This is a genomic window from bacterium (assembly GCA_024224155.1).
Classification (GTDB): domain Bacteria; phylum Acidobacteriota; class Thermoanaerobaculia; order Multivoradales; family JAHEKO01; genus CALZIK01.
The window spans coordinates 114230-171900 of record JAAENP010000154.1; the positions used below are offsets into that span (position 1 = coordinate 114230).

The 57671-nt window shown below is 64.9% G+C and carries 48 protein-coding genes and 1 tRNA gene (2 of these 49 running past the window's edge); 25 read left to right on the forward strand and 24 right to left on the reverse strand.

All coding sequences use genetic code 11. The features are described 5' to 3' along the window. The 15 genes from murD to GY769_09505 form a co-directional block, all read left to right on the forward strand. Positions 1–770: the 3' portion of a UDP-N-acetylmuramoyl-L-alanine--D-glutamate ligase gene (murD, locus tag GY769_09435; protein ID MCP4202144.1), read on the forward strand. It extends 661 nt beyond the left edge of the window; the window shows 770 of its 1431 coding nt (coding positions 662–1431); its start codon lies beyond the left edge, outside the window; its stop codon occupies positions 768–770. After that, positions 736–1848, forward strand: a complete 1113-nt coding sequence (locus GY769_09440) for a cell division protein FtsW (protein MCP4202145.1) — start codon at positions 736–738, stop codon at positions 1846–1848. Before murD ends, GY769_09440 begins: the two co-directional genes overlap by 35 nt. Next, a complete protein-coding gene (murG, locus tag GY769_09445) occupies positions 1841–2953 on the forward strand; it encodes an undecaprenyldiphospho-muramoylpentapeptide beta-N-acetylglucosaminyltransferase (GenBank protein MCP4202146.1) in 1113 nt (370 codons plus the stop codon). The genes GY769_09440 and murG overlap by 8 nt, the downstream gene beginning before the upstream one ends. Next, entirely contained in the window at positions 2953–4362 is a 1410-nt protein-coding gene (locus tag GY769_09450) for a UDP-N-acetylmuramate--L-alanine ligase (protein ID MCP4202147.1), read from the forward strand. Before murG ends, GY769_09450 begins: the two co-directional genes overlap by 1 nt. Beyond that, positions 4359–5204, forward strand: a complete 846-nt coding sequence (locus GY769_09455) for an FtsQ-type POTRA domain-containing protein (GenBank protein ID MCP4202148.1) — start codon at positions 4359–4361, stop codon at positions 5202–5204. Before GY769_09450 ends, GY769_09455 begins: the two co-directional genes overlap by 4 nt. Next, a complete protein-coding gene (gene ftsA, locus GY769_09460) occupies positions 5197–6435 on the forward strand; it encodes a cell division protein FtsA (GenBank protein MCP4202149.1) in 1239 nt (412 codons plus the stop codon). Before GY769_09455 ends, ftsA begins: the two co-directional genes overlap by 8 nt. A 27-nt stretch (positions 6436–6462) precedes the next feature. Beyond that, the gene (gene ftsZ, locus GY769_09465; GenBank protein ID MCP4202150.1) at positions 6463–7761 is read left to right on the forward strand and encodes a cell division protein FtsZ; all 1299 of its coding nucleotides are present in this window, start codon (positions 6463–6465) and stop codon (positions 7759–7761) included. A 30-nt stretch (positions 7762–7791) separates the two neighbouring features. Next, a complete protein-coding gene (locus GY769_09470) occupies positions 7792–8343 on the forward strand; it encodes a hypothetical protein (protein MCP4202151.1) in 552 nt (183 codons plus the stop codon). 215 nt (positions 8344–8558) lie between these two features. Continuing rightward, a complete protein-coding gene (locus GY769_09475) occupies positions 8559–9089 on the forward strand; it encodes a DUF2846 domain-containing protein (GenBank protein MCP4202152.1) in 531 nt (176 codons plus the stop codon). Positions 9090–9223: 134 nt separating this feature from the next. Continuing rightward, on the forward strand, positions 9224–9751 hold the full coding sequence (locus tag GY769_09480) for a hypothetical protein (protein MCP4202153.1): 528 nt from the start codon (positions 9224–9226) through the stop codon (positions 9749–9751). A 25-nt stretch (positions 9752–9776) separates the two neighbouring features. Further along, on the forward strand, positions 9777–10832 hold the full coding sequence (locus GY769_09485) for an SPFH domain-containing protein (GenBank protein MCP4202154.1): 1056 nt from the start codon (positions 9777–9779) through the stop codon (positions 10830–10832). Positions 10833–10894: 62 nt separating this feature from the next. Continuing rightward, positions 10895–11671, forward strand: a complete 777-nt coding sequence (locus tag GY769_09490) for a hypothetical protein (GenBank protein ID MCP4202155.1) — start codon at positions 10895–10897, stop codon at positions 11669–11671. Then, positions 11668–12762: a hypothetical protein gene (locus GY769_09495; GenBank protein ID MCP4202156.1), complete on the forward strand. Its 1095-nt coding sequence runs from the start codon at positions 11668–11670 to the stop codon at positions 12760–12762. The genes GY769_09490 and GY769_09495 overlap by 4 nt, the downstream gene beginning before the upstream one ends. Beyond that, positions 12759–13385, forward strand: coding sequence for a hypothetical protein (locus tag GY769_09500; protein ID MCP4202157.1), 627 nt, complete (start codon positions 12759–12761; stop codon positions 13383–13385). The genes GY769_09495 and GY769_09500 overlap by 4 nt, the downstream gene beginning before the upstream one ends. 14 nt (positions 13386–13399) lie before the next feature. After that, entirely contained in the window at positions 13400–15448 is a 2049-nt protein-coding gene (locus tag GY769_09505) for a dehydrogenase (protein ID MCP4202158.1), read from the forward strand. 20 nt (positions 15449–15468) lie between these two features. Here GY769_09505 and GY769_09510 read toward each other — a convergent pair whose 3' ends face one another. Both GY769_09510 and argS read right to left on the reverse strand, forming a co-directional pair. Continuing rightward, a complete protein-coding gene (locus GY769_09510) occupies positions 15469–16092 on the reverse strand; it encodes a hypothetical protein (GenBank protein MCP4202159.1) in 624 nt (207 codons plus the stop codon). A gap of 117 nt (positions 16093–16209) precedes the next feature. Continuing rightward, positions 16210–18129 carry an arginine--tRNA ligase gene (gene argS / locus GY769_09515; GenBank protein MCP4202160.1) on the reverse strand — a complete coding sequence of 640 codons (1920 nt, stop codon included), beginning with the start codon at positions 18127–18129 and terminating at the stop codon, positions 16210–16212. 95 nt (positions 18130–18224) lie between these two features. On the opposite strand from argS, the gene GY769_09520 reads away from it, so the two are divergent. Further along, complete coding sequence (locus tag GY769_09520) at positions 18225–18767, forward strand: macro domain-containing protein (protein ID MCP4202161.1); 543 nt, start codon at positions 18225–18227, stop codon at positions 18765–18767. Here the strand turns inward: GY769_09520 and GY769_09525 are convergent. The 4 genes from GY769_09525 to GY769_09540 form a co-directional block, all read right to left on the reverse strand. Continuing rightward, the gene (locus tag GY769_09525; GenBank protein MCP4202162.1) at positions 18764–20449 is read right to left on the reverse strand and encodes a 2,3-bisphosphoglycerate-independent phosphoglycerate mutase; all 1686 of its coding nucleotides are present in this window, start codon (positions 20447–20449) and stop codon (positions 18764–18766) included. The genes GY769_09520 and GY769_09525 overlap by 4 nt on opposite strands. A 24-nt stretch (positions 20450–20473) precedes the next feature. Beyond that, positions 20474–20902 carry a hypothetical protein gene (locus tag GY769_09530; GenBank protein ID MCP4202163.1) on the reverse strand — a complete coding sequence of 143 codons (429 nt, stop codon included), beginning with the start codon at positions 20900–20902 and terminating at the stop codon, positions 20474–20476. Further along, positions 20899–21567 carry a 2-dehydro-3-deoxyphosphogluconate aldolase gene (locus GY769_09535; GenBank protein ID MCP4202164.1) on the reverse strand — a complete coding sequence of 223 codons (669 nt, stop codon included), beginning with the start codon at positions 21565–21567 and terminating at the stop codon, positions 20899–20901. Before GY769_09535 ends, GY769_09530 begins: the two co-directional genes overlap by 4 nt. A 68-nt stretch (positions 21568–21635) precedes the next feature. After that, positions 21636–22364, reverse strand: a complete 729-nt coding sequence (locus GY769_09540) for a TrmJ/YjtD family RNA methyltransferase (protein MCP4202165.1) — start codon at positions 22362–22364, stop codon at positions 21636–21638. Between the two features lie 117 nt (positions 22365–22481). On the opposite strand from GY769_09540, the gene GY769_09545 reads away from it, so the two are divergent. Then, the gene (locus GY769_09545; protein ID MCP4202166.1) at positions 22482–22790 is read left to right on the forward strand and encodes a hypothetical protein; all 309 of its coding nucleotides are present in this window, start codon (positions 22482–22484) and stop codon (positions 22788–22790) included. A 91-nt stretch (positions 22791–22881) separates the two neighbouring features. On the opposite strand, the gene maf is transcribed toward GY769_09545, so the two are convergent. The 3 genes from maf to GY769_09560 are packed head-to-tail and all read right to left on the reverse strand — an operon-like array spanning position 22882 to position 28413. Then, positions 22882–23502 carry a septum formation protein Maf gene (maf, locus tag GY769_09550; GenBank protein ID MCP4202167.1) on the reverse strand — a complete coding sequence of 207 codons (621 nt, stop codon included), beginning with the start codon at positions 23500–23502 and terminating at the stop codon, positions 22882–22884. A gap of 37 nt (positions 23503–23539) precedes the next feature. Then, positions 23540–25894 carry a VWA domain-containing protein gene (locus tag GY769_09555; protein MCP4202168.1) on the reverse strand — a complete coding sequence of 785 codons (2355 nt, stop codon included), beginning with the start codon at positions 25892–25894 and terminating at the stop codon, positions 23540–23542. After that, positions 25891–28413: a VWA domain-containing protein gene (locus GY769_09560; protein MCP4202169.1), complete on the reverse strand. Its 2523-nt coding sequence runs from the start codon at positions 28411–28413 to the stop codon at positions 25891–25893. Before GY769_09560 ends, GY769_09555 begins: the two co-directional genes overlap by 4 nt. Positions 28414–28472: 59 nt before the next feature. Here GY769_09560 and GY769_09565 point away from each other — a divergent pair, with 59 nt between their 5' ends. Together GY769_09565 and mnmA are read left to right on the forward strand one after the other, a co-directional pair. Next, positions 28473–29660, forward strand: coding sequence for a cysteine desulfurase (locus GY769_09565; protein MCP4202170.1), 1188 nt, complete (start codon positions 28473–28475; stop codon positions 29658–29660). 7 nt (positions 29661–29667) lie between these two features. Next, positions 29668–30768: a tRNA 2-thiouridine(34) synthase MnmA gene (gene mnmA / locus GY769_09570; protein ID MCP4202171.1), complete on the forward strand. Its 1101-nt coding sequence runs from the start codon at positions 29668–29670 to the stop codon at positions 30766–30768. 249 nt (positions 30769–31017) lie between these two features. Here the strand turns inward: mnmA and rsmI are convergent, their stop codons facing one another. From rsmI to GY769_09585, 3 genes are read right to left on the reverse strand one after another with little or no spacing between them, the layout of a single operon-like run. Continuing rightward, entirely contained in the window at positions 31018–31680 is a 663-nt protein-coding gene (gene rsmI / locus GY769_09575; protein MCP4202172.1) for a 16S rRNA (cytidine(1402)-2'-O)-methyltransferase, read from the reverse strand. Positions 31681–31688: 8 nt separating this feature from the next. Next, the gene (locus GY769_09580) at positions 31689–32525 is read right to left on the reverse strand and encodes an NAD+ synthase (protein MCP4202173.1); all 837 of its coding nucleotides are present in this window, start codon (positions 32523–32525) and stop codon (positions 31689–31691) included. Beyond that, positions 32522–33382: a carbon-nitrogen hydrolase gene (locus GY769_09585; GenBank protein MCP4202174.1), complete on the reverse strand. Its 861-nt coding sequence runs from the start codon at positions 33380–33382 to the stop codon at positions 32522–32524. The genes GY769_09580 and GY769_09585 overlap by 4 nt, the downstream gene beginning before the upstream one ends. Positions 33383–33390: 8 nt before the next feature. Here GY769_09585 and GY769_09590 point away from each other — a divergent pair, with 8 nt between their 5' ends. After that, the gene (locus GY769_09590) at positions 33391–34131 is read left to right on the forward strand and encodes a hypothetical protein (protein MCP4202175.1); all 741 of its coding nucleotides are present in this window, start codon (positions 33391–33393) and stop codon (positions 34129–34131) included. A 4-nt stretch (positions 34132–34135) separates the two neighbouring features. Here the strand turns inward: GY769_09590 and GY769_09595 are convergent, their stop codons facing one another. From GY769_09595 to GY769_09615, 5 genes are all read right to left on the reverse strand, one after another. Continuing rightward, entirely contained in the window at positions 34136–36355 is a 2220-nt protein-coding gene (locus GY769_09595) for a lytic transglycosylase domain-containing protein (protein MCP4202176.1), read from the reverse strand. A gap of 14 nt (positions 36356–36369) precedes the next feature. Further along, positions 36370–36717, reverse strand: a complete 348-nt coding sequence (locus GY769_09600; protein MCP4202177.1) for a histidine triad nucleotide-binding protein — start codon at positions 36715–36717, stop codon at positions 36370–36372. Between the two features lie 24 nt (positions 36718–36741). Then, positions 36742–38025, reverse strand: coding sequence for a UDP-N-acetylglucosamine 1-carboxyvinyltransferase (murA, locus tag GY769_09605; GenBank protein ID MCP4202178.1), 1284 nt, complete (start codon positions 38023–38025; stop codon positions 36742–36744). A 2-nt stretch (positions 38026–38027) separates the two neighbouring features. After that, the gene (gene prmC, locus GY769_09610) at positions 38028–38861 is read right to left on the reverse strand and encodes a peptide chain release factor N(5)-glutamine methyltransferase (protein MCP4202179.1); all 834 of its coding nucleotides are present in this window, start codon (positions 38859–38861) and stop codon (positions 38028–38030) included. Positions 38862–38969: 108 nt separating this feature from the next. Further along, complete coding sequence (locus GY769_09615; GenBank protein ID MCP4202180.1) at positions 38970–39446, reverse strand: cytochrome c; 477 nt, start codon at positions 39444–39446, stop codon at positions 38970–38972. A 172-nt stretch (positions 39447–39618) separates the two neighbouring features. Between GY769_09615 and GY769_09620 the strand changes: the two genes are divergently transcribed. Then, on the forward strand, positions 39619–40365 hold the full coding sequence (locus GY769_09620) for a hypothetical protein (protein ID MCP4202181.1): 747 nt from the start codon (positions 39619–39621) through the stop codon (positions 40363–40365). A 249-nt stretch (positions 40366–40614) separates the two neighbouring features. Here GY769_09620 and prfA read toward each other — a convergent pair whose 3' ends face one another. The 7 genes from prfA to GY769_09655 form a co-directional block, all read right to left on the reverse strand. Further along, complete coding sequence (prfA, locus tag GY769_09625; protein ID MCP4202182.1) at positions 40615–41697, reverse strand: peptide chain release factor 1; 1083 nt, start codon at positions 41695–41697, stop codon at positions 40615–40617. Positions 41698–41807: 110 nt separating this feature from the next. Then, positions 41808–42017, reverse strand: coding sequence for a 50S ribosomal protein L31 (rpmE, locus tag GY769_09630; GenBank protein ID MCP4202183.1), 210 nt, complete (start codon positions 42015–42017; stop codon positions 41808–41810). Between the two features lie 143 nt (positions 42018–42160). Beyond that, on the reverse strand, positions 42161–44785 hold the full coding sequence (locus GY769_09635) for a hypothetical protein (GenBank protein ID MCP4202184.1): 2625 nt from the start codon (positions 44783–44785) through the stop codon (positions 42161–42163). Positions 44786–44787: 2 nt separating this feature from the next. Continuing rightward, a complete protein-coding gene (locus GY769_09640; protein MCP4202185.1) occupies positions 44788–46170 on the reverse strand; it encodes a sigma-54-dependent Fis family transcriptional regulator in 1383 nt (460 codons plus the stop codon). Next, positions 46167–48926 (reverse strand): PAS domain-containing protein, encoded by a 2760-nt coding sequence (locus GY769_09645; protein ID MCP4202186.1) that lies wholly within the window; start codon positions 48924–48926, stop codon positions 46167–46169. The genes GY769_09640 and GY769_09645 overlap by 4 nt, the downstream gene beginning before the upstream one ends. 200 nt (positions 48927–49126) lie before the next feature. Beyond that, positions 49127–51028, reverse strand: a complete 1902-nt coding sequence (locus GY769_09650) for a carboxypeptidase regulatory-like domain-containing protein (protein MCP4202187.1) — start codon at positions 51026–51028, stop codon at positions 49127–49129. Between the two features lie 71 nt (positions 51029–51099). Then, positions 51100–51873, reverse strand: a complete 774-nt coding sequence (locus tag GY769_09655) for a ComF family protein (protein ID MCP4202188.1) — start codon at positions 51871–51873, stop codon at positions 51100–51102. 105 nt (positions 51874–51978) lie between these two features. On the opposite strand from GY769_09655, the gene GY769_09660 reads away from it, so the two are divergent. From GY769_09660 to GY769_09675, 4 genes are all read left to right on the forward strand, one after another. After that, entirely contained in the window at positions 51979–52521 is a 543-nt protein-coding gene (locus tag GY769_09660; protein MCP4202189.1) for a hypothetical protein, read from the forward strand. A 26-nt stretch (positions 52522–52547) separates the two neighbouring features. Further along, a complete protein-coding gene (hflX, locus tag GY769_09665; GenBank protein ID MCP4202190.1) occupies positions 52548–53681 on the forward strand; it encodes a GTPase HflX in 1134 nt (377 codons plus the stop codon). An 84-nt stretch (positions 53682–53765) separates the two neighbouring features. Next, positions 53766–53841: transfer RNA gene (locus GY769_09670), tRNA-Ala, on the forward strand. Between the two features lie 288 nt (positions 53842–54129). After that, positions 54130–57671 carry the 5' portion of a hypothetical protein gene (locus GY769_09675; protein MCP4202191.1) on the forward strand. Its footprint extends 5080 nt past the window's final position, so the window shows 3542 of its 8622 coding nt (coding positions 1–3542); it begins with the start codon at positions 54130–54132; the stop codon falls past the right edge of the window.

Below are 57671 nucleotides of genomic sequence, written 5' to 3' on the forward strand. Positions count from 1 at the left end.
TCGCGGTTCTCAACGCGGACGATCCCTTGGTGCGTCGGGTTGGTACCCACGCACGCAAGCGCTATTTCTCGCGCCACGAGAAGGTCGAAGACGGCTGCTATCTCGACGGAGATCTCGTGGTGGAAGTCGATCCCGAAACCGGTGCGCGCGAGCTGTTTCGTAGCTCGGACGTGGGACAGCTGGGAGCGCACAACCTCGAGAATGCGATGGCGGCCGCGCTTCTGGCTCGCTCGATGGGGGCCGCTCCGGGCGGTTTCAGCGCCGCGCTGGCTCGATTCGAAGGACTCCCTCATCGAATGGAGACCGTTGCGCTCATCGACGGCGTTCACTGGATCGACGATTCGAAGGGCACCAATGTGGCCGCGGTGCTCAAGTCGCTCGAAGCCATGCCGGAGGGCACCGTACATCTGATTCTCGGCGGTCGAGGCAAGGGCGAGAGTTTCGGGCCGTTGCGTCAGCCGGTGAGCGAGAAGGCGGCTCGTGCCTACTTGATCGGAGAGACCGCGGCCGAGCTTCGAACGGAGCTCGAGGGCTCGACGCCGCTGGAAGACGCCGGCGATCTCGAATCGGCGGTGCGGCGCGCGGCCGAAGAGGCCGTGCGAGGCGAAACCGTTCTTCTGTCGCCGGCCTGTACGAGCTTCGATCAGTACTCGAACTTCGCGGCGCGCGGCGACCACTTCCACCAGCTCGTCTGTGCTTTGGTCTCGGCGCGGTCGGCCGAAGGAGATCCGGCCGATGAAGATCCGATCGGAGGAGGCTCGAATGGCTAAGAAGCTGGCCTTTGATGCCGTTCTCTTTACCACCGTGCTGGTGCTGGTGGGTTTTGGCTTGACCGCCGTCTATTCGGCGAGCGCTGCCACGGCCAAGAATTTTCAGGGCTCCGAGAGCGCGCTGATGATGAAACAGGTGTTCGCGGCGGCTATCGGCATTGTCGCCATGTGGCTTCTGATGCATTTCGACTATCAGCTGTTCGGGCGCAAGACCGTCGTCTGGAGCCTGTTCGGCGCCACGGTGGGGTTGCTGGTACTGGCCTTGGTGTCGCCGGCACTCAACAACACCAATCGCTGGCTGATGGTCGCCGGGATGTCGTTTCAACCGTCGGAACTGGCCAAGTTCGTGCTGGTGCTCCTGCTGGCGTATCAGCTGGCGAAGACCGACACGCTGCGCGAGAACCGGAGATTCGTCGTGCCGGCGATTCTGACGGCGGGGGCCTTGGTGGTGCTCGTGCTCCTGGGCCGTGATCTGGGAACCGCGGCCATGTTGATCGCGACGACCGCGCTGATGTTCTTTCTGGCCGGGCTGCCGCTATGGCGGATCCTCGCGGCCGGTGCGCTCGTCGGTCCCCTGGTGGCGGCGGCAATCTACTTCGAGCCCTACCGGCGGGCGCGTTGGCTTGCCTTCCTGGATCCGGCAGCCGATCCCCTGGGCTCGGGTTTTCAGGCCCTGCAGTCCTTGATCGCCGTTGGCTCGGGCGGAGTATTCGGACTCGGTCTCGGACAGGGGATTCAAAAGCTCCATTTCCTGCCTTATCCGCATTCGGATTTCGTCTTCTCGATCGTCGCCGAAGAGCTCGGACTACTCGGCGGTCTCGTTCTGCTGACGCTGTTTGGGGCGCTTCTCTGGCGCGGCGCGCGGGCGGGTCGGCGAGCGCCGGACGCGCTGGGCCGGTATCTGGCCTGGGGTCTCACGGGTGCGCTTTCGATCCAGGCCGCGGTTCACATCAGCGTCGCGCTCGCACTGCTTCCGGCGACCGGCATCAACCTGCCCTTTGTTTCCTACGGTGGCTCTTCGCTGGTCGTGAGCCTGGCCGCCTGCGGAGTGATTCTGAACGTTTCCCAGCATGCATGATGAAGGTCGCGAGAGTCACCGGCAATCGATCCATGTCCTCATGGCGGGTGGTGGAACCGGCGGCCATGTGTTTCCGGCGCTGGCGATCGCAGCCGAGCCCGCGGAGCGAGGTGACACGGTGAGTTGGGTCGGTCGCCAGCAGGGCATGGAAGAGAACCTGGTGCGTGAGGCCGGCCTGTCGTTCCATGCCCTCGAGGCCAAACCGTGGGTCGGGAAGGGGCTTGCGGCGAAGATCGGCGCGGTCGGTACCTTGGTGAGCTCGAGCCTGCGCGGGCGAGCGCTGGTACGAAGAGTGGGTGCCGACGTGGTTCTGGGGACCGGGGGCTATGTCTCGACGCCGGCGGTCCTCGGTGCCCGTTTGGCCGGTCGGCGCGCGTTTCTGCTGGAGCCCAACGCCAGGGCCGGGGCCGCCAATCGGCTTGCGTCCAGATGGTGCGTGGCGGCTTTCGTGGCGCATGAGGAGACCGCCGGGCAGCTGAGGTGCAAGGCCCATGTCAGCGGGATTCCGGTGCGTAGGAGTTTTCACGAGATCGGCGCCTTGCCGGCCGGAGACCCGCGCTTGCTGATCCTGGGCGGCAGTCAGGGCGCGCTGCAGATCAATCGCCTGATTCCGTCCGTCGTCCGGCGCCTTTCGTCGGACGATGGCTTCTCGAGGCTCGGCATCACTCACCAGACGGGGCGCGCTCACAGCGCTTCGGTCGAGGCCGCCTACGCGGAGCTCGGATTGGCGCCCGGTCCGAACCTCGAGATCGTTCCGTTCATTGACGACATGGCCGCGGCCATGGCGACAGCTCATCTGGTGATTTCGAGGGCCGGCGCGCTGGCTTCCGCCGAGCTCGCCGCGGCCGGCCGGCCGGCGATTCTGATTCCACTGACCGCTGCCGGCGCCGGGCACCAGAGGTTCAATGCCGAGCAGATGGAAAGCGCCGGGGCGGCCGTGACTCTGGCAGATGCCGAGGTCACATCGACCAAGCTGGGCGACGCGATCGCGCGACTGCTGAGTGATCGATCGCATTTGGAGGCGATGGCAACGGCGGCCAGGTCGCTGGCACACGCCGACTCGGCGGCACGGATCGCCGATGTCCTGGAAGAGGAAGTCGCCTGATGTTTCGCCGGTTCGCCGATCTCTCGAACGTCCACTTCGTCGGCATCGGCGGCGCCGGCATGAGCGGTATCGCGGAAGTCCTTTCCGACTACGACCTCACGGTTACCGGTTGTGATCTCCACGAGAGCGAGGCGACGGCCAGGCTGCGAAGCCTCGGAGTCAAGGTGGAGATTGGTCACTCACCCGCCCATCTCGAGTCGGTCGACCTGGTGGTCGTCTCCTCGGCGGTGGACGAGACGAATGTCGAGGTACGTGGGGCAAGGGAACGAGGGCTCACGATCGTGCGTCGCGCGGAGATGCTGGCCGAGCTCATGCGTCTCAAGTACGGCATCGCGGTGGCGGGTACCCATGGCAAGACGACCACGACCTCTCTGATCGGCACCCTCTTGACCGAGGCCGGTCTGGACCCGACCGTGATCGTCGGCGGCCGGCTGCGAGTTACCGGTACCGGCGCACGATTGGGTCGCAGTGAATACCTGGTCGCCGAGGCCGATGAGTTCGACCGCAGCTTCCTGAGGCTGCAGCCGATTCTGGCGGTCGTAACCTCGATCGACACCGATCATCTCGACACCTATCGGGATCTCGACGACATCTGTGACGCGTTCGTCCGCTTCGCTTCCAAGGTCCCATTCTTCGGCGAGTTGATTGTCTGCCTGGACGACCCCAACGTGCGCGGGGTTCTGCCCAGATTGAGCGACCGCCGAACGCTGACCTACGGCTTTTCTCCACATGCCGAATTGTCGGCCCGCGACCTGGAAGTCATCGACGGAGGCAGCCGGTTCAGCGTGCACTCGGCCGCCGAAGGGCCGCTCGGCTCGATCGAGATTCCGTTACCAGGAAGACACAACGCCCAGAACGCGCTCGCCGCGGTGGCGGTTGGCCGGGCGGTGGGCCTGAACTTCGACCAGATCGCCTCGGCGTTGGAGAAGTTCTCCGGCGTCCACCGGCGTTTCGAGCGACTCGGAAGCTGGCACGGAGCGGAAGTGGTCGACGACTACGCTCATCATCCGACCGAGGTGGCGGCGACGCTCGAGGCCGCTCGCGTCACCTTTCCCGGTAGGCGATTGCACGTCGTCTTCCAGCCACACCTCTTCAGCCGCACTCGCGAGCAGGCCGAAGCCTTCGGCCAGGCTCTGTTGGCCGCCGAACACGCGATCGTGACCGAGATCTATCCATCTCGAGAGGCTCCCATCGAGGGGGTTACGAGCCTCCTGGTCAGCGATGCCGCCAGGAGGTCCGGCCATCAGCGGGTCGATGACTCGATGGGTTTCGTGGAAGCAAGAGCGCAGCTCGACACGGCCGTCGAGCCGGGCGACGTGATCATCACCATGGGTGCCGGCGATATTTATCGACTCGGCGCCGAACTGGCTGCCGAAGGCGCACAGGAGCAGGCGGAGGAGTCGGCGTGAGCGATCACTCGAGGCAACCGCCGCTGCCTGCGCCCGAGCGGGAGCGTTTCCGGAGGCGCCAGTTCGTTGCGCCGCACCGCCGGCGCAAGCTCCTCTTCCGGCTGGTCAGACCGTTTTCGGCCGCGGTCGCCATAGTTGGACTGCCGAGTGTCCTCGTCGGTTGGATCCTTCTCTCCGATCAGTTCACGGTGAAGGAAGTGGAGGTCGCGAGCACCGGCCGGGTGTCGGTGTCCTGGGCGGAGCAGCGGCTCGAGACCCTCGAGGGCCGGCGTCTGTTCGGGGTCGGTCTCCGCGATGTGGAGACGGTTCTCGCCGGACACAACTGGGTCCGTGGGGTCATGCTGCGGCGACGCCCGCCGAACCGTCTGGAGGTCGAGATTCTGGAGAAGCAACCAGCCGCTCTGATGGCGCTCGGCGCGAATCTCGTGTACCTGGATTCCGCCGGCCGGGTCATAGGCCCCTATGATTCGAACATCGATCCGGGCGACTTCGTCTTGATGTCGGCTCCGGAGGATCATCCGGAGTTGATCGCCAACGGCCTGGAGCTTCTCGACTCGTGGCGTCGCAAGAAGCTGCCCTTTGGTGACGGCCTGTCCGAGATCAGTGCGCTGACATCGACCGACTTTCGGGTGATCACGGCTGGATTGCCGTTTCCGATCTTCGTGTCATCGCTCAACCTGGCCGACGGACTGGCATCGCTGGTTCGATACGCCCCGCAGCTCGAGAAGAAACTGATGCGGCTGTCTCCGATCGGAGCGGTCGATTTGAGATTCCATGGACGAATTGTGTGTCAACCGGCGGCGCCGAAGCCGCACAACCTAGAGGGCGAACGAAATGCCTAAGCCAAGTTCCCACACCGTTGTCATCGACATCGGCTCATCGAAAGTCGGTGTGTTGATCGGCCAGGCCAACGAGCATGGCTTCATGGAGGTCGTGGGCAAGGGGTACGCGCCCAATCGCGGTACTCGCAAGGGTCACGTCGTCAACGTCGAGGCCACAGTCGAGGCTCTGAAGAAGGCATCGGAGGAGGCCGAGGTGATGGCCGGCGTCGAAGTCGCTCGCGCCTATGTCGGAATGGCCGGTACCGACACCCGTTGCGTGAACTCGCGCGGCATGGTCTCGGTGGCCAGGAAGAACCAGGAGATCAATCGCCTGGACATCGAGCGCTCGCTCGAGGCGGCTCAGGCAGCGGCGCTGCCCTCGGATCGTGAGATCCTGCATGCCATTCCGCAGGAGTTCATCGTCGATGAGCAGGGCGGCATCGCCGATCCCTTGGGCATGATGGGCTCGCGACTGGAAGTGGCGGTCCATCTGGTCACCTGTAACACGACGCGCTCGAAGACGCTGCTTACCTGCGTCAACCGTGCCGGAATCGAGGCTATCGAGATGGTGTTCGAGCCCTTGGCCACAGCCGAGGCCGCACTGACCCACGACGAGCGGGAGCTGGGCGTCCTGCTTCTTGATCTCGGCTCGGGCACGACCGAGTACGCCTACTTCTCGGAGGGCGAAGTACAGCACAGCGGCGTGCTGCCGGTGGGCTCGGGGCACTTCACCAACGACCTGGCGATGGTGTTGCGCACGCCGTTCGCCGAGGCCGAGCAGATTAAGGTTCGCTACGGCTGCTGTCTGGCCGGCATGCTGGGCGAGGAGCAGGGCATCTCGGTGCCCGCCGTCGCCGGCGGTCCGCCACGGGTGGTGCCCAAGGCCGAGCTCTGTCAGATCCTTCAGCCTCGCGCCGAGGAGATTCTGACGCTGGTGCGTGACGATCTCATGCGCGCCGGAATGGAGGGCGAGCTTCGCGGCGGAGTGGTCCTGACCGGTGGTGGCGCGCAGCTGGACGGCCTGCTGGAAATGACGGAGCAGATTTTCGATACCGGCGTTCGCTATGGACTGCCACAGGGTCTCGGTGGCCTGGTGGACGTGATCAGCTCGCCGATCTGGACGACGGCTTCGGGGCTGCTGCTTTACGGACAGGCAACCGAAATGAACAAGCTTCGAGCATCGAGGCGCAGGGGATCCTCCGTGCGCTCCATGGTCGGTAGCTTGAGAGAGATGTTTTCCGATTTGCTATGAGGGGTTTTATTCTCAAAGGAGCTCGACATGATTCTATTTACTGATCAGGAGTTGGACGGCGAACTGCCGATTACTCTGGAAGACGACATGGTGCCGGCGCGAATCAAGGTCGTCGGTATCGGCGGTGGCGGCGGCAACGCCGTCAACCGGATGATCGACTCGCGCATGGGCGGGATTCAGTTCATCGCGGCCAACACGGATCTCCAGGCTCTGAGGAAATGTCGAGCTCCGGAGAAAATCCAGCTCGGAACGTCCCTGACGCGCGGTCTGGGTGCCGGTGGCGATCCCGAGATCGGACGCAAGTCCGCGCTCGAGGACACCGATCGGATCTTGGAGCTGCTTCAGGGTTCCGATATGGTGTTTCTGACCGCCGGTCTCGGTGGTGGAACCGGCACCGGAGCGATTCCGATTGTGGCCTCGCTGGCGGCGGAGATCGGAGCGCTCACCGTCGCGGTGGTGACCAAGCCGTTCGCGTTCGAGGGACGCCGCCGAATGGAACAGGCCGAGCGCGGGCTGGAGGAGCTGAGCGACGCGGTTGATACGTTGATCACCATTCCGAACGAGCGGCTGCTCAACTTCGTCGAGCGCGGCACGCCGCTGGCGGAGGCCTTTCGGATCGCCGACGATGTCCTGCGTCAGGCGGTGCAGGGTATCAGCGACCTGATCACGGTACCCGGAGAGGTCAACGTGGACTTCGCCGACGTCAAGACGGTGATGACCGGCATGGGCATGGCGCTCATGGGCACCGGGGTCGCCAAGGGCGAGAACCGCTCCATCGAGGCGGCACAGAGCGCGATCTCCTCGCCGCTCCTCGAGGAGACCTCGATCGAAGGCGCTCGCGGTGTGCTGCTCAACATCTCGGGCGGCCGCGATCTGGCGCTGGACGAAGTGGCGGAAGCGGCGCGCGTGATCTCGGACGCCGTCGACCCGGACGCCCACATCATTTCGGGCATGGTGATCGACGATTCACTCGAAGACGAGATGAAGGTCACGGTGATCGCTACCGGTTTTTCGAGTCACGATCACGTGTCGGTCGTGAAGCCGCTCGTGGCTCACGACGACTTCTTCAGTCCCCAGCACTCGGGTGCCGCCGGCGAGCCTCAGCTCCGCGTGCCTTTGGAGTCTCAACCCCTCCGAGAGCCCGAGCCACAGCCCCGGCCGCAGCCGCAGGCCGCGCAGCCGCAGCCCGAGCAGCCGGAGGAGGTGCCCTTCTACCGCAAAGTCATAGCTCAGGCTCGGGGCGAAGATCCCGGAGGCTTCGGACCGAACTGGTCGAACGTGGATGATTTCGACATTCCGACCGTGCTCCGCAAGCAGATGGACTGACCCGCGCCGCGCGATGTTCTGAAGCGGCGGATGAACTGGTCGGATCAAGAGCGACGATGGTGGATCGGCGCTCTCGCCCTGATCGTCTCGATCTACGCCACTCTTTACTTCGCCCGCGCGCCGGTCGAGTTTCTGAGAGAGCGCAATCTGCTGCGATTGACGGTCGGCGCCGTCTTCGTGGTTGCGGCTTTGGGCGCCGTCCGGGTGGTCCGGTTTCGTGGTGTCGGGCTGCGCGAGGGCCTGGTCTTCCTGACCTTCGGCGCCGCCTTCGGCGGGGCGGTTCTGCTCGTCGATCGGCCCGAGGAGAAGCTGCACTTTCTCGAGTACGGGCTGCTCGGAGGCCTCTTGTGCGGAGCCTGCAGGGAACGAGCTGTCAGACTCGGACGCAGCCCTCTGAGTGCCGCCGCGACCGCCCTGGTGCTGGCGGCTCTGGCCGGGTGGGGTGACGAGGGCATCCAGGCGATCCTTCCCAACCGCGTCTACGATGTCAGGGATATTCTCTGGAACGTCTCGGGAAGTACGATCGTGATTCTCGCGCAATTTGCGGCCGGCACCGTTCGTAGAAGCGCTCCTGGGCTCTAGCAGTCCCGACAAGCGCCCCTGTCGGGCGAACGTTGTCGGGGATCAGCCGGAACCGCCGGAGTGGACGTGTGCCCGAACGAGGACGAAAACAGTAGCCATCGGGCCTGGAAGCGATCGATCTCTACCTGACGGACTCGGCCAGGAGCCTGGGCCCGCCGCTCACGCACACATCGCCCACGGCTCGAGAATAATGGAGGAACTAGGAGGTACGAGCCATGCGAAAACTGTCCGTCGGTGTCGTCACGACCTGTCTGTTCGGGGTGCTCGGCCTGGCCGTTGCGGCACACGCCGCCGAGTACTACAACAAGCTCGACAAGAGCGACCAGCGCCGAGGTGAACCTCGGGAAGGACATGCCCCGGTCTACGTTTTCCGGCCGGCCACCGTCGGAGCGGCGATCAAGACCTGGGCCTTTTCCGATGACTCCTTGCTCATGGTCTCCAAACCCAGGGCCTACTCGTTCGCCAACGTGCCCGCTGGAAAGCGGTTGTTCTGGACCAAGTCCGAGAACACCTCGGCCGTGGAAGTCGAGGTCGAAGCGGGCCAGACCTACTACTTGAAGGTTGCGATCAAGCCGGGCTTCAACAAAGCTCGCGCCAAGATCTTGCAGATCGACGAGGGCGCGGCGGAGAAGTACTTCCAGAAGTGCAGCTACGTCGAGCCGACCGAGGAAGGGCTTGCCCGCGCGGTCGAGATCGTCGCCAATCGCAAGGACCGTGCCGTGAACAAGGCCGCGAAGCAAGAGTAGAGGCTCTCGGCTCTTCACAGGGTTCTACCTGTTTCGGGCGGTGACTCGCAGCGGGATCCGCTGAGGAATGCCGGCTGCTACCTCTGGTACCATTTGAAGCCCTGACCCTGGAGGGTCGGTTCGGAGGCGGTTTGATGGGCAATGGCTACGAAGCGGCACAAGAACAGCGAAACTGGCTCGAGCGCCTGGGTGCCCGGATCCCCGGTTTCAAGGGCTATCAGGATCGCGAGCTGCGGCGCGACGTCGACCGGATGCCGCGCGAGCATATCTCCCGTGAGTTCGGTGGGCTCAAAGGATCGGTGCGAACGCGGGCTCGGGATTACACGGACGCCGGTCAGATCGGCCTGTTGCATCTTTTTGACCGGCTCGACCGCAAGCTCGACGGTCTGTCGCAGTCGATTCGATTCGCCGACTACGGCGCCAGCGGGCTCTTCGACGTCGTCAAGATTCTGGACGCCGAGCTCGAGAAACTGTACGAGTTCGACTTGACGTTTCTCGACGATGTCGCGGCCCTCAAGGGAGACATCGATTCGATTCCGGCGCCGGGCGACGGCGACGTCCAGGGTACCGTCGGGGACGTCCAAAGCCGCCTCGAAGCGATGGAAGGTCGTTGGAACGAGCGCAAGGTGCTGATCGGGAATGTCGTCGAGTCGTCCAGTTAGGAAGTAAGCGGAGGTTCTTCAAGCTATGAGAGTCATACAACACGTCGATCCAACCGGGAGCGCGATGGTCGCCCGAGTGCCGTCGAGCGGTACCGCGGCCATCGAGCTCGGCAGTCAGCTAGTCGTCGAAGAGAGCCAGCAGGCGGTGTTTTTCCGTGATGGCAAGGCCCTCGACACCTTCGGCCCGGGCCGGCACACGCTGGCCACCATGAACCTGCCGCTTCTGGGCAAGATCCTGGGCATTCCGTTCGAGGGCAAGTCGCCGTTTCAGGTGGCGGTCGTCTTTGTCTCGACCAAGACGTTTCTGGATCTGAAATGGGGCACCAAGGAGCCGGTGGCCTATCGGGACAAAGAGCTGTCCATGGTTCGCTTGCGGGCGTTCGGCAAGTTCGCGGTTCGGATCAACAACGCCCAGCAGTTCGTCAACGAGATCGTCGGCACCCAGGGCGTCTACACGACGGATGGCGTAGAGGCCTATTTCAAGGACGTTATCGTCGCTCGGCTCACGGATCTGCTGGGTGAGAACCTGGACTCGATCTTCGACCTCCCCAAGCTCTACGACGAGCTCGCCATGGGTCTCAAGGCTCGAGTCAGTGAAGACTTCGGCAAGTTCGGGATCGATCTCGTCGACCTCTTTCTGGGAGCGATCACGCCTCCCGAGGACGTTCAGAAGCAGATCGACGAGCGCGGCGGCATGGAGGCCGTCGGCGACATGAACGCCTACCTCAAGTTCAAGGCTGCCCAGGCGATGGGTGACGCCGCCAAGCAGAGCGGTGGCGAGGCGGGTGGAGGAGTCGGGGCCGGCCTGGGTGTGGGAATGGGCGCCGGCATGGGCATGATGCTGCCCCAGATGATGAAAGAGGCGATGGCGACAGGCGGCGGCGCCGGAGCTCCGGGGGGCGGGCAGACTTCCCCTCCGGCTTCCCCGGCTGCCTCGGCTCCCGAATCCGCCGGAGCTGCGGCGGCAGCCGGAGCGGCGGTGGTGACCGGAGGCGCAGCTAAGTTCTGTCATCAGTGTGGCGGCACTCTTCCGGACGGCGCGAATTTCTGTCCGGGTTGCGGCACCAAGGTCGCGGGCTAGCCGACATAGTGTTCCGACCGCTCTCGATGTGACAACGAAATTGCCGCACGGGACGCTGGAGCGTGGTAGCTCAGGTCGATAGCGAGCCACCGCAGGTAACCTGCCCCCAGTGCGGCGGGGAGAACTCGCTGCGCTCGGGGGAAAGCTTCTTTGCCTGTGCTTTCTGCGGAACGACCCTCTTTCTCGACCGTTCGGCGATCGTCGCTCACTATCGACTGCCCCGGCTCGTCGATCGGAAGCAGGCGCAAGCTGCTCTGCGCCGGTGGATGGCGGGCAACGACACGGTCAAGGACCTGGATCGCAAGAGCAAGATATCGGCAATCGATGCGGTGACATTCCCGATGTGGTTGTTTCGCTGGCGCAAGGGGAAACGCGAATCGGTGACCGTCGAGCCGGCGGCTCCGACCCCGATGCCGGTGCTGGCGGATCTTTCCATTCCAGCGGGAAAGCTCGATCCGTACGATGGTGCGGAGGAGGGCGCAGAGGCGGTGCCGGTCGCAATCCCGCTCGAGACCGCCAGAGGCTGGGTCGAGCAGCGTGGGGTGACCGCCGATGAGGTGACCGAAGTGGCGCTGGTCGAGATTCCGCTCTGGCGTGCGAGCTACGAATACTCGGGCGAGACTTTTTTCTCGATCGTCGAGGGATCCACGGGACGCGTTCTGGCCTCGGTCTTTCCGGAGAAGGCGGAGAGTCCGTACATCTTGGTGGCGGTTCTGGGCCTGATTCTGTTCGGTATCGAGGGTTTGATCATCACCAACCCCTTCCTGAAGCTGGTGGCCTACGCCTTGACCGGCGTGCCGCTGCTGTTCCTGGCTTGGTTGGTTACCCGGAAGGTATGAGCGAGCCCGCTGAATCTCCCGCGAGGGACTCCGACCAGATCGAGGAAGTCCCCCATCGGCTTTCGGATCGCGTCGAAGGCCTGACGTGTCCCAACTGCGGCGGTACCCTCGACGTCGCCAGCGGCCTGCGCGTCGTCTTTTGCGAATTCTGCCGTACGCCGTTGCTGGCGGCGAGAGAAGTAGGAGTCCGGCGCTTTGCGGTCGAGCCTCAGATCGGCGCCGACCGAGCTCGGGCCGTGGCCCGAGAGTGGCTCGGCAAGGGCATGCGCAAGGATCCCAAGTTGCGTCGACAGGCCCGGCTCGCCGAAAGCTTGCTCTGCTTTCTGCCGTTCTTTCGAGTTCAGGCCGACTGTCTCGGAGTCGCGTTGGGAACGGAGCTGCGTAGGCGAACGGTCGGCTCGGGGAAGAACCGCCGGGTCGAGACCTATGAGGTCGACGTCGAAAGAAAAGTCGGCAAGAGCCATGATCGCACCTATCCCGCGGTCGACGTCTCGGAGTGGGGCATTCGTCGCGTCAACCTGGTCGGAGATCCGCTGGTGCCCTTCGAGGCCAGCCTCCTGAGTCGGCTGGGCATGGTGTTCGAGCCCACCGGCTCAGAGCAGACGGTATTTCAGGCTGCGCTGGCGCAGTTCAAGACCTCGACCGATCCCGCCGCGGGGCTCAAGAAAGTGCGCTTCAAGTTTCTCGAGACCTTGAGAGAGCGGCTGTCGGTCGTCTACTACCCGGTCTGGGTCGTTCGCTATCACTACAGGAATCGGGCGTACCAGATCCTCGTCGACGCGGAGGATGCCTCGTTGGCCTACGGCAAGGCGCCGGGTAACGACTTCTTTCGGGCCGCGATGTTGGTTCTCACCGAGGCGGTGGTGGTATTTGCCGTCACGACGCTGGTGCAGGTCGTCGGAGAGGGCTCGTGCGGAGCGATCGCGTTTCTGGGCGCATTCGCCCTGGGGATCCTGGGTTGGGGTTGGAAGCACTTTCGTTACGGAGGTGTCGTGATCGAAGGCTCGGGGGTGGTCCGGGAAGAGCGCTCGTCTCTGGGCGGGCTCGGTCGAGCGCTCCAGCGACATCGAAGTGGAGGTGCCCGCGCGTGAGGGCCTCCGGATTCGGCCTCGTGCCCCTCGACTGCCCGACCTGCGGCGCCGCCCTGGCCGCCGCCGGCGAAGATGTCGTGTTCTACTGCACCGCCTGCCGCAACGGCTATCGTTACCAGGTCGAAGAGCCCCACCTCGTGCCGCTCGAGGTGCAATTCGTAGCCGCCGCCAACATCGCGGCGGAGCGGTACATGCCGTTCTGGGTTCTCGAGGCCCGGGTGGAGGTTCGCCGGCAGTCGGGTCGTGGCATGCCGAGCCTGATCCATGCGTTCTTCGGCGGTGGCGGTGAGGAGCGCGCGGGGGAGGGCACCTTCGTGGTTCCGGCCTTTCGAGCCGATTTGGACGCGACCGTGGAGCTGGTCCGGCGCTACACCGAGGCCTTTCCGGGTCTCGATCAACTCCTGGGCGAAAAACTGACCGGAGGCTGCTTCGACGTAGCGGATGCCAGGAAGCTGGCTCACTTTGCGGTCGTTGCCGGGGAGGTGGACCAGAGAGGCGTGCTGCGCACCCTGGACTACTCGATGACCTTCGGTGAGGCGCGACTCCTGGGGGTTCCCTTCGCGCGGGATCGAGACGGCTGGAAGGATGCGGTTCACGGTATTCGCATTCAGGAACAAGGCTAGAATCCCCGCTTGCCATGACCCCGAACCCTGCCCTGCTTCGCTATGCCTTCATGCGGCTGACGCGAGACCTCGATGCGAGATTCGAGTCGCTGCTGCTGACCGGTCGCGTCTCGAAGTGGTACAGCTCGATCGGCACCGAGGCCACTACCGTGCCGGCGGGGCTCGCACTTCTGCCGGGCGACGTGCTGTGCACGCTCCACAGGGATCTGGGCGCCATCTTGACGACCTATCTGGATCCGGCCCGGACCTTTCCAGGGCTCGGCTTCGGGGTGCCGGACGGCCGCAGGCCCGACCCGGTCGAGTTGCTCGAGCGCCTGGCCTGCCAGCTGCTGGGCAAGGCGCGGGGCTTCTCCGGGGGCTTCGAGCGGTCCTTTCATTACGGCTATCTGGCACCCGAAGCCGGGATTCGACATGTCGGCATGATCAGTCACCTGGGTGCGATGATCCCGGTCGCCGCGGGCTGTGCCTTTGCCCTCAAGCACGAGGGATCCGACCGCGTCGCGCTCAACTTCATCGGTGACGGCGGCACCTCGACCGGCGACTTTCACGAGGGCCTCAACATGGCGGCTGTCTGGCGGCTGCCGCTGGTGCTGATCATCGAGAACAACCGCTATGCGTTCTCGACGCCCGCCGAGTCCCAGTACGCCGCGGAACGGTTGAGCGATCGCGGACGTGGCTACGGAATCGCGGCCGAGACCGTGGACGGCAACGACCCCGACCTGATGGCCAAGGCTCTGGCGCGAGCCGTGAATCGCGCGCGTTCCGGCGACGGCCCCACCCTGATCGAAGCCGTGCTGGGGCGAATGCGAGGCCACAGCGAGGGCGACGATTCCTTGAAGGTCGTTCCCCAACGGGAGCTGGATGCCTATCTGTCCGAGGATCCGGTTCCGGCCTATGCGCAGCGGCTGCACCTGTCGGGGTTTCTCGACTTCGAGATTCTGGAGAAGATCGAGCAGCGGTGTGACTTCTTGATCGAGGCGGCTCTCGCGGCCGCGAATGCGGCTGAGCTGCCCGACCCCAAGACGGCCAGGCGCCCCGCGCTAGCGCCCGCCCCGGAGCCGGAGCCGAGCTCGATCGCCGCGGCATCGGACGAGACCGTGGCCTACGTCGATGCAATTCGTCTCGCGCTCACCGAAGAGATGGAGCTGGACGATCGAGTCATTCTCCTCGGACAGGACATCGGGCGCTTCGAAGGTGCGTTTCGGGTGACTCGTGGGCTTCACGAGCGCTGGCCGAGACGGGTCCTCGACACACCGATCGCCGAGAGCGGCACGATCGGAATTGCCGTCGGCGCGGCGTTGCTCGGCTATCGAGTGGTGGTCGAGATGCAGTTTGCCGACTTTGTCTCGTGCGGCTTCAACCAGATCGTCAACGTCGCGGCCAAGCTCTTCTACCGCTGGCAAGTGCCGTGTCCAATCGTGGTCCGCCTACCCTCGGGCGGCGGAGTCGGCGCCGGCGCCTTCCATTCCCAGAACCCGGAGGCTTGGTTCAGTCATGTCGCCGGACTCAAGGTGGTCTGTCCGGCGAGCGCACAGGACGCTCGCGCTTTGCTGAAGGCCGCGATACGTGACCCCAATCCGGTGATTTTCTGCGAGCACAAATTCCTCTACCGCCGGATCAAGGAAAGGCTGCCTGGAGAGTGGGAGGTGGCCCCTATCGGGTCGGCGGTGGTGCGGAGGCCGGGCAAGGACCTGACGCTGATCGGCTACGGCGCCAGCACGTGGACCTGCATCGAGGCCGCCGAGCAACTGGCCGCAGAAGGCGCCGGTGACGTCGAGGTGATCGACTTGAGAAGCCTGGTGCCCTTGGACTGGCCGACGATCGAGGCCTCGGTTCGCCGGACGTCCCGTGCGGTTGTCGTCCACGAGGCCCAGCGCACGAGCGGCTTCGGAGCCGAGGTCGTGGCCGCGATCTCCGAACGGGCTTTCGCATGGCTCGACGCGCCGGTGGTGCGCGTCGCCTATCCCGACCTGCCGGTGCCGTATGCTCGCAATCTCGAGCGGGAGCTTCTGCCGTCCGCCGAGCGAGTCGTTTCCGCGGTGAAGGAAGTTCTCGCCTATTAGCTCGCCTGCCGTGGCAGCGGCTACTCGGCCGGCTCTTCGGCCGGCGAGCCAGCGGAGCCAGCGGAGGCATCGGAGGTGTCGGAGTCGGCGAGGTCGTAACCCAACCACAGGAACGCGATTGGACGGCCGTTGGTGTACATCGGCCCGGCGAGCTCGATCGAACCTTCGACGGTGCCGTCGCGGGTGGTGAGCTCGGTGGTGGCCAATGCCCAGTCGCCTCGCTCGTCGACCCGTCCCGTGCGAGCCATCTTCTCGTCACTCGAAGCCAGGATCAGGCCGGCGGGCGTCAGAATGTGGACGAAGCTCACTCGAGAGTCTTCGAGCAGATTGCTCTTGGCTCGATTGGCGTAGTTGCCCCAGCGCGAAGCGACGGCCGAGCGAACGCCGGCCTCGAAGGCATGGAAGACCGCTTCGGCTTCGCGAACCCGGTATTCGTGCGAGCGCCGTTCGAAGTCAGCGCCGAGCTCTTCCGTGATTCGGCGCTGCTCTTCGGCCGCGGTGGCAATCTTGGCGTCGAACTCGGCCTCCAGCCGCCCACGATGGCGTTCGACCCGACTCCCGGACCAGAGAACGGTCCCCGCCAGAAGCAGCAGGAACACCACCACGGTAACCGTCTCCCAAAGAACGCGCTCTGCAGTTGCCATTCCGAACTCAGACTCTTAGAAATGCCGTAGCGCGGCGAAGTGTACCATCGGCTCGCGTCTTAGAGATCGCCCCGCGGGTGCCGAGACCAGGGCAACGCGGTGGGCGGCACCCCCGGCCTACATTCGCTCCGGTATCGGCAGTCCCATCAGGTCGGTCATGACACGCAGCCCCTTGGCGAAGATCTGGGCGGTGGCCAGGCGCGTGGCGCGTCGCTTCGCGTCCGGCTCCTGAAGGATCGGGTGGCGATGGTAGATGGCGTTGAACTTCTGGGCCAGCTCGAGCGCGAACCGGGCGATCTGGGAGAGCTCGAGTGCCTCTACGGCTGCCTCTGTTCGATCTTGGAGCTCGGCGACCGAGAAGATGAGCTCCCAGAGATCGTCCTCCCAAAGCTCTCCCGGCAGCGAAGTCGCGCTCTCGGGGCTGACCTCGTCTGCCAGCTTCTCTTCACGCAGCCTTCGGAAGATGTTCGCCGCCCGAACCAGGGAGTACTGCAGGTACGGTCCCGAATCGCCCTCGAAGCTGAGCGCTTCGTCGAAGTCGAAGGCGATGACCCGGTTGGTCGTGGTCTTGATCATGAAAAAGCGCAGGGCCGCGGTGGCGATGGCGCGGGCTCGGCTGTCGAGCTCGTCGGGTGGTGGCTCACTGTCTCGGGCCATGATCTCTTCCCGGCTCTTGGCTTCGAGCCGATCGATCAGATCGTCGGCCTTGACCCCGATTCCCTTCCGGCCGGACATTTCGAGACGCTTGCCGTCTCCGGCGACCTCGCCCTGCCCGAGTTGCTCCGCCGCCGCTGCCGAGAGCGCCACCATCTCGTAAGCAAAGTGAACCGAACGCGCGGCCTCCTCGGTGTGGTGCAATCTCTCGAGACCTGCGCGAACGACTTTCTGCAGATAGCTCTGCCGCTTGTCGATCACGTTGATGACCCGGTGGCCTCCGCCGAACTCCGGATGATCGTCCACGCCGTCGAGAACGGATTCCCAGACTTCTTCTTCCCGCCAGTAGCGGTAGCCGAAATCCAGCCCGAGAAGGCCGAACTTCCAGAGCTGATAGGCGATGTCCTTGCCGACGTAGGTCACCGTGCCGTCCGATCGGACGATGATCTTGTCGGGATCTTCCAGACCGGCGAACTCGGAACTCTCGGAGAGGGGCATCAGCCAGCAGCCCGAGTTCTTGCCTTCGGTCTCGAGCCGAATCGCGCCTTCTTTCTTGAGGCGCTCGAAGGCCGCATGAAAGAAATCGAGTAGCAGGATCACGCTCTCCCGGGTGATGAGGTCGTAGTCGACCCCGATTCTGCGCATGGTGCGCAGATGGCGTGACACGATCCGGCGGGCGATCAGCCTGCCGACCTCCGCCCGGGGACCGCTGCCGGACTCGATCTCGTGCAGGGTCCGGCGTCGAAGCTCGGCGCGCTTGGCGTCCTCTTCGTACCAGCGGCCGACTTCCGCGTAGAGATCCCAGCAGGTGAAGTCGAAGGGCTCCGGCAGGTCCCGTATCTCATCGATGCCAAGGCCCCGGAGGTCGACAAAACCGACAACCACGTCGGCCAGCTGCACTCCGGTGTCGTCGATGTAGTTCTGGACCTCCACCGGTCGTCCCAGCGCCCGCTGAGCTCGTACCAGAACGTCGCCCAGAACGGCATTGCGGAGATGGCCGATGTGCGCGGCCTTGTTCGGGTTGATGTTCGTGTGCTCGACGATGGTCTTCTCGGCAGGCTCCGGCGGCGGCGAGATCAGGGCTTCCTTGATCAGCGCGGCAGCCAAACGTCCGCGGTCGAGATAGAAATTCAGAAAGCCCGGTCCCTCGACCCGAACCTCGCGGACTCCCTCCGGCAACTCGAGTCCGGCCGCGATTTCCTCGCCAATCTGCCGCGGGTTCTTCTTGACCACCCGAGCCAGCTGCAGCGCTCCCGGGAAGGCCAGGTCACCGAGGTCGCGTCGGGGTGGAATCTCGGGCCTGGCCTGGTGAGGAATGCCGTAGAGGTCTTCTATTCTGCCCTCGATCCGCGAGGCCAGGGCATTGCGGATGGCCGTCAGCATGGCGGCGGGGAGTCTATCCCATGGAATCAGCCGCTGCTTGGTACCGGAACCGATGCTGATATCATTAAGGGCTCGCTGCAAAGGAAGTTCGCTGTATGGGAAAGAATCACGTAAAGATCCAGCTCAACGGCACGCAGCTCGAGCTCCTCGAGGGAGATATTACCGAGCTCGACGTCGATGCTGTCGTAAACCCCGCCAACGCAGACCTTAAGCTGGGGGCTGGAGTTGCCGGCGCGATCCTCAAGAAGGGTGGCAAGTCGATTCAGAACGAGTGCAACCGCATCGGAGGCACCTCGGTGGGAACGGCGGTGATCACCGGGGCCGGCGAGCTCGACGCCAAGCACGTCATTCACGCCGTCGGTCCGAAGATGGGCGAGGGCGACGAGGATCGAAAACTGTCTTCGGCGGTGCGTTCGGCGCTGGCGCTGGCAGACCGTCATGGGCTCAAGTCGATTGCCGTTCCGGCCATATCGACAGGAGTTTTCGGTGTGCCGACCGAACGTTGTGCCAGGGTGACGCTGACCGAGATCCACCGCTACCTGCAGGGCGGTACCAAGCTCGACCGCGTCGTCGTGTGCCTCTTCGACTCGGAGGTCTTCGGGACCTTCCGAAAAGAGCTCCGCCGCGGGTTCCGCTAGCCTCTCGATCGCCGCAGCAACGACCTTCCCGTCATAGCCTCGGGCTGATCCAGCCCCATGAGCTCGAGCACGGTCGGGAAGACGTCGGCCAGGCGGCCGCCCGCGCGCAGCACGCTCGACGGGCGATCCGGACTGCCGGTGGCGGCGTCCCGGCGGTCCTCGTCGACCACGATGCACTCGACATCGTAGGTCGTGTGGGCGGTGTGGGGCGCGTCGTTCTCGGGGTCCCACATCTGCTCGGAATTGCCGTGGTCCGCGGTGACGATGAGCTTGCCGCCTCGTTCGAGAGTAGCGTCCACTATGGCTCCGACGCACTGATCGACGGCTTCGGCGGCCCGAATCGCAGGCTCCAGCTTGCCGGTGTGCCCGACCATGTCGGTGTTGGCGAAGTTGACCAGGAGGAAGTCCTCGCAGTCCCCGGCGCGGAGGCGCTCGAGCATGCACTCACAGACCCCGAGCGCGCTCATCTCGGGCTTGAGGTCATAGGTGGTGACCCGGGGCGATTGCACGGTTCGACGGGATTCTCCCTCGAACGGTCGGTCCCGGTAGTCGTTGAAGAAGAAAGTGACGTGAGGGCTCTTCTCGGTCTCGGCGCACCGAAACTGAGTCAGTCCCAGCGCGGCCAGGTGGCCTCCGGCTATGGACTCCAGTTTCGGAGGCTTGGGGAAGACGACCTCGACCAGCTCGGCGAGATCCTCGGCATACGAGGTCATCGTGACGTAGTGGAGATCGAGCTTGCGGCCGCGGTCGAAGCCGCGTTGGCCCGTGTCCGGCGATGCCGGCACGCGATCCTCGAACTCGTCGAGAACGAAGGCGCGGGTGATTTCCCTTGGCCGATCTCCGCGGTAGTTGTAGAAAACGACGGTGTCGCCGTCGGCGATTCGCGAAGACACCGCGTCCGAACCGACCGTGCGCGGCGAAACGAACTCGTCGCCTTCCTGGCTGGGATTCGAGGGGTGGTCGTAATAATCCTGGACGGCTTTTTCGGCGCTGGCGAAATGGGGCAAGCCCGGGCCCCGGCCGGTCAAGCAGTCGTAGGCCGAGGCCACGCGCTCCCAACGATTGTCACGGTCCATGGCCCAGTAGCGACCGCAGATCGAAGCCACCCGCCCCACTCCCAGCTCGCGGCACCGGGCGGCAACCTGCTCGACGTACCCGAGCCCGGTAAACGGGCCGGTGTCGCGGCCGTCGGTGAAGAGGTGGATCCAGACGCGCTCGAGGTTGCGCTTCGCTGCCAGCTCGACCAGGGCATACAGGTGCTCGAGCCGTGCGTGGACTCCGGCGTCTGACGCCAGGCCCATCAGGTGAAGAGCGCCATCACCGTCGCGCGCGCGATCGACTGCGCGCGTCACCACCTCGTTGTCGAAAAAGGTCCCGCTCTTGATCGCATTGGAAATGCGCACGGAGTCCTGATCCACAATGCGTCCGGCACCCAGATTCTGATGACCGACTTCGCTGTTGCCCATGGTCCCGGCGGGCAGCCCGACGTCCTCGCCGCTGGTCTTGATCAGGGTCCAGGGATAGTCAAGCAGGAGAGCGTCGCAGCGAGGTGTGTCCGCGAGCTTGATGGCGTTGTATTCGTCGTGCTCCGGGTGCGGGTTTCGGCCCCAGCCGTCCCGGACTATCAGGACGACCGGACCTGGTCGGTGGATTGCGGGGCCGGGGTTTCTCGAGGTTCGCATGGAAGGAGCCACCAGGGTGCGTTTCTAAGAGACCAGGTAGGCGCTGGCCCTGATCTGTATCCTGGCCCGGGGGGCAAATCCGCTACCGGTGAGCTCGTACGCCGTCGACGTGCCCAGAATCGGCAAAACGATCCAGCCATCGAACGTGCCACCTGCGTTGTACGGTGGTACGACCGGTTCAATCTCGGCCAGCTTGACCCAGTGATCATCGCCGGGGTGCAACCGGGAGGCGAGCTCGACGTAGGCGTGATCGAGGTCGATGACGCGCTGCGTCGACGGGTGCCAGAGCGAGAAGACGAATCGAATCTCGTCAAAGGCCCCGGTCTCGACTTGTTCATCGCCCCCGTTTCGAAGGACGAAAGCGAATCGGCCTCCGCTGTCGGTGGCGAAAATCTCGGGAGTCGAGTCAAACCGGATTTGTACCGGCTCGGAGCTTCTGTTGTTGGGTCTCACGACCGGGATGCTGAAAGAGCGTTGGCGATGCGCTGGCGGCTCGAGGCCGCGTCCTCTCCGAGAAGCTGGGCTCCGAGGCCGAACGCGCTGGCTCCAGCGGCTCGATAGGCGGGAATCTCCTCCGGGCCGAAGCCTCCGGCGGCGAGAATCGAGATGTCCGGCAGAGGCTGGCGAATCGTCGCTAGGTAGGCGGCGCCTCCGACCGGAGGCAGAGGGTAGACCTTGACCAGGTCCGCCCCCAGAGCCGCGGCCGCCACGATCTCGGACGGCGTCAGAGCTCCGATCACCAGGAAGACGCCAGCCGCGGCGGCGACCTGGGCGACCTCGGCTGTCACGTTCGGGGTGATCAGGAAGTCGGCTCCGGCGGCAAGGGCCTGATTCGCGCGCTCCGCGGTAGTGACCGTGCCCATTCCGATCCACGGCGGTCCGTCGCCCGAGCGCTCCTCGATCAGGCCGGCGACGACCTCCGTAGCTTCGGGCACCGTGAAGGTGATCTCGATCAGTTCGAGGCCGCCATCACGAAATGTGCGGGCCTGGGTTTCGGCTTCGTCGCGGGTAGCCGTCCGAACGACCCCGAAAACCGGCGCGGCGCTGACGCTCGCGGCGACACGGGCACGAGCCGATCGGCTGGTTGAGGGGGCTCGACTCGAGCTTGCCGTCGTCATCGGGTGGCAGAGCGTATCACGGGCGAGCGCCGGCCTCGGGCCGTGTTGTCAACCGCTCAGGCGACCGCTCAGGCGTCCGGCTCACGCCGCGCCAAGGCGTGCTCGAGGCGCCTGCAGAGACCCCGGAAGATCACCACTTCGCGCTCGGTCAGCCGAGTCCGTCCAGCCAGTCGTCGGAGGTCGAGAAGCACTCCCTGGTAGGTTGAATCACGGGCGAAGCCGATGCCATGGAGGACCGAGTCGACGTGTTCGAATAGCTTCTCGATTTCGGCGGCAGTAGCTTCGGGCGCCGCGGGAGCGGGGATCTCAAGGAGCTTTCGCGCCAGGAATAGCTCGTGGGCGACGATGAGCACGGCTTGAGCGAGGTTGAGAGTGGGTTGATCCGAGGCCGTGGGTATCCGAACGACGGTTCCGCAAACGGCCAGTTCCTCGGTTGTCAGGCCAGAGCGTTCTGGGCCGAAGACCAGAGCGACTCGGCCGAAATCGGCGCTCTCGAGCCTGCCCGGGAGCTGCCTCGGCTCGATCGTTCGGCTCTTCAGAACGCGTTGGCGGTGGGAGCTGGTGCCGACCACGTGTCGAAACGGAGCCAGAGCCGTGTCGAGAGACGGCAACCGATGAGCGGCGTCGAGGATGTGGGTGCCACCAACCGCGCGCGCGCGAGCCTTGCCCGCGATCCGAACGGCGGGCTCTACCAGAATCAGGCGGTCCAGGCCGGTGTTGGCCATGGCTCGCGCCACGGCTCCGACGTTTCCCTCTTCCGTGGGTCGTACCAGAACCACCGTCGGTGCCTGTTTCATCCGGCCCCGGACTCTATCGCGCCTCGCCAGGTTGCATCGCCGGCCGCCCTCGGCCGGCGCGGCGGGATGACCTGGAAGGCTTGATAGGATTCGAGGTGGAAGGCGGAACAGATATACATGATGACGACAAAGAGCCTGCGTTCGTATTTGATCTTCACCGGCACCGGCCCGATTCTGGTGCTGTCGACCTACCCCAAGCTGACCGACGAACGCCTGGTGGAGAAGCTTCGCCACAAGGGCATCGACAAGTTCCTGGCCTACGAGGTGGATCTCGATGCGGTCGAAAGCCAGTATGGCGCCGCGTTCGAGGGCGTAGTGGGCAACCTCCGAGGGGTCGAGGACATCCGGGTGCTGGACTTCAATGGGCACCAGATCATGGCGAACTTTAGCCTGCAGGAACTGGGCGACCCGATCAAATTCGGCTGACGCGGAGTTTCGTGCTTGCATCTACGGCGTTGGGCAGCCTCTGAGCTCCTCGACGTACTCGGAGTACGCCTGCGGTGCTCAATCGCCCGCCTCAGGGGGCTGAGGCAGCGCCATCCAACCTCTCGTTACGGAAGTCGAGAAGCGAGTAGCCGAGCTCGGAGACGAGTCGGTAAAGGGTGGGTACGGGCAGGCCGACGATGTTGGAGTAGTTGCCCTCGACGCCTTCAACGAAGAGCGCCCCGAGGCCCTGAATGGCGTAGGCGCCGGCCTTGTCCAGAGGCTCACCGGTGGCGACGTACCATTCGATCTCGGCCGTGGTCATAGCGGCGATCCGGACCTTCGAGCGCTCGGTCGACGAGAGCAGCGTGCCGTTGCCGCCGTCGAGCAGAGCGACCGAGGTCAGCACTTCGTGTTCGTGCCCGGCCAGACGATCGAGCATTCTGGCGGCGTCTTTCGGACCGGTCGGCTTGCCGAGGATCGAGCTATCGATGATCACGGTGGTGTCGGCAGCCAGAGTCAGCGCACCGGCTCGAGCTCGGCACTCGGCCTTGGCGCGGGCGACGCGCTCGACGTAGATCTCGGGAGTCTCACCGTCGAGACGGCTCTCGTCGACGTCCGCCGGCTCGACCTGGAAGTCGAGACCCAGGCCGCGCAGGATCTCCGAGCGTCGGGGCGAGGCGGAAGCGAGAATCAGATGGTCGGGCGCAGTCAAGGCGTGCGGACTCCGATGCGGTCGTGGGCTGCGGCGCCTATGGATAATAGCCGGGCACGGTTTTGACTTCGAGGCCCGCGCGCGCGATCTCCACGCGGACTTCACGATATTCGCGGGACTCCAGAAGAGGTGACTGGTATCCGAGCAAGTACTGTGAGCGCAGGTCCTGCTCGATCCGGTCGTAGATTCGATCGATTCGGCGAGCGCTTTCGATGGAGAAGCTCTCGCCGCCGGTTTCCCGAGCCAGCTTCCGGAGAACCGCGTGTTCCGCGACGTCACTGCTGCCCAAGCCGAGTCCGATCGTGTAGATCGCGACGCCCGAGCGCTCCGCGAACTCGAGCGCCTCCTCGAAGGAGAAATCGGAGGCGGAGTCGGCACCATCCGAGACCAGAATCAAAGCGCGCTTTCCGCGCAGGCCGGCCAGGTAGTAGAGCCCATAGATCAGGCTGTCATAGAGCGAGGTTTCGCCGTCGGCCTCGATGCCGGCGAGGCCGTTGTTGAGCAGCACGATGTCGTTGGTCAACGCTACTCGCAAGACCGGCACGTCGTTGAAGATGATCACCGCCGCCCGGTCCTTGGGTTCGAGCACGTGTTCGAAGAACTGGGCGGCGGCCTTTTCGACCTCCCGAATCTCCTCGACCATCGAGGTCGAGCAGTCGAGGACCACCACGGCGCTCACCGGTAGGTGCTCGACGGTTTCGAAGCGGCGCAGCTCCTGTTCGACCCCGTTTTCGAACACTCGGAACTGATCCCGCTCGAGATCCTTGACCGCGGATCCTTCGGCGCCGAGAACACTCGCGTAGAGCTCTACGAAGTCGACTTCAATCGCCTCGATGGTGTCCCCGGTGTTGACGACCACCAGGTCCTCGGCAGAATGGCCGTCGTCCAGAACCGCGACGGCCCGAATGTAAGACGAGCCTTCGGATGGAATCGGGTGAAGGGTCTGAACGAAAGGAGGCTGGTACAAGCGCGCTAGGCGGGCCTCGTTCCAGAAGAAGTCGACATGGGACAGGCGCTCGCCGAGCGGCGTATCGACGACCGCATGGACCTTGAAACTGGTACCGGTCGTGGCGCCCCGATCGGGCTCGACCAGCCGTACCGCGAATCGGTGCGGTCCCGAATTGATGATTAGGTGATCTCGAGCGATCTCGTAGCCGTCGGCGTTGAAGGCAACGGCTTCGATTTCGCGCGGGCGCGGCACCACACCCAGGTCGAGCTCGACCGAGAACGGAGGCCGGTTCTTGGTCAGCGCTCGTTCGCCATCGAGAAAGAAGCTGACCTTGGCAACGTCGGGGTTGCTGGCGATGGTCTCGAATCGATGCGAGCCGGTGAGATAGCCCTCGGGCGGCGGCATGAGCTTGAACAGGCGCTGCCCGGGTTCCGCCCAGCCGGCTTCCTGGCGGTCGAGAGTCGGTACATCCAGTTTCACGTTCCGACGCAGATAGCGATCTTCCACGACGTCGTGAAGCTTGAGCACCATGTCGTATTGACCGGGTGGCAGGTGGCGGCGAGCCGTGAGCCGGATCACTTTCTGCTGCCCGTTCCGGGCCTGGGGGGCCGCCGAATAATGCAGGCGGAAAGCATCGACCGCCCCGGGGCCGAAGACCTCGCCCGTGACGTTGAAATCGCACAGCCCATCGCCGGCCGCTTCGCTATGGGGCACGGCGAGGGTCACCAACACGGCCGTTCGGTCTCCCACCGCGGCCGGGTAGTCGAGTTCGATGGTGGCATCCAGCGGGCGGGCGTCCGGTGGCAACAGGGTGGTCTCGGTCAGGAACTCCTCCACCCAGGCGCCGTCTCGGGCGGACAGACCGGGCAGAAGCTGCGGATCGCCGCTGCCGGTGAGAGCCGCCGCCAGCTCCGGCCCACGGTCACAGATCGAGAGGAGCGTGGCCTGCGATGTATCGCCGCCCGCTTCGCCGAGGAGGCTCTGCCAGTCGCCTTGCTTCCAGGTTCGGAATTTCCCGCCGCTCTCGGCGGCGATGAAAACGACCGTTTGCGCTCCGTCCTCACTGTAGTACCAGATCTCGTGGGGTCTGACCGGAGCGGGACAGATATCGGCCACTCGGTAGAGAGGCGGGCCGGCCGTGAGAAAGATTCGTGCCCGGTCAGAAGCCGGATCGGAGAACTCCCTGGTTGCCAGCGGCAGCCGCTTGCTCCAGTCCGAGCGCACTTGGTCGGCGCGTTCAGACCAGAATCGCTCGAGGAACTTCTCCCGAGTACCGGGATGCCGCAGAGCGCGAAAGACCTCGGCCTCACGCTCCGACATCAGCAGCTCTTCGGGCACGAAGGCGGCTCGATCCTCTCGAGCCGAAGCAACGCCCACGCTAGAGAACGCCAGCACACAACACAACACGACCAGGGTGATGCGCCGGGCGCCGGTTTGGATCAAGGGTAGTAGCCGCGTAGTGTCTTGGCCTCGAGCCCGGTCTCGGCCAACTCGACCTCGATCGACCGAAAATCATCAGAGCTCGATGAGTTCGTAGATTGATAGGCGAGGTAATACCGCGAGCGCAGCTCTCTTTGAATGTCGCGATACACCGCTTCGAGTTGTGATACTTCCTCGATCAGGAAGATGCGGCCGCCGGTTTCTTCGGCCAGACGCTTCAGCTTTTTGGGGGTGTCGCCATGCTTCTTGGTCAGGTTCAGTCCAATCGCATAGATCGCAACCCCGGCTCGGCGCGCGTATTCGAGGGTGTTCTCGAAACTGAATCGCGAGTGCTCGTCCTTGCCGTCGGAGAGAATGATCAGCGCCCGCTGGCCCTTGATGCCGTTGAAGTAGTAGAGGGCGAAGATCAGGCTGTCGTACAGAGCCGTACCGCGTTCCGCTCGGAGACCGGCAAGACCCCCTGCCAGGATGCCGACGTCGTTGGTGAACTTGGCGGCAAGGTGGGGATGATCGTTGAAGGTGATCAGAGTGGCACGGTCTTTCTGGGTGATCGCGTCTTCGAAGAACTTCAGGGCCGCGAGTTGGGCCGCCTCGAGGTTCTCTTCCATCGAAGCGGAAACGTCCACCAGGATGCCGGCATGAATGGGCAAGTTGGTGACCTTGTCGAAACGCAGCGGCTGCTGCGGGACGCCGTCCTCGCGGATCGCGAAGTCCCCCGATGACAGACGGTCGACAGGTCGCAACTGCTTGTTGAGGACCGAGATGTAGAGCTCGACGAACTGGACATCCACTTCCTCGAGATACTCGGGCGCGTTGACGAAGACGAGGTCCTCGGTCGAGTTTCCGTCGGGCTGAAATGCGACAGCGCGGACGTACGCGACCTGCCGCTCCTCGGGGAGGACGATGGGATAGGTGTAGGGCGGTTGGTAGAGCGTGGCCACGAGATCCTCGTTAAGATAGAACTCGACCCGCTCCACAACTCGATTCTCCGGAACCTGAACCTCGGCCTCGGCCCGCAAGCTGCGCTCGTAGGTGCGGCCTCGGCGCGGTTCCACCAGCCGCACGTCGAAACGGTGGGATCCGGAGTTCAGTATGACCTCGTCCCGGGCCAGCTCGTTTCCTTCGGCGTCAAACGCGGTGGCCACGAGTTTGCGCATTCGGGGGAGATCGCCCATATCGAGCTCGACCGCGTACGGGGCGGTTCTCTTGGTCAGAATCTGCTTGCCGTCGAGTGCGAACTCGACCTCGGAAATGTCCGAGCCAATCGCGAGAGTGTCGACGCGGAGCTTCCCGGTTTGCAGGCCGTCGCGAGGCGGCACGATGCGCAGGGTCGTGTCGCCCGACGCGATGGCCGCGTTGGCCTCGGCGAGAATGCGCGCACTCTCTTCGTCTTCGGGCGGGGTGGAGTAGATGACCTCGACGGCGGGGACTTCGAGAGGCGCATCCAGCCTGAAGTATCGTTCGGCGTTCGGATCCTCCATTCGAAGTACGATTCGGTAGTTGCCGGCTCGTAGGTAGCGCTCGAAAACGAACGGGATCTTCTCCTCGGGAACCGCTTCCGCCGGATGATTGAAGGTATAGCGAAAGCTATCGAACAGGCGGTCGTTGCGCAGAATCTCACCCACCAGAATCAGGTTGTACGACTCGTGCTCCCCGAGTATCGCGCTCTGGAGGTTGTCGCGGGGCACGGAGATCAGGCCCTGAACCACGGTGCGGGTCTTATGGCGCCCGGGATACTGGAAGTCGATCTGCGCCGCGAAGGTATCGGCGCCGTCCGGGATCTCGGTCGAGTACGCGCCGAAAGTCTGCGCCCACTCACCGGAAGGGCCCTGCGGCGGAGTTCGGGCGTCCGCGATCATCATCGAGTAGCCGGCAGATCCCTGTCGAATCGCGAAGCGGAGCGCATTGACGAGCGCGGTTCCCTGATCCATCCGGCAGCCCGAGGTCAGATCCTGGAGGTTGCCCGACGCGGCCCCGGGAAAGCGGAAAAGGGCTCCCGTGCCGATCGCGGGCTCCCACAGCCGGTATCTCCCCAGGCCTCCCGCCTGGTAGAACAGCAGGAGAACCTCCTGCCCTACCGTCTCGGCGCGCTGGTAGTACCAAACCTCGGCGGGCCAGATGTCGGTGCACCGGATCTCGACCAGTGCCGTCGGATGGCCGTTCAGGAGCAGGACCTCCGATCTCTCGTCATCGAGGAACTTGAAGTTGGCGTAGATCTCCTGGAGGCGAGCGTCCCACTTGTCCTTGAGCTCGTTGCGTCCGGTGTCGGGGTACGGGTCGCGGATTTTCCAGAACCGCTCGATGAAGGCGTCCCGCTGGTAGTCCTTCTCGATAGCGAGGAAGGTCTCTCTCTCCTCTTTAGAGATGAGCAGCCGGACTTCCTCCAACCAGACCTTGTACCTCTCGGGGAGATCCTCGGGAATCTTGGTTTTCTTGGCGAGGACAACCGGGGCGGCGAGCAGGCACAGCACGAGCAGGCCGGCAAGCGCCTTCAGGACGAGCCGATTTCCGCCGGTAGTCACGAGACCATCCTATGACTGGCGGAATCGATGGTGCAAATCGGCGCTAGAATCGTGCCGCCATGGGTCCCGTGTACTTCGATCACAATGCGACCACGCCGCTCGAAGCTCGGGTTCGCGATGCGATGTTGCCGTGGATGTCTGGCGGTCATGGTAATCCTTCCTCGGTTCATTCGTTTGGACGCCGCGCCAGGGAAGCGGTGGATGCGGCTCGCGAAACGCTGGCTCGGAGCCTGGGCGGCCTGCCTCCCGAATACGTCTTCACGGCCTCGGGTACCGAAGCCAACAATGCGGTGGTTCTGGGCCTGGCTCATATGGCCGCGGACCGTGCAAAAGGCCTGCCGGAAGGCTCTGGTCGGCATTTGGTGATTTCGGCGCTCGAGCACCCCTCGATCCTGAGAGCCGCCGAGCGGCTGGAGTCCTCCGGTGTCCGGGTAACCCGGGTCCCGCCGTCGTCGAGCGGTGTGGTCGACAGCGCCGAGCTGACGGGAGCGCTCGACGACGATTCGTTTCTCGTCTGTCTGATGCTCGCCAACAACGAGGTCGGCACGATCCAGTGTGTCCAGGAGGTCGCTCTGGCCTGTCGAGAACGCGGTGTTCCGGTGCTCTGCGATGCCGTCCAGGCGGTCGGCAAGATCTCCGTTTCCATCGAGGAGCTGGGAGTCGACTACTTGACGCTCGGCGCACACAAGTTCTACGGTCCGGCGGGTGCCGCGGCCCTGTGGATGCGGGGCGGCGCCAGTTTCGAGAGCTATCTGATCGGCGGTAGCCAGGAGCGTCGCCGGCGTGCGGGTACCGAGAACGTACCGGCGATTGTCGGCCTCGGCGTCGCTCTCGAGCTCGCGGTGGCCGAGCTCGAGGAACGCCGCGCCGTGACCGCGGCACTTCGCGATCGTTTCGAGGCCGGGCTGGACGCGATCGGGGATGTCGTGATTCATGCCGTCGAAAGCCCTCGCCTGCCGAACACCAGCAATGTGGCTCTTCTCGGTGTCTCGGCCGATAGTCTGATGATTCGACTGGATCTCCAGGGATTCGCCGTCTCGGCGGGCTCGGCGTGCTCCGCAGGCAGACCGGAACCGCCGGCGACGTTGCTTTCGATGGGAATCGAACCGGCCGAGGCGCTCTGCTCGCTACGCGTAAGCTGCGGTCCGACCAACACCACCGAGGAAGTGGATCGCTTTCTGGAGGTTCTCGCGCGCGAGGTCGCCGCGCTTCGAGAGCTTGCCGCTCCAGCCGCCTCGCTGGGATGAAAATTTGATGAGCGACCTGACCGCGGTAGCGATGAGCGGGGGTCTTGACTCCTCGGTGGCCGCCTGGATGCTCGCGCAGAGCGGCGAGGCCGCGGTCGGGCTGTCGATGTTGCTATGGGATCGATCTCAGGAGAACACCCATGGCCGCTGTTGTGGCGCCCTGGATCTGGGTGACGCTCGCAGGGTGGCCAACCAATGCGGCATCCCGCACTACACGCTGTCGATGGAAGGGGAGTTCCGGCGCCACGTCGTCGATCCCTTTGTGAACGACTACCTGGCCGGTCGGACGCCGATCCCGTGCACGCGCTGCAACACCTGGATCAAGTTCGACCTGTTCCTCGAGAAGGCGCGGAGTCTGGGCGCCGATCGGATCGCGACCGGGCACTACGCCCGGATTGTCGAAGGGCGGGAAGGACCGGAACTGCATCGAGCCCGATACGAGGACAAGGACCAGAGCTACTATCTGTTCGAGTTGACCCAGGAGCAGCTGGCCGCCTCGCGCTTCCCGCTCGGCGACAAGTCGAAAGAGGAGGTCCGCGATCTGGCCCGCGCCGCGGGACTCATCGTGGCCGAGAAGGGCGAGTCGATGGAGATCTGCTTCGTGACGGGTGGCATCCGCGAGTTCATCGAGGAGGAGGTCCGGGCTCGATCCGAAGCCGGCCAGCTTGCGACCGGTACCTTGGGAGTTGCCGCGGAGGTAGTCGATCAAAGCGGCGCGGTGCTCGGCGCCGGCGATCCCTACTATCGCTACACGGTTGGCCAGCGGCGGGGCCTGGGCGTGGCCACGGGCGAGAGGACGTATGTGTTGAATGTCCTGCCCGAGGAGAATCGGGTCGTGGTGGGCACGAACGAGGAGCTATTCGCGCCGGGCCTGGTGGGCCGGGACCTGCACTGGATCGGCCGGCGGCCGGATTCCGAGGTCGAGGCGACGGTCAAGATCCGCTCGCGGCACGCCGGGATGGTGTCGAAGATCCGATGCGATGGCGGCGGCGCCCGGGTCGAATTCTCCGAGCCCCAGCGCGGCGTCGCCCCGGGCCAGGCCGCGGTCTTCTACGACGGCACGCGGGTGCTTGGGGGCTGCTGGATCGAAAGCCCGCTCGGCGGCTGATTCCGCCTTGCACCCGAGCCGGTCTCGGCCTAGCCGGCGCTCAGCCTTTCGGCTTGTGCGATCCGGCGGCCCCTGGCCGTTTGCACTGCCGAATCGGCGCCGACGCGCTGGGGCTGCAGAAACCAGTACCAGAGCTCCCGTCGCAAAACCAGTCGGGAGGGGACACGAAGGAATCGTGTCCCCGACGCCCGAGCCGGCCCCTTGGTGGATTCGCCTACCGACCGCCGTTCGATGGCTGGTTCGGCCGACTCAGCCCTGCCCCCCGATGACGATCACGTACTCGCCGCGGGGCTTCTTGTCGCGGAGCTGCTCGACGAGGGCACCGAGGGTGCCGCGCAGGGCCTCTTCGTGCATCTTGGTGAGCTCGCGCAGGACCGCGGCCGGGCGGTCGCCGAAAACCGCGAGCGCGTCTTCGAGACTCGGCAGCAGGCGATGCGGCGACTCGAAGAAGATCACCGTGTGCCCGAGGTCTGCAAACCGCACGAAGAACGTGCGCCGCTTGCCGGATTTGGGTGGCGGGAAGCCGATGAAGGTAAAGGGGTGGGGAGGCAGGGCAGAGACCACCAGTGCTGCAAGAAGGGCTGACGGCCCGGGTACGGCCTCGACGGTGACGCCTCGAGCGATCGCTTCTCGGACCAGAAGATAGCCGGGATCCGAGAGCAGAGGAGTGCCGGCATCGCTGACCAGAGCGATTTGGCGGCCGGACTCAAGCTTCTCGAGGAGGCTCGGCAGGCGAGCGCGCTCGTTGTGTTCATGAAGCGAGATCAGATTCTTCTTCAAACCGAGATGAGCCAGCAGCCGGCCGGTCCGACGGGTATCCTCGCAGGCCACCGAGTCGGCCATCTCCAGCGCCTGCCGTGCCCTCGAGCTCAGATCCTCGAGATTGCCGATCGGCGTGGCGACGACTGTCAGGCGACCGCTCAATCGCGCGGTATCTCGCGATCCAGATTGATGGCGCTGCTCGAGAGGCGTGCGATCAGCATCAGGCGGCGTTTGAAGCGATTACTGCGCTCGAGCTGCTCGATCTTAGCGACCGCCTCGGCGTCGTAGCCGCGTTCCACGACTTCCTCCGGAGACAGGCCGCGGTCGAACATCAGGTAGAGCACCTCGTCCGCCGTGCGGTAGGCGAAGCCGAGCTCTCCTTCGTCGGTCTGACCCGGCCAGAGATCCGCCGAGGGCTTCTTTCTGACGACCTGTCTGGGCAGGTCGAGGTGCTCGGCAAGTTGCCAGACCTGTTGTTTGTAGAGGTCGCCGAGCGGATTGATCGAGCTGGCGTTGTCCCCGAAGATCGTCGAGTAGCCGAGCAGGATCTCGGTCTTGTTCGAGGTGCCCAAAACCAGAGCGTCGCATTTCTTGGCTTGATCGAAGAGGATGCCCATACGCTCGCGGGCCATCTTGTTGCCTCGCCGAACCGGGTCCGCGTCCGGCTCGGTGTTGTCGAAATAGGCGTCGACCATGGGCGAGATGTCGATCGTTCGCGACTCGACCGCCAGCTGAGCTGCGACCTCCTGGGCGTCGTTCGTCGACTCGGGCGAGGATGTTCGGTAGGGAAGAAGTAGCGCCAGAACCCGATCGTGCCCCAGGGCGCGCGTGGCCAGAGCGGTCGAGAGAGCCGAGTCGACACCGCCGGAGAGCCCGACCACGACCCCGTTGCAGCCGGAGGTCTCGACCGCATCCTTGATGAATCCGGTCAACACTCGGGTCGCGAGCTCGGGGTTGAGCCGGAGGCGTTCGAGAACGTCTTCCTTTCGAATCATGACGGGCCCACGATGTCGCTACGCTCGGCGTGAACCAGGGGCAACCGCCAGCGCAGCCGATCGACCTCCCGCGTGTCGATTTCGGTCACCAGGAGGTGCTCATCCAGAAACGGCGCACGGCCGACGATCTCGCCGCCGGGACGTACCACGTGGCTGCCGCCGCTGTAGAAGGAGCCCTCCTCCCAGCCGACGCGGTTGCAGTAGACGACCCAGCAGGTATTGACGAGCGCGGTGGCGCGAGTCAGCGCCTCCCAGGATTCCTGGCTCTCGGGGATGTCTCCGGAGCCGAGGTGCCCCGGTCCGGCCGATATGACTACCAGGACCTTGGCTCCGGCGAGCGCCAGCCCTCGGGCGAGATGGGGATGCCAGAGATCTTCACAGACCAGGAGCCCGAGGCCGTCGACCGGTGACGACAGGTTCTCTCCCGGGCCGAAGAACCGACCCTCCTGAAAAATGCCATAGGTCGGCAGATAGAGCTTGCGGTGGCTGTGGGCGATCTCGCCGTCACGCAGGAGCAGCGCGGTGTTGTAGAGCACGCCCTTGTCGTCCTCTTCGACCAGTCCGACGACCAGGCCCATGGTGCCCGCCGCCGCCAGCAGCCTGCTAATGGCCTTCGAGTCGGCGGGCCTGGCCGCGACCCTCCCGGTGAGATGCAAGAGGCGATATCCGGTCAGCGAGAGCTCGGGGAAGACCAGCAGATCGACCTTCGACTCGCAGGCGCGCTCGATCCAGCTCAGATGCCGCTCGAGGTTGGCTTCCACGTCACCCAGCCGGGCGTCGATCTGAGCGATCCCGACGGTGATCTGTGTCGACATGATGAGATGGGCCGGAGGGTCGAAGAAGCGCCATGCTAGCATGGCGCCCCGTGAAAAAGCCTTTGAGCATGATGGTTTTGGCGGTTCTGACGGTCGGCGACGCGCCTTCGCCTGGGGTCCTGAGGGCCGAGGAGAACCCGGCCGAAGGCTCAACCGCTGCCGAGCTCGTCGATCGCATCGTGGCGGTCGTGGACGAGGATCCGATTCTGGCATCGGATCTGGAGCGAGCGATCGGACTGGGGCTGGTGTCGCAGCTCGAAGACGAGGCCGAGGACGCGTTTCGAAGACGCGTGCTCGACCTGATGTTGGAGGAGCGCCTGCGCGCCCACGAGGTCGATCGATTCGGGTTTACGGAAATCTCGCTCGCGGAGGTGGAACGGGCGGTCGAGTCGCTCGAGTCCGCCTTCGCCAGCGCCCGCGCGTTCGAAGAGCGCCTTGCCGAGCTGGGACTGAGCACCGACGACGTCCGTCAGATCGTCGCTCGTCAGGTTATGGTGCTCACCTACGTGGACGAGAGGCTCGGGCCCCGGGTCTTCGTCAGCCTCGATGACATCCGTGAGTACTACGATTCGGTCCTGACACCGGAGATGAAGCGCACGGGGCAGAAGCTGCCCGAGTTGAACCAGGTTCGCGAGGAGATCCGGAGCGTGCTGCGCGAGCAGCGCCTGAATCAGGAGATCGAGCGCTGGACCGCCGAGTTGAGGCTCGAGGCCGACATTGAAGACTATTTCGAGCGCCCGGCCGCCGCCTCGGCCGACGTCGTGATCGGGGTGCGCACCGCCTCGGAGTAGCGGGCTAGGGACCGTAGAGCCGGGCGTAGTGCTCTCGGCTTTCGAGGACCTTCGCCAGATAGCCGCGCGTCTCCGCAAATCCGACCTTGGAGAAGTACTCCTCGGGCTCGCGGCTAAAGCAGTAGCTTCTCCATAGCGTGGCTTGGTTCTCGCCGGCGTTGTAGGCGGCAATCGCCGCGTACGGCTGGTCGGCGAAGCGCTCGCCGAGCTCGGCCAGGTAGGCGGCGCCGAGCGTAAGAGCGATCTCCGGCCGGTGCAGATCTTCGGCCGTCACGGTTTTCAAGCCGATCTTGTGTCCGAGCCGTTCGGCGGTCGGAAGAACGAACTGAGCCAGGCCTCGGGCCGCTGCCGCCGAGACCGCCTGAGTGTCGAAGCGGCTTTCTTCGCGCACGATCGCGGCCAGCAGGAAGGGGTCCGCGTCGAACTGCCTGCTGCGCTCCATGATCAAGTCACGATAGTGGAGTGGGAACGCCGAGCGATGCAGGCTGGGGGGCAAGAGGTCGATGGGAACTTCGCCGACGGCTCTCTGATAGAGGATCTCGGCGATTCGCAGAGCCGAGCGCAGGCTGCCGGATTGCTCCAGAAGTCCAACCGCTGTCAGAGCCAGATCCGGTTCCTCGACCCTGAAGTGCTTGAGGATGGCGGGTTCGCCCTCGTCCCAGAGACCCAGGCCGAGCAAGAGCTCTTCGGGTCGCTCCAGGCGCGCTTGCCAGATCGGCCAGTCCGGGGCGTCACGCAGCTGCACCTGTAGAAAAGAGCGTGCGGAGCTGCGCGACGAAAGACGTTGGGTCAATCGGCGGCGGGCGTCCACGGCGGACCGATCGTCGCCAGGCAGCAGAAGCATGGCGCCGGAGAGATCCGCCATGCTCGAGCCTTGGACGATGCGCCGGGCCAGAGCGTCGGACGCGGGCCCGAGCTCCGGCCGGCCGAGCCGCTTTCGAGCGGCCACCGCGAGTGGGTGATAGGGGTTGTCGCTCAGAATCTCGAGGTAGAGCTCGGCGGCTCGATCCCATTCGCTTTCGAGTTCCGCCAACCGGGCCGTCCAATAGATCGTGTCGGTTGACGGCTCTCGACGCGCCCGTCGGCCCCTGCGCAGCCATTCGCCGGCGCGCTCGGCCCGCTTGCGAACGATCTCCGAACTAGCCATATAGACACTGGCCGTCTCGAACATCCTCGCCCAGCTACGCCTGGAAGCCAGGACCTCGTAGAGCTCGAGAGCCGGCTGCTCGGAGCCGCTGCGCCACTCGATTCTCAGGGCCGACAAAAGGGCGGCGTCGGCCCATCTGCCCTCGGTCTCCTCGAGGTACGCGCGACGGTAGCTCGAAGACGCCGCGGCCCAGTTGCCGCTGAGCTCATAGCATCGACCCTGCTGGTAGAGGGCGCGCGCCTTGGTGTCGAGCTTGGTTGCGCTTGCCACCACCTTGCCGAACTCGCTCGCGGCGAGCAGGTACTCCTCGCGCCAAAAATGACTTCGCGCCAGGGCGTATCTGGCGTCGGGGTCCTCACCCTCCAGGCCCGCCAGTCCGGCTCTCAGATAGGGGACGGACATGTCGAACCGACGATGGGCGTGGAAGGCCTGGCCCAGGAGGAGCGAGATCTCCGGGGCCACGCTGCCTCCCACGAGCTGACTCAATCGATCGGCCGCCAGACGGGCCGCCTCGTCGTCGATGGCGCGCTCGAGAACTGCTTGGAGCCGCTCGAGAGCCGGCTGCCGGCGGCCCACGAGGAGATCGCAATTGGCCTTGGTGACCTGGATTCTGCGGTTCGGTCTCTGCTCGAGCCGCCAGCGGTCGGAGTTGGTGAGGAGACGGCAATCGGCGCCGTTCTCGATGGCCTCGGCCAGCATTTGAACTGCCGGTCGAACGAGTCGCTTCGGCGGCTTGGCCGCGAGCAGACGAGCCAGGAGCCCGGCCGACACCTCCGGGTGCCCGCGCTTTTCCTGGTTCAGCGCGAGTCGAAACAGGCTGTAGGGGGCCAGCGGCATTGCGCTGGTCAGGGACCGGGCAAAGGCATCCTGGGCCGCGCGATCTCGGCCCAGAAGCTCCAGGAGATGGCCGTGCAGATAGTCGAATCCGAGCGGGCGAACTTCGGCTTCGCGTTCTGAAATGCTGGTCTCGATGACTTCCAGCGCCGCCTGTGGTCGGCCTTCGAGCTGATACTGGGCCACCTGCAGACGAAGGTCCGCCGGTGTTGCCAGCAGGAGCAGAGTCGCGGCCCAGAGCATCGGCTCGAAGCCAATCAGCCCGGGGGCCAGGTGAACTTACGGCCGCCGAGAAGGTGCAGGTGAATGTGGAAGACTGACTGGCCGGCCTCCGCGAGACAGTTCGTGACCAGGCGAAAGCCCTTGGCGTCCAGACCGAGCTCGCGCGCGATCTCGACGGCGCGAGACTGAAGCGATCCCAGCAGCTCCGATTCATCCGGGGACGTATCGAGCAGAGTCGAGATGTGTCGGCGCGGGATGAGCAAAACGTGCACCGGGGCCTGGGGCTCGAGGTCGTGGAACGCGACGATGGCATCGTCTTCGTAGACCTTGTTGGCGGGGATGTCTCCAGACGCGATCCGGCAAAAAATGCAGTCCTGGCTCATGAATGGCTCCTCCGGGTGCGTGTGCTAGGAGGTTCGTTCGACGCGACGCTCGGTGCCGAGGAGGTGCAATTTCAGTTCCATTGGCTCGTAGCCGCGATCGAGGTGATAGATCCGGTCGATTACGGATTCACCTTCGGCGGCGAGAGCCGCCAGGACCAAGCAGGCCGAGGCCCGAAGGTCGGTCGCCATGACCTTGGCGCCGGTCAGCTGCACCGGGCCCTTGATCCGCGCCACATTACCGTCGACTTCGATCTCGGCGCCCATTCGGCGAAGCTCCGGCACGTGCTGAAAGCGGTTCTCGAAGACGGTCTCACAGACCGTCGAGGGACCCGTGGCCTGGGTCATCAAAGCCAGGTACTGGGCTTGCAGGTCGGTCGGGAAGCCGGGGTGGGGGGCGGTGACGATGTTTCGGGGTCGGAGCTCCGCGGTCCGGGCCACCGTTACCGCACGGTCGCCGATCTCGACCTCGCAGCCACATTCCGTCAGTTGCTCTAGCAGCGGCGCCAGATCGGCAGCTATCGCGTCTCGAACCGAGACTCTTCCCGCGGTCATCGCGGCCCCGATCAAGTAGGTGCCGACTTCGATGCGGTCCGCGAGAATCGTGTGTCGAGCGCCTGAAAGCGACTCGACGCCCTCGATTTCGATCGTGCTCTCTCCGGCCCCCGAGATCTGTGCTCCCATCTTGGTGAGGAGCTGGCCCAAGTCGCGGATCTCGGGCTCCTGGGCGCAGTTCTCGAGGATCGTGGTGCCCTCGGCGAGGGTCGCCGCCATCAGTAGGTTCTCGGTTCCGCCGACGGTCGGCGAATTGAAACGAACTCGGGCGCCCCGCAGTCGTCCCGGGCCGCCCGATCGGTTCGATCGAGTGCGGGCGGTGACATAGCCATGATCGAGCGTGATCTCGGCGCCGAGAGCTTCGAGGCCCGCTAAGTGTTGGTCTATGGGGCGGGAACCGATGGCGCAACCACCGGGGAGAGAAACCCGAGCGTGCCCCAGCCGGGCCACCAGCGGTCCGAGCACCAGAACACTGGCGCGCATTGTCTTGACCAGATCGTAGGGCGCGTCGTCGAGCTCGGAAGGAACCACGTGACGCAGCTCGAGCACTCCCTCCGAGAGCGAGCTTTCGACGCCCAGATGCTCGAGGAGCTTGCGCATGGTTCGCAGATCCTGCACTCCAGGGACGCGGGAGAGGGCGACCGTCTCCTCGGTGAGCAGGCTCGCGGCCAGCGCCGGCAGCGCGGCGTTCTTGGCGCCGGCGGCCTGGATCTCGCCCTCGAGCCGGCATGGCCCCACGATGCGAAGCTTGTCCACCTCTATTCCCGGCGCGCGACCACCACGCGCGGGATTCCCTGGTAGTCGTCGACGATGCGCTCCAGCACAAAGGCCGAGGCGTCGAGAATCTTCTCGGCTCGCCGGCTCTGAAGATGGCCGATCTCGAACAGGAGAAATGCCCCGGAGGGCAATCCGGCGAGCTCCGTGGCCAGTCTGCGAATCAAGGAGTCGGCGTCGCCCGAAGGAAACAGCGCCTGGTGGGGTTCGAAGCCACGCACTTCGATGGACATCGCTGCCGCCTCCTCGCGCCCGACGTAGGGCGGATTCGAGACCACGAGATCGAAGTCATCCAAAGCCGTCGAGCCGGCCAGATCCGCCGCCATCGGCCGGACGCTCGAAGCTCCCAGGTCTTGGGCGTTCCTGGCGGCCAGGACCAGAGCGGCGACCGACGCGTCGACGGCCGTGACCGACGAGCCGGCGAGCTCGAGCGCCAAGGTAATCGCGATACAGCCCGATCCGGTGCCCAGATCCAGAATCCTCGGTCTTGCGCCCAGCGGTAGCGCCAGCGCGGTCTCGATCAGATGCTCGGTCTCGGGCCTGGGGATCAGAACACGTGAGTCGACGCGGAAGGTGCGGCCGTAGAACTCGCGCCGGCCGAGTAGGTAGGCGACGGGCTCGCCGCGTAGCCTGCGGTCGAGGAGGTCACGAAACGCCTCCTCGGCCTCGGTGTTCACGTCGTCCTCCCAGCGAGCCAGGATTTGCGCCTCGGTCAGGTCGAGGACGTGCCCGAGAAGAAGATAGGCTTCGCGCCGGGAAACTTCGAAGGGAGCTTCCGCGAGTCGCTTGCGGCCCCTTTCAACGAGCGCGCCGATCATCACCTGGGAAGTCTACCGTGGCACCTGTGCCCACGGGAGGGGGCGGCACGGTATTCCGGTCCCGGATTCAGGGCCGCGCCGGCCCGAGAGGTTCGTGCAGCGATCCGGCTAGCGGTCCTCGGCCTCTTCCTCTTTCGGAGCCTGCTGGATCGTCTCTACGTAGAGCACGAGCTCGCGAATCTTGCGGGCCGCGCGGTCCTCACCGGCCTCGTCGGGTGAGGCCGGACTCGCCACGAGCGAGGTCTGAAAAACTTCTCCCCACACCGGCATGTCGCGGCTGCCGTGCGCCCGCACTTCCTTGCGGCCGTCGACGTACTCTGCCAATTCCTCGCCGGGGTACTCGCCGTCGTTCTCGATCGTCAGCATGCGCAGGTCTTTGGGCGCAACCTTCAGCATTCGCGCAACCGGCCCGGTCCCATCGGCTTTCTCGCCATGGCAGCTGGCACAGTATCTATTGAAGGTCACGCGACCCTTCGCCGCCATGAATCCCTTGTTCTCGACTTCCTGTTCGCCCAGCGCCGGAAGTGTCGATATGGCGGTGACGATTGCAGCCACCGTCAGAATGACTGGTGAGATTCGTTTCATGGCCCCTCCGTGTTCCGAGGAGAACTTCTCCTCATGGATCATCCTGTGGATATCTAGACTATGGTACAACGCCCGCGAAGGCAGGAGTGCCTCCCACCCGATCGTAGGGGGCTATCGGGGACCTCTCGGTGGGAGCCTCTTTCAGCGGATGATCTCGACGTAGACTGCGTCAATGACGGAGTCTTCGGAAGCCGGCAGGGTATGGGCGACGGCGCTCGCGGTGGTGGCGGTGGTCGCTCTGTTGGCCGGCGTCTACTTCGTCCATTCGTTGCTCAGCCTGCCGGGGCGAGTGGTCGAAGCCGGCCGAGAGGTCGCGGACGATCTCCGTGACCTGGCGGCCGCATTTCATCAGGGGAAAGTCGAGACGGCCTTCGTCAATCACGCGACCGAGCTCTCGGGAGGCAACAAGCTGCAGGTCGCCGAGCTCAGCCAGGTCGAGATCTACACTCGCACCGAGTCGAGCAGCGTCCTGTGGGGCACCCTCCAGCTTCCGGATGTGGTCGTCGAGGCCCGAGTTCCGGTCGAGTACGTCTACTACCTGGATCTCTCGGACGACTGGCTCTTCGAGCTCGAGGACAATCGGCTGAGGGTCAGGGCACCGCGCCTCGAGTTCAACACGCCGGCGCTGGATGTCTCTCGGCTCGAGTACGACGTCCGAGCTGCCAGTATCCTGCGCGACGAGGATGCGGCCATCACTGCGCTGCAGTCGGGCCTGACCCAGCTGTCGCGCGAACGGGCCCGACGGCAGATCGGTCTGGTGCGGGAGACGGCGCGCCGGCAGGTCGAAGAGTTCGTCGCCAGCTGGCTCGGCGCCGCCTTTGATAGCGGCGAGGCCTACGCCATCGACGTTGTTTTCGAAGGTGAGCCGGTGCCCGGTGAAGGCGCGACGCTCAGGAGTGTCTTGGAGGGCGACGGCTAGAGAGCTTTCCTTGGTTTTGCGCTACGAAGCCGACTGGGCAGTGCACCCGTCCAGGGGCCGGCTCGAGCTGGGAGGACTGCGAGGGGGCGGGCTCTCGCCTGCGCGCCGCTGCGCGCAAACCGTCAGCGACCTCCGATTCGATCTCTCGAGCGCTTGCGGCGAGCCCCCTGGTCCGGGTGCCTGCCCAGCCGGCTTGTCACGAACGCATGGCGGGGGACTCAGTAGGGGAGAAACGACGAGGTCGCTTTCTCAGCTCCGCGCCTCGGCGGCTTCGCGCATCTGGACCGCCTGAAAGTGCGTGGTCAAGGGGTCGATCAGAGCGTCGAGCTCGCCCTCCAGGACCGCCGGCAGCTTGTGCAGCGTCAGTCCGATCCGGTGATCGGTGATCCGGTTCTGGGGAAAGTTGTAGGTCCGGATCTTCTCGGATCGGTCGCCCGAGCCGACCATCTTGCGGCGCTCGGCGGTGAGCTCCGAGTCGGCCTTCTCGCGCTCGATCTCGAGCAGCCTCGATTTCAGAACGCGCATCGCTTTGGCCCGGTTCTTGATCTGGCTGCGTTCATCCTGGCAGCTCACCACGAGTCCGGTCGGCTCGTGGGTGATCCGCACGGCCGAGTAGGTCGTGTTGACGCCCTGGCCTCCGGGGCCGGATGAGCAGAAACGGTCGATGCGGAGGTCCTTCTCGTCGATCTGGATCTCGACGTCCTCGGCCTCGGGCAGCACCGCGACGGTGACCGCCGAGGTGTGAATCCGGCCCGAAGCCTCGGTTTCGGGCACGCGCTGAACCCGGTGCACGCCGGCCTCGTACTTGAGCCTGCTGTAGGCGCCTCGGCCTTCGACGATTGCCGAGACCTCCTTGATTCCGCGAATGCCGGATTCGGAGAGATCGATGATCTCTACGCGCCACTTCTGATTCTCGGCAAAGCGACTGTACATCCGAAAGAGCTCGGCGGCGAAGAGGGAAGCTTCGTCGCCGCCGGTGCCGGCGCGTATCTCCAGAACCACGTTGCGCTCGTCGTTCGGATCCTTGCGGACGAGCTCGAGCGTCAACCGCTCTTCGAGTGCGGCGAGCTGGCTGGCGAGTTTCTCCTGCTCCTCGAAGGCCATTGCGTAGAGCTCGTCGTCCTTGTTGAGCGAGGCGAGGAGCTCGCGAGTCTCTTCGGCCTGGCCGCGGAGCTTGCGGAACTCGCCCAGCAGCTCGACGATCGTCGCAAGCTCGGCCAGCTTCTTGCTCGTCTCCCCGTAGGCCTTGGGATCGGCCAGCAGCTCCGGGCTGGCCAGTTTCTCGGCGAGCTCCGAGTGTTGGGCTTCGATGGCTTCCAGTTGTTCCAGCATGGCCGTCTCTCAGGGTCTCAGTATCTCAAAGCAGTCAAACGCTTCCAATGCGGGCGCACTTCTCCGTTCCGGCGCCTAGCGGGCGCCGCCGCGAACGTCTCGGGAAGCGGCTAAGAAGAGGACTGCAGGCCGTAGCGGCGTTGGAAACGCTCGACGCGACCGGCCGAGTCGACCAGCTTCTGCTTGCCGGTGAAGAACGGATGGCAGGCGCTGCAGATCTCGAGCCTCAGCTCGGGGACCGTCGAATGAGTCTCGAAGGAATTCCCGCAGGCGCAAGTCACCGTAATGCGGTGGAGTTCGGGATGAAGGTCATTCTTCATGGGGATTCCTCGCCTAGATTGCCGTTCGAGGTGGAAAACGTCGGGATCGGGATGGATATTCCCGGCGCTTCGAGAGCCCGAGATGGTAGTTCATTTCGCACCGCCGCGCAAGTCGTCTCGGCCCACAGCCCTGCCGGTGCCGGTTACCGAAGATGCCCGTGCTCGAGCAAGCTGGGCCCGTAGAGCACCGTGTTGAGAAACAGCGGTGCGGTGCCCCGCCAGAAGAGCCTGAAACTCGGGTCCTGGGAGAAGATGACGATCGCGCCTCGGCCCTTGGGCTCGAGGCCCACCAGGAGGGACTTGCTCAGCCGGGTCTCGGCTTCCGGCCAGGCGAAACCGGCGACGACCGGATCCGTCACGGCGGCGGTCACGACGTCGCGTCGTGGATTACCGGTCGCAAGCAGGACCCTCCGGTCGTTGTAGAGCGCGGCGGGCGATCCGTCGATGCCCACGGTGAGCGGATGCGGCCGTTCGATCCGCGTCGCCAGGGCGGCGCCGGGAGTGTGGAGCTCCCGGTTCGAAGGCGTCAGTTCCGTGACCGCGTTCTCCTTCTCGCTCGGCTTGGGTGGCTGCCAGGCTTTGATCTCGCTCAACTCGCGCTCGCGCAGCCAATCGGCGGCTCGCCCAACGGCGACCAGAAGTCCGCCGTCCCGGACCCAACTCTCGATCTTCTCGGCAACCCCGTCCGGGATGGCGTCGCTGAGCTTTCCACTTGGCAGGACCAGCACGTCGAACTCTCCCAGCTCGACCCGAGACAGGGTCTCGAGCTTGAGTCGATGGTGAGGCGCCTGGACTTGCTGGTCGAGGAGGTGCCACAAGAAGCCGAACGAGGTCGGGCTGACGCCCTGTCCACCGACCAGCCCGATTCGAGGCGGCCGAACGCCGACCACGGTATCCGAACCCAGGGAAGAGCCCTTTTCCGCGTACCCGGAGCCCGCTCGCTGAACGGCGACCCCGATGGCCTGCGTCCATTCGGCCAAGCTCGCTTCGAGCGAGCCAGGATTGCCCCGTTTTGGGATGAAGATCGTGCCACTGGGGTAGAGCTCGCCCCCGAGCTCGAAGTCGTTGAGCGCGACGCGGAACGCGATGCTTTCCGCTTGGAGACGACTGACCAGTCTGTAACCGGTGAGCCCCTGCGGTCGCGCGAGAAATCCGAGCTCGCCCTCACCCTGGACTCCCGTAGCTGCCTTGCCCAGCGGCTTCAGTCCGGCGACGGTGCCGGCCGAGACCCAGGTCTCGAGGTTGTAGGCGAGAGGCAGCGACCAGGCCGTGATGTCGTAGAACTCCGCCGACCGGTTTTGCTCGACGCGCCGCCTCTGCTCTTCGAGGAACGACTGGGGCATCGACGCGTCGAGATCAATCAGCGTCCGGACCAGATTCCCGAGCGGCTGCCGCGTCGGCACGGCGAAGGTGCCGGCCGGAAAGACCTTGCTTTCGGTCTCGCCCGCCGACAGGCGGCGGGCGCGCAGCGCGGTTTCCTCTTCGAGCACGCCGATCTCGACGCCGTGGCTGGCCAGGAGCTTCGCCGCCGCCCTCGCTTCCTGCTGGTCGGCTGGCCACAGGTAGGTCATCGGACTTGCGTCGAGGCTCTGCCGGCGCGCCGTGGCGAAGTCCGCAAGGAGCTCGGTGCGGCTCTCGATCGCCGTTCGCGCGGTCGCGATCGAGGTTGTGAGGTGCCGGGCGATTCTGTCCGCGAGCGTGAGTAGCGAGCCGTCCGGGCGCTCGAAGGCCTGGCCCGCCCGGCCATGGCCCGCCATTTCGTAGGTCATGCCGATCGCACCCCGAAGGCTGGGGTAGGAGTCGCCGTAGCCCGGGTAGAAGAGGTCGAACCTCTCACCGACATAGTAGACCCAGCCACGGCTGTCGAAAGCCGCGGCGTTGGCGCGGCCGAATCTCTCCAGCCAGTACAGGGCCCTCGGGTTGATGGAAGGATGAATGGGCTCGGCCGCCGGCGGAAAGAAGTAGGTCGAGCGCGGGCTCATCTCGTGGAAGTCGACGTAGACCTGCGGATCCCAGAGCCGGTAGGCCTGAATCCGGTCTTGGGTTTCCTTCTGGGTCATCCAGGCCCAGTCGCGGTTGAGATCGACCAGGTAGTGGTTCTGGCGGCCGCCGGGCCAATCTTCGACATGCTCGGCCGATGTGGGTAGGGGGTCCGGCTCGCGGCCCCTTTGGGTTTCGAAGAAGTGGACATAGCGCTCGCGCCCGTCCGGGTTGCCGAGAGGGTCGATCAGGATGACGGCGTGGTTCAGAAGGGTGGACCAGTCCTCTTGCGCGGCGGCGAAGACCCAGGCGGCGGCCATCGCCGCTTCGGCCGAAGAGGGCTCGTTGCCGTGAATGCCATAGGCGAGCCAGACCGCGAGCGGTGTCGATTCGACGGCCTTTGCGAGCTCCGTCGAGCTCAGAGGAGCGCTCCCGGTAAGCTTCTCGAGGTTGGTCCGGATCGCCTGCAGCCTGTCCAGATTCTCGGGGCTCGAGATCGCCGCAAGCTTGAGCGGGCGCCCTTCGTAGGTCGATCCGTACTGCCAGACGGTGACGCGATCCGAACGGGCGGCCAGATGGTCCAGGTAGTGGACGATCTCTTCGTGGTGGGTGAAGCGGTGACCGAGGGGGTAGCCGAGGAATTCGGCCGGTGACGGAACCGACGCGTCGAGCGCAGGCAGATCGACCTGACTGCCGTCACTCAGCGGTGCCAGCAGCTCCACCGCTCGGGCATTCGTCGCGCACACCAGCAGAGCCGCTGCGCAGAAGGGCAGAATGCTATTAATCAAGGTTACTGCAGCGCCAGGCCGTCGATCGAGACGTTGAGCCGTTTCATCATCTCGTGGAGGGTCGTCGGTTTGACGCTCAAGAGCTCGGCGGCTCGCTTCTGCACTCCACCGGAGGCCTGGAGCGCCTTGATGATGAGTTGACGTTCGTACGAGGAGATGGCCTCCTTGAGCGAGATACCGCCGTCGGGCAGCGTCGCCGGCGGCGCCGAGATGCCGTACTTGCGCGTCACGCTCGGAGGCAAGGCCGAGCTGTCGAGCGTCTCGCTGGTCGAGAGCACCACCGCGCGCTCGATCACGTTCTGCAGCTCGCGCACGTTGCCGGGCCAGGAGTAGTCGAGCAGGGTCTCCATGGCGCCGGGATCGATGGTCGCGACCGGCTTGTCGTTCTCCTTCGCGTAGACGCCGAGGAAGTGACGAATCAGCAACGGTACGTCTTCGGTGCGCTCTCGCAGGGGAGGCAGGTTGATCGTTATCACGTTCAGCCGGTAATAGAGGTCCTCCCTGAAAGCGCCGTCCCGAACCGCCGCTTCCAGATCCGCGTTGGTGGCGGCGATGATGCGCACGTCGGCGGTGAGGGTCTCGACGCCGCCCAGACGCATGAACTCTTTTTCCTGAATGACGCGAAGCAGCTTGGACTGGGTGTCGGGAGGGATGTTGCCGATTTCGTCGAAGAAGATGGAGCCTTTGTCGGCCAACTCGAACAGACCTTTCTTGTTCGAGTGGGCCCCGGTAAAAGCGCCTTTGACATGTCCAAACAGAGTGCTCTCGAGCAGGTCCGGGGGCATCGAGCCCGAGTTGACGGTTACGAATGGACCCTGAGACCTTCTCGAGTTGTGGTGGATCGCCTTGGCTACGAGCTCCTTGCCGGTGCCGCTCTCGCCCAGGACCAGAATGTTGCTCTTGGCCGGCGCGGCCAGCTGAATCAACTCGAACACCTGTTCCATCGGCTTCGACTTGCCGATGATGTTGTCGAATCCGTAGCGCTGCCGAAGCTGAGCCCGGAGCGTTTTGTTTTCTTGCGCCAGCCTGCGCTGGTCGAGGCCGTGTTGCACGGTCAGCAGCACTTCCTCGTTCTTGAACGGCTTGGGGATGTAGTGGAACGCGCCGTCGCGCATGGCCTGGATCGCGCCCTCGACCGACGAGAAGGCGGTGATCACGATGATGACCTGCTCCGGATCTTTCGCCCGCACCTCTTTCAGGAGATCCAGACCCGAACCGTCCGGAAGCATCAGGTCGAGTAGTACGAGGTCGATCTCCTCGGCGGCGAGAATCTGCCTCGCCTCCTTGGCCGTGCGAGCGCTCCGGGTGGCGAAGCCCTCTTTGCTCAGCATCGAGGTGAGGATGTCTTGCAGGACTTCTTCGTCGTCTACGATGAGGATCTTCATGTTCGCGGGGCCGACTCGGCGAGCGGCAGCTCAACCACGAATCGGCACCCTTCCCCCGGATGATTGATCACACGGATATCGCCTCCGTGTCGCTTGATCAGATCGTGCGAAATCGAAAGGCCCAACCCTGTTCCTCCTTGGGCCATCTTGGTCGAATAGAACGGCTCGAAAATCTGGTCGAGCTGCTCGGCCGGAATCCCATGGCCGGTATCCTCGATGCCGATCCAAACCCAATCCTCGCTGGTCTCCGCGTCGATCTTCAGCGTACCGCCCTCTTCGCGCATGGCGTCGATGGCGTTGATCACCAGGTTGGTGAACACCTGCTGCAGCTCTCCCTCATTGATGTGGACCTCGATCGGCCCGGGCGGCGACCATTCCAGAGTGATTCCCTTGTCGGCCATCCGCTCCTTGAGCAAGTCGAGGCATTCGGTGATCAGCGGCACAAAGTCGCTGGACTGCCGCTCGCCGTCCCGCTTGCGGGCGAAGTTGAGCAGGTTGTTGACGATTCTGGCCGCACGGAAGGTCTGTTTCTCGACCTTCTCGAGCAGCTGGCGGCGCGGATCATCTGCCGGGGTCTCCGCCAGTAGCATCTGGGCGTAACTCGAGATGCCGGTGATGGGAGTATTGACTTCGTGCGCCACTCCGGCCGCGAGAACTCCGAGGGAGGCGAGCCGATCCTTTTCCTTGAGCGCCGTTTCCATCGCCACCCGCTGGCTCACGTCTTGAACCACGAGCACGTGGTTGCCTGATCGCTCCGGGTCCGGAAGGGACCCGATACTGGCCTGGACATAGCGCTCCTCGCCGGTCGCCGAGCGATAGCTGATCTCGCGGAGGCCCTCTCCGGGCTTGGGCAGCGACTCGATGGGGAGCACCTCGAGCAACGGCTTGCCGCGGACGATGTCGAGGCCCTGTTCGGCGAGCCTGGCGAACGCCCGGTTGGCCGAGAGAATCCGATTCGACTTGTCGAGCACCGCGATTCCGGCCGGCGAGGCGGCGACCACCTCTTCGTTGAACCTTTGAAGCCGGCCCATCTCGTCGAGCTGGGATTGGACCCGCTTGAGAAGCTGAGCGTTCTCGATGGCGAGCGCCGTCTGATTGAGGACGTTGCGAACCAGATCGACGTCGTCGCTGTTGAGCGGGATCCCGTCGGCCTTGTAGCCGCAAACGAAAAGAGCGAGGCCGTGATCTCGGACCGTGAGCGGAAACGCGTAGCGGTAGCCCGCACCGAAGAGCTCGAGCTCCGAAGGCTTCTCATCGGCCAGGCCGATCGCCGGCAGTCCATGTACCGCGGCGCTCCAGATGTCGCGCGGGAAACTCTTCAGCGGCAGGGGAGTCTCGAGGCCGCCCTCGCCGCGCCATGCGACCAGCACATTGCCGCGGCGCAGGAGTACGTTGTTGGGGCTGATATCGAGTCCGCTTTCGATCTCGTCACAGAGGCGCCGGCAGAGCTTGTCGAGATCGCGCTCGTTCAGAAGCTCCTTGCCGATCTCGGCGAGGGCTCGCCGGCGTCCGAACCGCCCCCGGTACTGCAGGCGCTCGAGCGACTGCCCCAGGCCGCGACGCGTCGGCACCATGAGACCGGCGATGGTCAATCCCGAAACGAATACCAAGAGGTTGCGTCCGAGGGCCAGGTCCTCGGGGACCAGCCGGTTGACCATGAGGTTGGCGAGGGCGAAACCGCCCACACCCAGGAGAACCGTCAATGCGAGCGAAGCCGTGTCGCGCACCAGCACGCCCAGGTCCCAAAGCCGGTAGCGCAGTATCGCGTAGCAGAAGGTGATCGGCACGATGGCGAGGAAGAGGACCGTGACCGGCGCCAGCGCGTCGGGCCAGCTGGCCCCCAGCGTTCTCGGCAGCACGTAGAGGAGCGTGAAGGGGAGGTAACCCCCGAGGAGCCCGATGGCGAGCCAGGTGGTTTGGCGCCGGGCCTCTCTCTGGGTCGTGCTCCAGAGCCGCCAGGCCATCACCGCAGCCGCGGCCAGGCCGAAGAAGACCAGGTGAATCAGCTCCAACCGGTCGAGGACACCGAGCGCTGCGGCCGCGTTGGCTCCGAAGAACCAGCGCCCTCCCGCCATCAGCAGGTCGCTCTGCAGCAGGATCAGGAACGCGGCCGGAAGATAGAAGAAGGTGACCGTCCAGTTCGAGCTCTGTCTGCGTCCGATCGGTTGCGGAAAGATCGTGAACAGATGCAGCGTCAGCGGAGCCAGCAGGACTCGCGCGAGCTCCTCGCCGACGTAGAGCAGCTTGTCGAGGAGGTCAAAGGGGCCGACCGGCGAAAACAGATACACGATGGCCGACGTGACGGCCCAGAGGAAGAACACGATCGCCGGCGCGCGCTGGTCGCGCAGCAAAGTGTACAGGCCGACCAGCAGGTAAACGCAGCCGATCAGGGCCAACACCAGATAGGCGAAGTCGATTTCGAGACCGGGCAGAACGTAGGCGAGATCGAGGATCTCGCCATCCCGCAGGATCAGGAGCTCGCTTTCGACGTGTTGGCGAAGGGCTTGCTCGAGATCGGCTGTGCGCGCGAACGAGTCGCCGTTGACCAGCAAGATCTCGTCGCCGGCAAGGAGCGGGGTCTCGGGATCCGCGGTCACGATCCGCCAGTTGCCTGCCGCTCTCTGAGCCTCGAAACCGAGGGGCTGAAAGGAGCCGATTTTCCGGTAGGAGCTGGTGGCACCACCGACCACGACCACGGCCGCGAGCAGGATGCTCACTGCCAGCACGAGTGTTCGGCCGTACGATTGATCTCTCACCGCTCTCAGATGCCTCGCGAGGGTCCCCTTACAAACAGGCTAGACAGCAGGAACCATGCCACGAATCGGATCCTTGAATCGCCCGAAAAGCCTTCCAAAGAGGGCTCTTACAAGACTTTATCCAAAAAAGTGGACGATGTGCGGCCTATTGGATTCAGCTTTTTGAGCTGCCGAATCGGCCGCGCGCCGCGGCGCGAGCCCTAGAACGTGACCGCGAGGCCGCCGGTGATCCGCTTGCGCAGCTCGTCGAAGAGCTCTTGTGAGGTTCCACCGCGACTCAATTCCATGTCGAGGTGAAGGGCGAGATCGGAGGCGAGGCGATCCAGGAAGCCGAGCTCCTGACTGACGCCGACCTGCAGGCGCTCGAGAGCCACTTCGGAGCCGACAACCTGGGCGCCGGCCAGCGGCGTCAGCTCTTGCTCCAGGCGATGGAAGGCGAAGTAGAGGCCGGTATCGGTCTCTTCGAAGCGTGTATCCACCGAGGTCACCAGGTATCGGACCTCGTTCTCGAAGGAGTCGTCCGCGGTGCGCATCAAGCCGCCGCCGCCGGCTCCGAGATTCGATTCGATTCGAGTCAGAACGTTCGGGGAGATCCTGTGGGTGACTTCGACCTTGACCTCGGGAAGCCGGTCACCGTCGACAAGGTAGAGACTGTCGAAACGGTCGAAGAAGTCCGAGTCGAAGAACAAGCGCTGGGTCTCACCGATCTTCCGGTGAATCGCGCCGACCTTGATGGTCCGATCGTCTCGCGAGCTGCGTGAGAACGACAGCTCATAGCAGTACTCTTCGGCTTCGCTGCAGCCGCGCGCGTCGCGATAGTAGGCCGGCCGAAAGTCGGCGTGTCGGTACAGCTCGCCTTCGGAGCTCATGCGACGGCTGGCGAGCGTGGACGCCTGCCAGTTTTCGCCGAGCTGCAAGACGACGCCGCCCTGGGGCGCGAGCGATACCGTTCCGTCGCGAAGCGCCGAATAGAGTCCGTACTGGACGACCACGGCCGGTTTGACTTTCCAGCCCGCGCGACCGAAGAGCTCGACGGTCTCCTGCGGCAACAGGTTATGGGCATCCGGGGTGCGGTACTCGGTGTCGCGCTCGCGGTAGCGGACTCCCGCTTCGAAGTTGGAGCGGTCGGTGATCTGGTTCTCGTAGGACCCCTCGAGCTTGAACGATCTGGAAGCTCCGGGGATGGCCTCGGGAGTGAGGTGAGCCTGGCTGTAGAAGTTGCTCTCCTCGATGTACTGGGCCGACAGACTCGAGCTGGCGCGACGGCCCAGGGCCTGGGTCCAGCTCAGCTGGTGCCGTTCCAGATTGACGGAATCGTCATCGCCGATCGAATCGGCCGGACCGGCGAGGTGGCTGCTGGTGGTGCTGAAGCCGACCGTGGAGCGCTTCGAGTTGGCGACTCGAAGGCTCAGGGCCTGGGTCGAGCCTTCCGGGCTGCGCTGGTCGAGCGTGTCACCGGCCAGCGTCGTGTAGCCGCCCTTGAGATCGATCCGCACATCGTTGACCTGACCGGTTACGTCGAACTCGGCGCCGCTGACTTGTGCTTCCCCGACATCGACGCCCTCGTGCACGCCGGTGGTAGCGCGCATCTGCGTTTGAAAGCCGGCGCTCGGAACGGTCTCATCGTATGAGGACGAGTCGTCATCGACCGCGAAGACCGGGACGACCGGCAGCTCGATGTCACGAAGCACGTCGGTGGGAATCGACTCGCGTATTTCCCAGAACGAGGCCGCCGCGCTTTCGCTATAGGCGGGCGGCTGGTTGAGCTGAACCTCGAGAAACTGCACCGCGTCCTGCGAAGCTCGGCTCAACATCACGACCGCCGGTACGAAGCCGCGCTTGAAGGCCACGATCTTGTACAAACCGGCAGGCAGGTCGTGGAACAGGAACACTCCCGAGCGATCGGTGATTTCCTTGCGCAGGCTCAAGTCGGCAAGCGCGTAGGCATAGACCCGAACCGTCGACAGAGGCGACGCCGAAGTCTCGACGCGCCCCGCGAGCGCGCCGCCGTCGGCCCGCGCAACGTCCGCGACGCCTGTGACACCAAAACTCGCGAAGATCAGCACGAGCGCGAACAAGAGTGTCTGGGTCTTCCTAGGCATAGCTAGCTATACGACTCTGAAGTATAGGGAGGTCGGCTCCCATCGTCAAAGATGTTAACCGACGTTTGTTGTTAATGTTTAGAGTCCGGCGTGCGGCAGGCCACCGCGGCTCCCACCCAACGGGCGCCCTCGGCTCGAAGAACCCGTGCCGCGGCCTCGAGGGTGGCCCCGGTCGTGTAGACATCGTCAACCAGTAGAAGGCGTTTTCCGCTCCCGCGGAAGCGCCGGCGACGGCGCCGGGCGACGAAGGCACGGCGCAGATTGTGCTTGCGACCGGCCCGGTCGAGGCCGGATTGAGGCTGCGTCGCGCGTCGCCGGACCAGCATCTCTTCTAAGAGCCAGCCCCGGTGGCGGGCCAGCGGTCGGGCGATTTCGGCGGCCTGGTTGTAGCCACGAGTCCACGCCCGACGCCAGTGAAGCGGCAACGGCACGACCGCGTCCACCTTTAGGTCCCGGGGCAAGATGGCGTCCAGCTCCCGGGCGAGGTGCCTGCCCAGGTACGAGAGGTCGTGAAACTTCAGACCTTGGATCACGGCGTTCAGAGGCTCTTCGTAGCGCCAGGCGCAGTACAGGCGATCGAGCGGCGAGCGCCTGGTCATGCACGGAACACAACGCAACGTCGTGCTCGCCTTGGGAACATGAAGCACCCGGCCGCAGAGATCGCAGGCCCCCCGGCTCGGTGAGGGGAGCGGCTCGAGTCGCCCCCTGCAACCGGTGCACAGCCCCAGGGGCATGGCGCCCGGTTCCGTGTCGTGGCAGTGCAGGCACCGGCAGGGAACGAGAACATCCATGAGGCGGTTTCCCAGGCGCTGGGCGACCACGGCAAGTGTCTCGCTTGTAGTCATGCTCAACGTCAAAGACGCGATTCGAGCCGGTATACTCGCGCTCGGCCCTCGATCCGCTAGACGGGCCACGGACCTTCACCGTAAGCGACGGTTGGGAGAAACCACTTGAGTCGAGCCAGATCCGCCTTCATCCTTGTCTTCGTTCTCTTGGTCCTGGCGCTGCCGGCCACCGCGGCGGCCGAGAGCTCCGTCTACAGCTTCAATCTCTGGGCCGGCGTCGGCGGCTCGATGGACGAGGACGAGGCCGGACTTTCGAATTCGACCTACCAGCTCGGCTTTTCGGTGCAACCCGAGGACCAACTGCTGGTCGGGCTGCGAGTCGGCGAGCTCGACCTCGGCGGCGGATTGATCGGCGGCTCGATCGATACCTCGCTCGACTACGCCACCGTCGTCGGTGAATACAGGTTCACCGAGACCTTCTACGAATCGGGCCTTTTCATAGGCCTCGGCCTCTACAGCTTGGATGGCGTCCTGCCTCTGGGCCAGGGCTTCACCGAGGAGTCGGTCGGCCTGGCCCTGGGGATCAGCGGAGAGTTCGTGCTCACGAGTCGCTTCGGTTTCCTGCTCGAGCTCTCCGGCCATTTGACCAATCTCGACAGCGTCGATACCTTGGTGATGGGGCACGCCGGTGTCGCGATTCATTTCTAGGTGCGGCCTCCTTTTCAGATAGCAGTTTGATAGAGCGATCCGAACGGCCCGCGTCGCGTGCCTTCCTCATGGGGCTCGCGCTACCGGCGCAGCCCGGCTTCGTCGTCGAGGAGAATCTCGACGAGCTGGCCGAGCTTGCCCGGAGCACGGGCATGGAAGTGGTGGGAAGAAGCCTGCAGAGCCGGCGCGCGCCCGACGCGAGAACTCTGGTCGGACGCGGCAAAGTCAGCGAGATCGCGCGCGCGGCCGACGAGCTCGGCGCGGACGTGGTGATCTTCGACGACGATCTCTCGCCGAATCAGGTCAAGAACCTGGAAGAGACCATCAAGTGCGCGGTGATCGATCGCAGTGCCTTGATCCTGGACCTTTTCGTCCGTCAGGCGCGCACTCGCGAAGCCCGTACCCAGGTCGAGCTGGCGCAGCTCGAGTACCAGTTACCGCGACTGACGCGCCGCTGGACCCACTTGTCTCGCCAGGCCGGCGGTATAGGAGTTCGAGGTGGTGAGGGCGAGACCCAGCTCGAGGCCGACCGGCGCATGCTGCGCACGCGTATCAAGCAGTTGAAGAAGGAGCTGTTCAAGATCGAGCGAACGCGCGAGCTCCATCGACGCGGGCGGCGGGGAGTGCCGATCGTCGCTTTCGTCGGCTACACCAATGCCGGCAAGTCGACCCTCTTCAATCGCTTTACCCGCGCCGGCGTTCGGGCCGAAGACCGTCTGTTCGCCACTCTCGACTCGAGGCTTCGCAAGGGCTCTCTCGGAGGCCCGGCGACGGCCGTCTTCGTCGATACCGTCGGCTTCATTCGCAAGTTGCCGCATCACCTGGTGGCGTCATTTCGCAGCACACTCGAGGAGATCAATCAGGCGGATCTGGTTCTTCATGTCGTTGACCGAAGCCACCCGAGATGGCGCGATCAGATGGACGTGGGCGACGAAGTCCTCGAGGAGCTCGGGGTCGACATGAGCCGCGTCCTGCCGGTCTTCAACAAGATCGACCTGTGCGACGGCGGTTTCGGTACCGCCAACGAGGCGCTGGCGGTCTCCGCCGCGACCGGCGAGGGCATCGAAAAGCTCAAGGCCGTTCTGCTCGAGCGGATCGAGAGCAACGGCGCGGGCGCGAATGGCAGCGGCGCTCTGGCGGCTGACCACCAAGACCTGTAGCGGTCGGACGCCGCCTCGCCATCCTTGTTGACACCCTTCAACACCCGGGGCTAGACTCTCGCTCCCGCGTTCGCGGGCATTCCTGGGGCCGTAGCTCAGTTGGGAGAGCGCTTGAATGGCATTCAAGAGGTCGTCGGTTCGATCCCGATCGGCTCCACCAGTTGAGTTTCTGACGCCGAGTCGGTCAGGGTGTTTCCCTTGGGGCCCCGGTTGCCTGGGCAGGCGAGTAGGGTACAAGTAGGGTCGATCAAGCTGCCCTTCCGGAGGCCTCTCAGCCCGAGGCGCCGTAGAGGGCTCCAGCCCGTTGTAGACTAGCGCCGTCTGTGCCGACGCTTGATCGCTCGTACGCCCGGGTAGTCTCTACTCACCGCTCCCATCGGCGCTTCCAGATGGATCGAGGGCGTCCTACCGCCTGCTCGTCTCCGCAGGCTTCGGCGTGTAGCGCGGCGTGAGCGTAATCGACGCCAGGGTCGCAGCTCTCCCGCGGGTGGATGAGCCGATTCGCGCAGAGGTGTTCGGCATCGAGCGGCTCGAGCAGCATGGAGAAAGCCTGGCCGCGGCCCAACCAACCGCCCCTGCGCGCGACCGAGGCCGCCGGCTCCTGCCGCGGGTGCAAGAGAACGGCAGGGTTCTTCTCGCCGGATACCGCGACATCGTCGGGGCGGTGCGACGAAAGCAGCACACCACGCAGGCCGAGGAGTGGCTGCTCGACAACTTCCACGTCGTGGACGAGCAGATCCGGGAGATCCGGGATCACCTCCCGTTCAGCTTCTACAAGCTCCTGCCCAAGATCGCCGAGGGCTACCACCTCGGTGGTTACCCGCGCGTCTACGGCTTGGCGTGGGCCTACGTCGCGCATACCGACAGCCGATTCGAGCTGGAGACGCTCACCGCTTTCGTGCGCGCCTACCAGCGCATCCAGCCGCTCAACATCGGTGAAACCTGGGCGATTGCGATCCACCTTCGGGTCGCTCTCGTGGAGAACCTGCGACGGCTGACGAAGCTGGTCATCCGTGCCCGCAGGGGAAGGGCGAGCGCCGACCAGCTGGCGGATCGTTTGCTGGGCCTGGGCGGTCGCGCTGTGGAGCGAGCCGAGGAAGTGCTGGGGGAACCGGGCGCCACCCGGCTGGCCAGCGCGTTCGCCGTGCAACTGCTGCAGCGACTCCGTGACCAGCCGCTCTCGGTGGCGCCGGCCCTCGAATGGCTGAACGAGACCCTGGCCGCCCAGGGGACCTCGCCCGGTGAGATCGTGACCCAGGTCCATCAGGCCCAGGCCGCGGCGAATATCACGGTCCGCAACATCATCACGAGCATGCGGTGGATGTCGTCCATCAGCTGGGCGGAGTTCTTCGAGAGCGTGAGCCTCGTGGACGAGACCTTCCGCACGGTCCCCGGGTTTGCTGCCATGGACTTCGCCACCCGCGACAAGTATCGGGAGGCTGTCGAGGAGCTGTCCCGGGGCTCCCAGTGGTCCGAGCTGGAGGTAGCGCGCGAGGCTGTGGCGTTGGCCGAAGCGTCCCAGCGTGAGGGTGAGCGTGCGTCCTCGCGGACCGGCTCCGAGGCGGCGACGACGCCATCGGACGCACCGCCGGCACCGCAGGCCGTTCTCGAGCGCCGCGAGGAGGACCCGGGATACTACCTGGTGGCGGGCGGCAGGTGGGCGTTCGAGGAGCGGCTGGACTATCGGCCCCTGCCGCGGTTCCGGATTCGCCGCGCGTGGCGCAAACGCGCCACCTCCGGCTACTTCGGACTGATCGCCTTGCTGACTGCTGTCCTGCTGACCATGCCTCTGTTGCTGAGCTGGAGGGCGGGAGTCGGCCTGCCAAACCTGGTACTCCTGGCGGTCCTCGCCTTCGTGCCCGCCTCCGACATCGCGGTGGCGGCCGTCCACCGCTTGGTCGCGATGATCGTTCCCCCGCGGCGGCTCAGCAAGCTCGATCTCACCCGTGGTGTGCCCGCCGAGCTGCGGACCATAGTCGTGGTTCCGTGTCTGCTCTCCGACCACGAGGGCATCGAAGAGATGATCGAGCGCCTCCAGGTGCACTACCTGGCGAATCCCGAGGGTCATCTCCATTTCGCCGTCCTGACGGACTGGAAAGACGCAGACCACGAGCACGTGTCTGGTGACCAGGAGCTCCTTCAGGAGCTGGCCGAGGGCATCGCGGACCTCAACGAGCGATACGGCCGTCCGACGGAGGGAGGGGGACGATTCCTTCTGCTGCACCGTCGGCGTCTCTGGAACGAGGCGGAAGGCAAGTGGATGGGCTGGGAACGCAAGCGCGGCAAGCTGCACGAGTTGAACCGGCTGCTGCGCGGCGCGACCGACACCTCGTTCATTCCGGTCAACGGCAGACCGCCCACCGTGCCGGATGGCGTCCGGTACGTCATCACCTTGGACGCCGACACGCGACTCCCCGGACGGGTCGCCTACGAGCTCGTCGGGACCATGGCCCACCCGCTCAATCGGCCGCGCTTCGACCCCGCGCTGGGCCGGGTGGTCGAGGGGTACGGGATCCTCCAGCCGCGGGTCACGGCGTCCCTGCCGACGGGCCCGAAGAGCACCACCTATCAGCGCATCGTATCGGGCCCCGGGGGAGTTGACCCCTACGCGGCCGCGGTCTCCGACGTCTATCAGGACCTTTTCGGCGAAGGCTCCTACACGGGTAAGGGGATCTACGACGTCGACGCGTTCGAGGCGGCGCTCGCGGGGCGAGTACCGGAGAATGCGCTGCTGAGTCACGACCTGTTCGAGGGGTTGTTCGCCCGTTCCGGTCTCGCGACCGACATCGACCTGTTCGAGGAGTTCCCCGCCAACTACGAGGTGGCCGCCCAGCGCACCCAGCGATGGATACGGGGCGACTGGCAGCTGCTCCCCTGGATTCTCGGCCGCGGCCCCCGGAGCGTGAACCGATCGCGCATACCCGTACAGGGCCGCTGGAAGATGTTGGACAACCTACGCCGCAGTCTCATGGGGCCGTTCTCGTTTCTGCTGATGGTCGTGAGCTGGACGCTGCCGCACGTCCCGACGGTGCTGTGGACGAACCTGGTTCTGGCGGCACTCGCTTTTCCGGCCCTCGTGCCCGTGATCGACGGGCTGATCCCGCGGCGCAGCGGATTCTCGAAGCGCAGTCACCTGCGCGCCACGGCCGGAGATGCGCGGCTCGCGGCGCTCCAGCTGGTGCTCGCGATCGCGGCTCTGGCCCACCGCGCCGCCTACATCACGGATGCAGTGCTGCGCACGCTCTGGCGGCTTTATGTCAGCCGGCGGCACCTGCTCGAGTGGGTGCCGGCAGCGCAGGCCGGCTACGGGGCCGACCTGAGGCTTCGCGCCTTCTACCAGCACCTGCGCTGGAGCCCGCTGCTCGCGGCGGCCATCGGCGTGCTCGTCGCCGCGCTCAGGCCGGAGGCGTGGCCTGTGGCCGGCCCTTTCGTGCTCATCTGGATGATGGCTCCCGCTCTGGCTTGGCGCCTGAGCGTCCCGAGGAAGCTCCCCGAGCGACGCCGCCTGTCGCCGGACGAGACGCGCACGCTGCGCCTCATTGCTCGGCGCACCTGGCGTTTCTTCGAGACGTTCGTGAACGCGCAGGAGCACGCCCTTCCTCCTGACAACTTCCAGGAAAACCCCGAGCCGGTGGTCGCCCACCGTACCTCGCCGACCAATATGGGGCTCTACCTCTTGAGCACCCTGACCGCCCGCGACTTCGGGTGGATCGGCATCGCGGACATGGTGGAACGGCTCGAGGCGACCCTGAAGACGATGAACGCGATGCGGCGGCTCCACGGCCACTTCTTCAACTGGTACGACACCACCGACCTCCGGCCGCTCGATCCCCTGTACGTCTCTACCGTCGACAGTGGAAACCTCGCGGGGCATCTCGTCGCGCTGGCGCAGGGCTGCCGCCAGCTCATGGAAGTACCACCGTTGGGCCCGCAGGTTCTGGATGGTATCCGCGATGCGCTCGAGCCGGTGCGCGAGACGATCGAAGATTC

Excerpts from the sequence above, each read along its gene's own strand:
- GY769_09475 (MCP4202152.1), top strand. The coding sequence starts at position 8,559 with ATGCGAAAACTGTCCGTCGGTGTCGTCACGACCTGTCTGTTCGGGGTG.
- prfA (MCP4202182.1), bottom strand. The coding sequence starts at position 41,697 with ATGCTGGAACAACTGGAAGCCATCGAAGCCCAACACTCGGAGCTCGCC.
- GY769_09600 (MCP4202177.1), bottom strand. The coding sequence starts at position 36,717 with ATGAGCCAGGACTGCATTTTTTGCCGGATCGCGTCTGGAGACATCCCC.
- GY769_09565 (MCP4202170.1), top strand. The coding sequence starts at position 28,473 with ATGGGTCCCGTGTACTTCGATCACAATGCGACCACGCCGCTCGAAGCT.
- GY769_09440 (MCP4202145.1), top strand. The coding sequence starts at position 736 with ATGAAGATCCGATCGGAGGAGGCTCGAATGGCTAAGAAGCTGGCCTTT.
- GY769_09535 (MCP4202164.1), bottom strand. The coding sequence starts at position 21,567 with ATGACGACGGCAAGCTCGAGTCGAGCCCCCTCAACCAGCCGATCGGCT.
- ftsZ (MCP4202150.1), top strand. The coding sequence starts at position 6,463 with ATGATTCTATTTACTGATCAGGAGTTGGACGGCGAACTGCCGATTACT.
- murG (MCP4202146.1), top strand. The coding sequence starts at position 1,841 with ATGCATGATGAAGGTCGCGAGAGTCACCGGCAATCGATCCATGTCCTC.
- GY769_09510 (MCP4202159.1), bottom strand. The coding sequence starts at position 16,092 with ATGGCAACTGCAGAGCGCGTTCTTTGGGAGACGGTTACCGTGGTGGTG.
- GY769_09520 (MCP4202161.1), top strand. The coding sequence starts at position 18,225 with ATGGGAAAGAATCACGTAAAGATCCAGCTCAACGGCACGCAGCTCGAG.
- argS (MCP4202160.1), bottom strand. The coding sequence starts at position 18,129 with ATGCTGACGGCCATCCGCAATGCCCTGGCCTCGCGGATCGAGGGCAGA.
- GY769_09585 (MCP4202174.1), bottom strand. The coding sequence starts at position 33,382 with ATGCTAGCATGGCGCTTCTTCGACCCTCCGGCCCATCTCATCATGTCG.
- GY769_09620 (MCP4202181.1), top strand. The coding sequence starts at position 39,619 with ATGACGGAGTCTTCGGAAGCCGGCAGGGTATGGGCGACGGCGCTCGCG.
- GY769_09650 (MCP4202187.1), bottom strand. The coding sequence starts at position 51,028 with ATGCCTAGGAAGACCCAGACACTCTTGTTCGCGCTCGTGCTGATCTTC.
- GY769_09615 (MCP4202180.1), bottom strand. The coding sequence starts at position 39,446 with ATGAAACGAATCTCACCAGTCATTCTGACGGTGGCTGCAATCGTCACC.
- GY769_09495 (MCP4202156.1), top strand. The coding sequence starts at position 11,668 with ATGAGCGAGCCCGCTGAATCTCCCGCGAGGGACTCCGACCAGATCGAG.
- ftsA (MCP4202149.1), top strand. The coding sequence starts at position 5,197 with ATGCCTAAGCCAAGTTCCCACACCGTTGTCATCGACATCGGCTCATCG.
- GY769_09545 (MCP4202166.1), top strand. The coding sequence starts at position 22,482 with ATGATGACGACAAAGAGCCTGCGTTCGTATTTGATCTTCACCGGCACC.
- GY769_09595 (MCP4202176.1), bottom strand. The coding sequence starts at position 36,355 with ATGCTCTGGGCCGCGACTCTGCTCCTGCTGGCAACACCGGCGGACCTT.
- GY769_09450 (MCP4202147.1), top strand. The coding sequence starts at position 2,953 with ATGTTTCGCCGGTTCGCCGATCTCTCGAACGTCCACTTCGTCGGCATC.
- GY769_09655 (MCP4202188.1), bottom strand. The coding sequence starts at position 51,873 with ATGACTACAAGCGAGACACTTGCCGTGGTCGCCCAGCGCCTGGGAAAC.
- GY769_09540 (MCP4202165.1), bottom strand. The coding sequence starts at position 22,364 with ATGAAACAGGCACCGACGGTGGTTCTGGTACGACCCACGGAAGAGGGA.
- GY769_09525 (MCP4202162.1), bottom strand. The coding sequence starts at position 20,449 with ATGCGAACCTCGAGAAACCCCGGCCCCGCAATCCACCGACCAGGTCCG.
- GY769_09485 (MCP4202154.1), top strand. The coding sequence starts at position 9,777 with ATGAGAGTCATACAACACGTCGATCCAACCGGGAGCGCGATGGTCGCC.
- GY769_09505 (MCP4202158.1), top strand. The coding sequence starts at position 13,400 with ATGACCCCGAACCCTGCCCTGCTTCGCTATGCCTTCATGCGGCTGACG.
- GY769_09470 (MCP4202151.1), top strand. The coding sequence starts at position 7,792 with ATGAACTGGTCGGATCAAGAGCGACGATGGTGGATCGGCGCTCTCGCC.
- prmC (MCP4202179.1), bottom strand. The coding sequence starts at position 38,861 with ATGATCGGCGCGCTCGTTGAAAGGGGCCGCAAGCGACTCGCGGAAGCT.
- GY769_09480 (MCP4202153.1), top strand. The coding sequence starts at position 9,224 with ATGGGCAATGGCTACGAAGCGGCACAAGAACAGCGAAACTGGCTCGAG.
- GY769_09640 (MCP4202185.1), bottom strand. The coding sequence starts at position 46,170 with ATGAAGATCCTCATCGTAGACGACGAAGAAGTCCTGCAAGACATCCTC.
- mnmA (MCP4202171.1), top strand. The coding sequence starts at position 29,668 with ATGAGCGACCTGACCGCGGTAGCGATGAGCGGGGGTCTTGACTCCTCG.
- rpmE (MCP4202183.1), bottom strand. The coding sequence starts at position 42,017 with ATGAAGAATGACCTTCATCCCGAACTCCACCGCATTACGGTGACTTGC.
- GY769_09580 (MCP4202173.1), bottom strand. The coding sequence starts at position 32,525 with ATGATTCGAAAGGAAGACGTTCTCGAACGCCTCCGGCTCAACCCCGAG.